At 56.0% G+C, this 57671-nt stretch carries 46 protein-coding genes, 1 pseudogene and 1 riboswitch (2 of these 48 cut by a window edge); of the genes and pseudogenes, 26 read left to right on the forward strand and 21 right to left on the reverse strand.

The window, feature by feature from the left end; all coding sequences use genetic code 11:
- The 3 genes from thrB to O1724_RS03665 all read left to right on the forward strand — a co-directional run.
- On the forward strand, positions 1-744 hold the 3' portion of the coding sequence (gene thrB / locus O1724_RS03655; RefSeq protein ID WP_003856492.1) for a homoserine kinase. The gene continues 186 nt to the left of window position 1, outside the view; 744 of the gene's 930 nt are visible here — the last part of the coding sequence; its start codon lies beyond the left edge, outside the window; it ends in the stop codon at positions 742-744.
- Between the two features lie 3 nt (positions 745-747).
- Positions 748-2034 carry a threonine synthase gene (gene thrC / locus O1724_RS03660; protein ID WP_126297038.1) on the forward strand — a complete coding sequence of 429 codons (1287 nt, stop codon included), beginning with the start codon at positions 748-750 and terminating at the stop codon, positions 2032-2034.
- Positions 2035-2280: 246 nt separating this feature from the next.
- Positions 2281-2562, forward strand: coding sequence for a DUF2502 domain-containing protein (locus tag O1724_RS03665; protein WP_032608469.1), 282 nt, complete (start codon positions 2281-2283; stop codon positions 2560-2562).
- 31 nt (positions 2563-2593) lie between these two features.
- On the opposite strand, the gene yaaA is transcribed toward O1724_RS03665, so the two are convergent.
- Positions 2594-3367 carry a peroxide stress protein YaaA gene (gene yaaA, locus O1724_RS03670; protein WP_022650381.1) on the reverse strand — a complete coding sequence of 258 codons (774 nt, stop codon included), beginning with the start codon at positions 3365-3367 and terminating at the stop codon, positions 2594-2596.
- A 66-nt stretch (positions 3368-3433) separates the two neighbouring features.
- Complete coding sequence (locus O1724_RS03675; RefSeq protein WP_126297037.1) at positions 3434-4867, reverse strand: alanine/glycine:cation symporter family protein; 1434 nt, start codon at positions 4865-4867, stop codon at positions 3434-3436.
- Between the two features lie 262 nt (positions 4868-5129).
- Here O1724_RS03675 and tal point away from each other — a divergent pair, with 262 nt between their 5' ends.
- The 3 genes from tal (at position 5130) to O1724_RS03690 (ending at position 8226) form a co-directional block, all read left to right on the forward strand.
- On the forward strand, positions 5130-6083 hold the full coding sequence (tal, locus tag O1724_RS03680) for a transaldolase (protein ID WP_003856481.1): 954 nt from the start codon (positions 5130-5132) through the stop codon (positions 6081-6083).
- A 110-nt stretch (positions 6084-6193) separates the two neighbouring features.
- Positions 6194-6781 carry a molybdopterin adenylyltransferase gene (mog, locus tag O1724_RS03685; protein ID WP_003856479.1) on the forward strand — a complete coding sequence of 196 codons (588 nt, stop codon included), beginning with the start codon at positions 6194-6196 and terminating at the stop codon, positions 6779-6781.
- Positions 6782-6903: 122 nt separating this feature from the next.
- Positions 6904-8226 (forward strand): MFS transporter, encoded by a 1323-nt coding sequence (locus O1724_RS03690; RefSeq protein WP_116290544.1) that lies wholly within the window; start codon positions 6904-6906, stop codon positions 8224-8226.
- On the opposite strand, the gene satP is transcribed toward O1724_RS03690, so the two are convergent.
- Positions 8203-8769: an acetate uptake transporter gene (gene satP, locus O1724_RS03695; protein ID WP_003856474.1), complete on the reverse strand. Its 567-nt coding sequence runs from the start codon at positions 8767-8769 to the stop codon at positions 8203-8205. The genes O1724_RS03690 and satP overlap by 24 nt on opposite strands.
- Before the next feature lie 295 nt (positions 8770-9064).
- On the opposite strand from satP, the gene dnaK reads away from it, so the two are divergent.
- From dnaK to nhaR, 4 genes are all read left to right on the forward strand, one after another.
- Entirely contained in the window at positions 9065-10978 is a 1914-nt protein-coding gene (dnaK, locus tag O1724_RS03700; protein WP_003856470.1) for a molecular chaperone DnaK, read from the forward strand.
- 87 nt (positions 10979-11065) lie between these two features.
- On the forward strand, positions 11066-12211 hold the full coding sequence (gene dnaJ, locus O1724_RS03705; RefSeq protein ID WP_008502040.1) for a molecular chaperone DnaJ: 1146 nt from the start codon (positions 11066-11068) through the stop codon (positions 12209-12211).
- A 173-nt stretch (positions 12212-12384) separates the two neighbouring features.
- Positions 12385-13560, forward strand: a complete 1176-nt coding sequence (gene nhaA / locus O1724_RS03710) for a Na+/H+ antiporter NhaA (protein WP_022650383.1) — start codon at positions 12385-12387, stop codon at positions 13558-13560.
- A 58-nt stretch (positions 13561-13618) separates the two neighbouring features.
- Positions 13619-14518: a transcriptional activator NhaR gene (gene nhaR / locus O1724_RS03715; protein WP_126297036.1), complete on the forward strand. Its 900-nt coding sequence runs from the start codon at positions 13619-13621 to the stop codon at positions 14516-14518.
- 58 nt (positions 14519-14576) lie between these two features.
- Here the strand turns inward: nhaR and rpsT are convergent, their stop codons facing one another.
- The gene (gene rpsT, locus O1724_RS03720) at positions 14577-14840 is read right to left on the reverse strand and encodes a 30S ribosomal protein S20 (protein WP_003856458.1); all 264 of its coding nucleotides are present in this window, start codon (positions 14838-14840) and stop codon (positions 14577-14579) included.
- Positions 14841-14955: 115 nt separating this feature from the next.
- Here rpsT and O1724_RS03725 point away from each other — a divergent pair.
- From O1724_RS03725 to O1724_RS03770, 10 genes and pseudogenes are all read left to right on the forward strand, one after another.
- Positions 14956-15161: pseudogene (locus tag O1724_RS03725) on the forward strand (DUF2575 domain-containing protein); the annotation flags it as partial.
- 7 nt (positions 15162-15168) lie between these two features.
- A complete protein-coding gene (gene ribF / locus O1724_RS03730; RefSeq protein ID WP_003856456.1) occupies positions 15169-16095 on the forward strand; it encodes a bifunctional riboflavin kinase/FAD synthetase in 927 nt (308 codons plus the stop codon).
- Positions 16096-16140: 45 nt separating this feature from the next.
- Entirely contained in the window at positions 16141-18957 is a 2817-nt protein-coding gene (ileS, locus tag O1724_RS03735) for an isoleucine--tRNA ligase (protein WP_039268722.1), read from the forward strand.
- The gene (gene lspA, locus O1724_RS03740; protein ID WP_003856452.1) at positions 18957-19457 is read left to right on the forward strand and encodes a signal peptidase II; all 501 of its coding nucleotides are present in this window, start codon (positions 18957-18959) and stop codon (positions 19455-19457) included. The genes ileS and lspA overlap by 1 nt, the downstream gene beginning before the upstream one ends.
- 116 nt (positions 19458-19573) lie before the next feature.
- Entirely contained in the window at positions 19574-20023 is a 450-nt protein-coding gene (fkpB, locus tag O1724_RS03745; protein ID WP_003856450.1) for an FKBP-type peptidyl-prolyl cis-trans isomerase, read from the forward strand.
- Between the two features lies 1 nt (position 20024).
- Complete coding sequence (gene ispH / locus O1724_RS03750) at positions 20025-20975, forward strand: 4-hydroxy-3-methylbut-2-enyl diphosphate reductase (protein WP_003856448.1); 951 nt, start codon at positions 20025-20027, stop codon at positions 20973-20975.
- 205 nt (positions 20976-21180) lie between these two features.
- Complete coding sequence (gene dapB / locus O1724_RS03755) at positions 21181-22002, forward strand: 4-hydroxy-tetrahydrodipicolinate reductase (protein ID WP_032608474.1); 822 nt, start codon at positions 21181-21183, stop codon at positions 22000-22002.
- 454 nt (positions 22003-22456) lie between these two features.
- Positions 22457-23605, forward strand: a complete 1149-nt coding sequence (carA, locus tag O1724_RS03760; protein ID WP_126297035.1) for a glutamine-hydrolyzing carbamoyl-phosphate synthase small subunit — start codon at positions 22457-22459, stop codon at positions 23603-23605.
- A gap of 18 nt (positions 23606-23623) precedes the next feature.
- Positions 23624-26848: a carbamoyl-phosphate synthase large subunit gene (carB, locus tag O1724_RS03765; RefSeq protein WP_023315370.1), complete on the forward strand. Its 3225-nt coding sequence runs from the start codon at positions 23624-23626 to the stop codon at positions 26846-26848.
- A 140-nt stretch (positions 26849-26988) separates the two neighbouring features.
- Positions 26989-27222, forward strand: coding sequence for a YgdI/YgdR family lipoprotein (locus tag O1724_RS03770; protein WP_003856439.1), 234 nt, complete (start codon positions 26989-26991; stop codon positions 27220-27222).
- Positions 27223-27270: 48 nt separating this feature from the next.
- On the opposite strand, the gene O1724_RS03775 is transcribed toward O1724_RS03770, so the two are convergent.
- On the reverse strand, positions 27271-30282 hold the full coding sequence (locus O1724_RS03775) for an autotransporter family protein (protein ID WP_126297034.1): 3012 nt from the start codon (positions 30280-30282) through the stop codon (positions 27271-27273).
- Between the two features lie 374 nt (positions 30283-30656).
- Here O1724_RS03775 and kefF point away from each other — a divergent pair, with 374 nt between their 5' ends.
- The 3 genes from kefF (at position 30657) to folA (ending at position 33639) form a co-directional block, all read left to right on the forward strand.
- On the forward strand, positions 30657-31187 hold the full coding sequence (gene kefF / locus O1724_RS03780; RefSeq protein WP_003856435.1) for a glutathione-regulated potassium-efflux system oxidoreductase KefF: 531 nt from the start codon (positions 30657-30659) through the stop codon (positions 31185-31187).
- On the forward strand, positions 31180-33045 hold the full coding sequence (gene kefC / locus O1724_RS03785) for a glutathione-regulated potassium-efflux system protein KefC (protein ID WP_126297032.1): 1866 nt from the start codon (positions 31180-31182) through the stop codon (positions 33043-33045). Before kefF ends, kefC begins: the two co-directional genes overlap by 8 nt.
- A 114-nt stretch (positions 33046-33159) precedes the next feature.
- Entirely contained in the window at positions 33160-33639 is a 480-nt protein-coding gene (gene folA, locus O1724_RS03790; protein WP_003856431.1) for a type 3 dihydrofolate reductase, read from the forward strand.
- A 39-nt stretch (positions 33640-33678) separates the two neighbouring features.
- Here folA and apaH read toward each other — a convergent pair whose 3' ends face one another.
- The 6 genes from apaH to lptD are packed head-to-tail and all read right to left on the reverse strand — an operon-like array spanning position 33679 to position 40408.
- Positions 33679-34527 (reverse strand): bis(5'-nucleosyl)-tetraphosphatase (symmetrical) ApaH, encoded by an 849-nt coding sequence (gene apaH, locus O1724_RS03795; protein WP_023324139.1) that lies wholly within the window; start codon positions 34525-34527, stop codon positions 33679-33681.
- 4 nt (positions 34528-34531) lie between these two features.
- Entirely contained in the window at positions 34532-34909 is a 378-nt protein-coding gene (gene apaG / locus O1724_RS03800; protein WP_003856425.1) for a Co2+/Mg2+ efflux protein ApaG, read from the reverse strand.
- Positions 34910-34912: 3 nt separating this feature from the next.
- Entirely contained in the window at positions 34913-35734 is an 822-nt protein-coding gene (gene rsmA, locus O1724_RS03805; RefSeq protein ID WP_003856423.1) for a 16S rRNA (adenine(1518)-N(6)/adenine(1519)-N(6))-dimethyltransferase RsmA, read from the reverse strand.
- Positions 35731-36717: a 4-hydroxythreonine-4-phosphate dehydrogenase PdxA gene (pdxA, locus tag O1724_RS03810; protein ID WP_023324140.1), complete on the reverse strand. Its 987-nt coding sequence runs from the start codon at positions 36715-36717 to the stop codon at positions 35731-35733. The genes rsmA and pdxA overlap by 4 nt, the downstream gene beginning before the upstream one ends.
- Complete coding sequence (surA, locus tag O1724_RS03815; RefSeq protein WP_003856417.1) at positions 36717-38003, reverse strand: peptidylprolyl isomerase SurA; 1287 nt, start codon at positions 38001-38003, stop codon at positions 36717-36719. The genes pdxA and surA overlap by 1 nt, the downstream gene beginning before the upstream one ends.
- A 53-nt stretch (positions 38004-38056) precedes the next feature.
- Positions 38057-40408 carry an LPS assembly protein LptD gene (gene lptD, locus O1724_RS03820; RefSeq protein WP_006810140.1) on the reverse strand — a complete coding sequence of 784 codons (2352 nt, stop codon included), beginning with the start codon at positions 40406-40408 and terminating at the stop codon, positions 38057-38059.
- Between the two features lie 239 nt (positions 40409-40647).
- Here lptD and djlA point away from each other — a divergent pair, with 239 nt between their 5' ends.
- On the forward strand, positions 40648-41463 hold the full coding sequence (gene djlA, locus O1724_RS03825) for a co-chaperone DjlA (RefSeq protein ID WP_023315375.1): 816 nt from the start codon (positions 40648-40650) through the stop codon (positions 41461-41463).
- Between the two features lie 30 nt (positions 41464-41493).
- On the opposite strand, the gene rluA is transcribed toward djlA, so the two are convergent.
- From rluA to araB, 6 genes are all read right to left on the reverse strand, one after another.
- The gene (rluA, locus tag O1724_RS03830) at positions 41494-42153 is read right to left on the reverse strand and encodes a bifunctional tRNA pseudouridine(32) synthase/23S rRNA pseudouridine(746) synthase RluA (RefSeq protein ID WP_003856412.1); all 660 of its coding nucleotides are present in this window, start codon (positions 42151-42153) and stop codon (positions 41494-41496) included.
- Positions 42154-42165: 12 nt separating this feature from the next.
- Positions 42166-45072, reverse strand: a complete 2907-nt coding sequence (gene rapA / locus O1724_RS03835; RefSeq protein ID WP_126297031.1) for an RNA polymerase-associated protein RapA — start codon at positions 45070-45072, stop codon at positions 42166-42168.
- Between the two features lie 127 nt (positions 45073-45199).
- A complete protein-coding gene (gene polB / locus O1724_RS03840) occupies positions 45200-47557 on the reverse strand; it encodes a DNA polymerase II (protein WP_126297030.1) in 2358 nt (785 codons plus the stop codon).
- A 156-nt stretch (positions 47558-47713) separates the two neighbouring features.
- A complete protein-coding gene (araD, locus tag O1724_RS03845) occupies positions 47714-48409 on the reverse strand; it encodes an L-ribulose-5-phosphate 4-epimerase (RefSeq protein ID WP_045330930.1) in 696 nt (231 codons plus the stop codon).
- Positions 48410-48495: 86 nt separating this feature from the next.
- On the reverse strand, positions 48496-49998 hold the full coding sequence (araA, locus tag O1724_RS03850; protein ID WP_003856405.1) for an L-arabinose isomerase: 1503 nt from the start codon (positions 49996-49998) through the stop codon (positions 48496-48498).
- 10 nt (positions 49999-50008) lie between these two features.
- A complete protein-coding gene (gene araB / locus O1724_RS03855) occupies positions 50009-51718 on the reverse strand; it encodes a ribulokinase (RefSeq protein ID WP_126297029.1) in 1710 nt (569 codons plus the stop codon).
- A 337-nt stretch (positions 51719-52055) separates the two neighbouring features.
- Here araB and araC point away from each other — a divergent pair, with 337 nt between their 5' ends.
- Together araC and O1724_RS03865 are read left to right on the forward strand one after the other, a co-directional pair.
- A complete protein-coding gene (araC, locus tag O1724_RS03860) occupies positions 52056-52901 on the forward strand; it encodes an arabinose operon transcriptional regulator AraC (RefSeq protein ID WP_003856402.1) in 846 nt (281 codons plus the stop codon).
- A 118-nt stretch (positions 52902-53019) separates the two neighbouring features.
- On the forward strand, positions 53020-53787 hold the full coding sequence (locus O1724_RS03865) for a DedA family protein (RefSeq protein ID WP_017383796.1): 768 nt from the start codon (positions 53020-53022) through the stop codon (positions 53785-53787).
- 43 nt (positions 53788-53830) lie between these two features.
- Here the strand turns inward: O1724_RS03865 and thiQ are convergent, their stop codons facing one another.
- The 4 genes from thiQ to sgrR form a co-directional block, all read right to left on the reverse strand.
- Positions 53831-54532, reverse strand: a complete 702-nt coding sequence (gene thiQ, locus O1724_RS03870; protein ID WP_126297028.1) for a thiamine ABC transporter ATP-binding protein ThiQ — start codon at positions 54530-54532, stop codon at positions 53831-53833.
- Positions 54516-56126, reverse strand: a complete 1611-nt coding sequence (gene thiP / locus O1724_RS03875; protein ID WP_126297027.1) for a thiamine/thiamine pyrophosphate ABC transporter permease ThiP — start codon at positions 56124-56126, stop codon at positions 54516-54518. The genes thiQ and thiP overlap by 17 nt, the downstream gene beginning before the upstream one ends.
- On the reverse strand, positions 56102-57085 hold the full coding sequence (gene thiB, locus O1724_RS03880) for a thiamine ABC transporter substrate binding subunit (protein WP_003856391.1): 984 nt from the start codon (positions 57083-57085) through the stop codon (positions 56102-56104). The genes thiP and thiB overlap by 25 nt, the downstream gene beginning before the upstream one ends.
- A gap of 31 nt (positions 57086-57116) precedes the next feature.
- A riboswitch (TPP riboswitch) is annotated at positions 57117-57217 on the reverse strand.
- A 36-nt stretch (positions 57218-57253) separates the two neighbouring features.
- On the reverse strand, positions 57254-57671 hold the 3' end of the coding sequence (gene sgrR, locus O1724_RS03885) for an HTH-type transcriptional regulator SgrR (RefSeq protein WP_045335533.1). It continues 1238 nt past the right edge of the window; only the last 418 of its 1656 coding nucleotides appear in the window; its start codon lies beyond the right edge, outside the window; it ends in the stop codon at positions 57254-57256.

Here is a 57671-nt window from a genome sequence, read left to right on the forward strand (position 1 = left end):
AATATTGTTTATCAGTGCTGGGAACGCTTCTGTCAGGAGATCGGCAAGAACGTGCCGGTCGCCATGACGCTGGAAAAGAGCATGCCGATTGGTTCGGGGCTGGGCTCGAGCGCCTGCTCGGTGGTCGCCGCGCTGGTGGCGATGAATGAGCACTGCGGCAAGCCGCTGAACAACAGCCGTCTGCTGGCGCTGATGGGCGAGCTGGAAGGGCGCATCTCCGGCAGCATTCATTATGATAACGTGGCGCCGTGCTTCCTTGGCGGCATGCAGCTGATGATTGAAGAAAATGGCATCATCAGCCAGCAGGTGCCAGGGTTTGATGAGTGGCTGTGGGTGCTGGCCTATCCGGGCATTAAAGTGTCTACCGCCGAAGCGCGTGCGATCCTGCCGGCGCAGTATCGTCGTCAGGACTGTATTGCCCACGGGCGTCATCTGGCGGGCTTTATTCATGCCTGCTACACCCGACAGCCGCAGCTGGCGGCGAAACTGATGAAAGACATTATTGCCGAGCCGTATCGCACGAAGCTGCTGCCGGGCTTTAACGAAGCGCGACAGGCATCCATGGATATCGGCGCACAGGCGTGCGGCATCTCCGGCTCCGGCCCGACGCTGTTCGCCTTATGCGACAAGCCAGACACCGCGCAGCGCGTGGCGGACTGGCTCTCTAAACACTACCTGCAAAATCAGGAAGGCTTTGTTCATATTTGCCGTCTGGACACGGCTGGCGCACGAGTACTGGGATAACGAATGAAACTCTACAACCTTAAAGATCATAACGAGCAGGTCAGCTTTGCGCAGGCGGTAACGCAGGGGCTTGGCAAAAATCAGGGGCTGTTCTTCCCCCACGACCTGCCGGAATTTCAGCTGACCGAAATCGATGAACTGCTGAAGCAGGACTTTGTCACCCGCAGCACCAAAATTCTGTCTGCGTTTATCGGCGACGAAATCCCACAGGAGCTGCTGGAAGAGCGCGTGCGTGCGGCGTTTGCTTTCCCGGCGCCGGTGAAGCAGGTGGAGCCTGACGTTGGCTGTCTGGAGCTGTTCCACGGCCCGACGCTGGCGTTCAAAGATTTCGGCGGTCGTTTTATGGCGCAGATGCTGACCCACATCAGCGGCGACAAACCGGTGACCATTCTGACCGCGACTTCAGGCGATACCGGTGCGGCGGTGGCCCATGCGTTCTACGGCCTGAAAAACGTCCGCGTGGTGATCCTCTATCCGAAAGGCAAAATCAGCCCGCTTCAGGAAAAACTGTTCTGCACCCTTGGGGGCAACATTGAAACCGTGGCGATCGACGGCGATTTCGATGCCTGTCAGGCGCTGGTGAAGCAAGCCTTCGATGACGAAGAGCTGAAGGCGGCGCTGGGGCTGAACTCTGCCAACTCCATCAACATCAGCCGTCTGCTGGCGCAGATCTGCTACTACTTCGAAGCGGTGGCGCAGTTGCCGCAGGACGCGCGCAATCAGCTGGTGGTTTCCGTGCCAAGCGGGAACTTCGGCGACCTGACGGCAGGCCTGCTGGCGAAATCACTCGGCCTGCCGGTGAAGCGCTTTATCGCCGCCACCAACGCCAACGACACCGTGCCGCGTTTCCTGAAGGACGGAAAATGGGCGCCGAACGCGACTCAGGCCACGCTCTCCAATGCGATGGATGTGTCACAGCCTAACAACTGGCCGCGTGTGGAAGAGCTGTTCCGCCGTAAGGTCTGGCGTCTGGGCGATCTGGGTTACGCAGCGGTGACGGACGAAACCACGAAAGCCACCATGCGCGAGCTGAAAGCGGTGGGCTATACCTCTGAGCCGCACGCGGCGATTGCCTATCGTGCCCTGCGCGATCAGCTTCAACCGGGTGAGTATGGCCTGTTCCTCGGCACCGCCCATCCGGCCAAGTTCAAAGAGAGCGTGGAAGCGATCCTGGGGGAAACGCTGCCGCTGTCAAAAGAGCTGGCCGAGCGCGCCGACCTGCCGCTGCTGTCTCATGAGCTGCCCGCAGACTTTGCCGCGCTGCGTAAGCTGATGATGACCCGAGCGTGATTTTTGTCGGGTGGCGGCTACGCCTTACCCGACCTACAACGGCTCAGAACGTAGGCCGGGTAAGGCGAAGCCGCCACCCGGCTTTTTTATGGAGAAATTAAGGAGAAAAACAGCAGGAAAAAAGCAGAAATTCCCAATAAATGCGGTCACTTAGCGTTTAGGATTGCAGAGAATAACATCCCCCGTTCCCATCACGTACTCTCCTTACATCGGCCCACGTTGGGCAAGAAGAATAAGGAGTCACCTATGTCTACACTGAAACCTGCACTTATCGCGCTTTCACTGATGCTGGTCGCTCCGATGGCGGTGCAGGCAGCTGAAATCACCCTCGTGCCCGCGGTAAAACTGCAAATTGGCGATCGGGATAATAACGGGCACTACTGGGATGGCGGCCGCTGGCGCGACCATGACTGGTGGAAAGCGCACTATGACTGGCGCGATAACCACTGGCGTCCGCACGATGAACATCGCGATCGTGACGATCACCACCGTCATGACGATCGTCGCCCGGACCGGAAGCACCATTAACACAAACCCCGCCAGCTGGCGGGGTTGTCTTTTATTGCTCGTGACGCTTAAACACCAGCTCGTTTTTTCCTGACGATGCCTCGTCGAAGAAATACCCTTCACTGTTAAAGCCGGTGAGCTGCTCTGGCTTCGTCAGGCGGTTTTGAATGATGAAGCGGCTCATCAGACCGCGCGCTTTTTTGGCGTAGAAGCTGATTACTTTAAATTTGCCGTTTTTCTCGTCGAGGAATACCGGCTTGATAATGTCCGCATCCAGCTTTTTCGGTTTCACCGATTTGAAGTACTCATCGGAGGCCAGGTTGATCACCACGTTGTCCCCCTGGGCTTGCAGCGCCGCGTTAAGCTTGTCGGTAATGACATCGCCCCAGAACTGGTACAGATCTTTACCTTTAGCGTTTTCCAGGCGGATACCCATCTCCAGACGATACGGCTGCATCAGATCCAGCGGGCGCAGCACCCCGTACAGGCCGGATAACATGCGCAGATGCTGCTGGGCAAAATCGAAATCGGCTTCGCTAAACGTTTCTGCTTGCAGGCCAGTGTAGACGTCACCTTTGAAGGCCAACAGCGCCTGGCGGGCGTTGGCGGGCGTGAAGTCAGGCTGCCACTCATGAAAACGGGTGGCGTTCAGGTCGGCGAGTTTATCGCTGATGCTCATCAGCGAAGCGATTTGCGGAGCCGAAAGCTTACGCGCCTCGTGGATCAACTGTTGCGAGTAGTCCAGCAATTCCGGCTGGGTATAACGCTCAGTGGCGAGCGGGCTCTGGTAGTCGAGCGTTTTGGCAGGTGAAATCAGAATCAGCATATCCAGTCCTTGCAGGAAATTTAGAGCGACTTTAACAAAAAATCGCCCTGAATTGATCGATAGCTGTTATTGCCGCGGCAAATCATCCCAGGTGCCAGGGGCAATTTGTGACTCGATTTCGGGATAGCGTGAGGCGTCAAAGACGGGCTGTACGCCGAGCTTGCGCTGACGCAGATAATCGCGCGCGATCAGCGCCACAACCGGTGAAAGCAGCAAAATGGCCGTCAGGTTCGTGATGGCCATCAGCGCCATAATGACGTCCGCTATTTGCCAGACCAACGGCATGCTGAGCAGGGAGCCGACGAAAACCATTCCCAGCACACCCGCGCGAAGGACGTTGCGGGTCAGACGCGAATTGACTTTCAGGAAGATAAGGTTGTTTTCGGCATAGATATAGTTCACCGCAATGGAACTAAAGGCAAAAAGTCCCACGACAAGTGCGACAAGGCCCGCGCCCCAGCCGCCGACGAGGGAGACCAGCGCCTGTTGTACCCAATGAATGCCTGCCGTACTACCGGACGGTTGCTCAGCGGCACCGGCCAGCAGCATGATCATCGCGCTGGCGGAGCAGATAACAATGGTGTCTGTGAAGACGCCAATCATCTGTACAATGCCCTGCGCGGCGGGATGCGGGGGCCAGGATGCGGCCGCTGCGGCGGCATTCGGCGTGGAGCCCATTCCCGCTTCGTTGGAGAACATACCCCGCTGAAAACCCGCAGTGAGAGCCTGGCTAAGGGTGTAACCCAACGCGCCTGAAGCCGCTTCGCGCCAGCCGAACGCGCTTTGGAAAATGGTGACGATGACGTTCGGCACCTCGTCAATATGTATCGCGCATACCATCACGCTGGTGGACACCCACAGCAGCGCCATCAGCGGAACCAGCCGCTGCATCAGGCGGGCAACCCCTTTGAGCCCGGTCACAATGGTCAGCAGGGTGAGAAGGGCAAGCGCGCCGCCCGTCAGCCACTCCGGACAATTAAAGGCAAAGCGCAGCGCGTGGGCGACGGAATTTGCCTGAACGGTATTGAAAATAAGGCCATAGGCAATCAGCAAAAAGATCGAGAACAGAACGCCCATCCAGCGCATTCCCAACCCGCGAGCCATATACCAGGCGGGACCGCCGCGAAACTGACCTTTGCCGTCTTTTTCTTTGTAGAGTTGCGCAAGCGAGCATTCAGCAAAGGAGGTGGCCATACCGATAATCGCCGTCACCCACATCCAGAATACCGCGCCCGGACCGCCCGCGCCGATCGCCAGCGCGACACCGGCCAGGTTACCGCTGCCGACGCGCGCGGCAAGGCTAGTACAGAGCGCCTGAAACGATGTCAGGCCGCCCGGCTGTGGGGTGACGCTGTTTTTCAGACTTCTGCCAAATTTGCGGATATAGCGAAACTGAATCAGCCCGCTGCGCCACGTAAACCAGATACCTGCTCCAGAAAGCAGGTATATCATGATCGAACCCCAGAGGACTTCGTTAATAAAGAAAAAGAAATCAGGCACTAACGTCCCTCTTGTTGATGCCAAAGTGAATATGTAAGCGCTACCACTGAGTGTGCATGCTGTTACTTAGCAGCCTGTTAATATTCTGAGTTTATCATACTCTGCCTAAGCGCACTGTCTGCGGTTGCGCTGCCTCTCACTCGTGTTATCATCAGGGCAGACCGGTTACATCCCCCTAACAAGTAAACCTGTCATTTTTCCGCTGCTGGCAAGCTGTCGGTAGTGTGAATTATCCAGGGCACGTTAAAAGAGAAACACTATCATGACGGATAAATTGACCTCCCTTCGTCAGTTCACCACTGTCGTCGCTGACACCGGAGATATTGCGGCAATGAAGCTGTACCAGCCGCAGGATGCCACAACCAACCCTTCTCTGATCCTTAACGCCGCGCAGATCCCTGAGTATCGCAAACTGATCGACGAGGCGGTGACCTGGGCAAAAGCACAGAGCAATGACCGCGCGCAGCAGGTTGTGGATGCCACTGACAAACTGGCAGTGAACATCGGTCTGGAAATCCTGAAGCTCGTTCCTGGCCGTATCTCTACCGAAGTTGATGCTCGCCTGTCCTACGACACCGAAGCCTCTATCGCCAAAGCAAAACGCCTGATCAAACTGTACAACGATGCGGGCATCAGCAACGACCGTATCCTGATCAAACTGGCCTCTACCTGGCAGGGCATCCGCGCTGCTGAGCAGCTGGAAAAAGAAGGGATCAACTGTAACCTGACTCTGCTGTTCTCCTTCGCGCAGGCGCGTGCATGTGCCGAAGCTGGCGTATACCTGATTTCTCCGTTCGTGGGCCGTATTCTGGACTGGTACAAAGCCAACACCGACAAGAAAGAGTACGCGGCGTCTGAAGATCCAGGCGTGATTTCTGTGACTGAAATCTACGAATACTACAAACAGCACGGCTATGAGACCGTTGTTATGGGCGCAAGCTTCCGTAACGTCGGCGAAATCATCGAGCTGGCTGGCTGTGACCGCCTGACCATCGCCCCTGCGCTGCTGAAAGAGCTGGCAGAAAGCGAAGGTGCTATCGAGCGTAAACTGTCTTACACTGGCGAAGTGAAAGCGCGTCCTGAGCGCATCACCGAGTCCGAGTTCCTGTGGCAGCACAACCAGGATCCAATGGCCGTAGATAAACTGGCGGACGGTATCCGTAAGTTTGCTATCGACCAGGAAAAACTGGAAAAAATGATCGGCGACCTGCTGTAATCATCCTGCGTGACCGGGTTCCCGGTCACGCGTCTTTCCCCCGCCTCTGTCTGAATTTTCTCTCTGCGTGTATCATTCCCTTTAATCAGTACTTTTTGAATGGAATGGATATGAATACCTTACGCATCGGCTTAGTGTCGATTTCTGACCGCGCCTCCAGCGGTGTTTATCAGGATAAAGGCATCCCTGCTCTGGAAGCGTGGCTGGGCAGCGCGCTCACTACCCCGTTTGAGATCCAGACTCGCCTGATCCCGGACGAGCAGCCGATCATCGAGCAAACCCTGTGTGAGCTGGTGGATGAAATGAGCTGCCACCTTGTGCTGACGACGGGCGGCACCGGCCCCGCGCGCCGCGATGTGACGCCGGACGCGACGCTGGCTATCGCCGATCGTGAAATGCCGGGCTTCGGTGAACAGATGCGCCAGATCAGTCTACACTTTGTCCCGACGGCCATTCTTTCCCGTCAGGTCGGGGTGATCCGCAAACAGGCGCTGATCCTGAACCTGCCGGGGCAGCCGAAGTCGATAAAAGAGACGCTGGAAGGGGTAAAAGCCGAGGACGGCAGCGTTATCGTCCACGGTATCTTTGCAAGTGTACCGTATTGTATACAACTGCTTGACGGTCCGTACGTGGAAACTGACGGCAACGTGGTAGCAGCATTTCGCCCTAAAAGCGCTCGCCGCGAAACAATCTCCTGAAAATGATTAAAATGTGACATAAGCGCCAGCCGCAGTAGCGTGTAAATGGATTTACGATATAGTAATTTTTTCTTTACGATTGCTGTAAAAAATAATCCACAACACATGCACAATGGTTCGCTATGTCACATAATACCCGACCTCTGAATCGACAGGACTACAAAACCCTCACGCTCGCTGCCCTGGGCGGCGCGCTGGAGTTTTACGATTTCATCATCTTTGTCTTCTTCGCCGCCGTTGTGGGGGCGCTGTTTTTCCCGGCGGATATTCCTGAATGGCTGCGTCAGGTACAAACCTTCGGCATTTTCGCTGCCGGCTATCTGGCGCGTCCGCTGGGCGGCATTGTCATGGCGCACTTTGGCGATCTGGTTGGGCGCAAGAAGATGTTTACCCTCAGCATCCTGCTTATGGCCGTGCCGACGCTGGCGATTGGCCTTTTGCCTACCTATGAGTCGATGGGCATTATCGCCCCGTTATTGCTGCTGCTGATGCGTATTCTCCAGGGCGCGGCCATCGGCGGGGAAGTGCCTGGCGCGTGGGTGTTTGTCGCTGAGCACGTCCCGGTGCGCCGCATCGGCATTGCGTGCGGAACGCTGACCGCAGGGCTGACGATCGGGATCCTGCTTGGCTCCGTAGTTGCAACCATCATCAATACCAGCATGACGCAACAGGCCGTTCACGACTGGGGCTGGCGTATACCGTTCCTGCTGGGCGGGGCGTTTGGGCTGGTGGCAATGTACCTGCGACGCTGGTTGCAGGAGACGCCAATATTTCTGGAAATGCAGCAGCGGAAGGCGCTGGCGCTAGAACTGCCGGTGAAAACCGTAGTAGTGCGGCATAAAAAAGCGGTAGTCGTGTCGATGCTTCTGACCTGGCTGCTGTCTGCGGGTATCGTGGTGGTCATTTTGATGTCGCCGGTCTGGCTGCAAAAACAGTACGGTTTTGCGCCTGCCGTGACGTTACAGGCGAACAGTATCGCGACAATTATGCTCTGCTTTGGCTGTCTGGCCGCCGGGCTGGCGGCGGATCGTTTCGGCGCCAGCGTGACCTTTATTGTCGGCAGCCTGCTGCTGGCCGCGTCGAGCTGGGCATTCTATCATCTTGCGGGCACCCATCCTGAACAGCTGTTCCTGCTGTACGGTGTCGTCGGGCTGTGTGTGGGCGTCGTTGGCGCCGTACCGTACGTGATGGTCCGCGCCTTTCCGCCGGAGGTACGCTTCACCGGAATCTCTTTCTCTTATAACGTCTCGTATGCCATTTTCGGCGGGCTGACCCCGATTGTGGTGACGGTGTTGATGGGGCTGTCGCCCCTTGCACCTGCGTGGTACGTGCTGGCGTTATCGCTGATGGGGCTGGTATTGGGGATGTGGCTTCGCCAGTCAGAGGGACGTCGTGCCCGCGACGCGGGCACGACAGAGGGATCAGTGTTTTTCACCAATCGGTAGAATGGTGCGGTCGAACTGCTCGTTCAGCACTTCACCCATGGCCAGGTAGATTGCGCTTGCGCCGCAAACCAGACCGACCCAGCCGGCAACGTGAACGATGCCTTCGTTATCCGCCAGGTGACCGATGGCCAGCAGGGCGAACAGGACGGTCAGGCTCAGGAAGACGAATTGCAGCGCGCGGTTCGCCTTGAGGGTGCCAAAGAACATGAACAGGGTGAACACGCCCCACAGTCCCAGGTACACGCCCAGGAAATGGGCGTTTGCCGCCTCCGCCAGGCCCATTTTAGGCATCAGCAGAATCGCGACCAGAGTCAGCCAGAAAGAACCGTAAGAGGTAAAGGCGGTTAAGCCGAAGGTGTTGCCTTTCTTATATTCCAGCAGGCCCGCAAAGATTTGTGCGATACCGCCGTAAAAAATGCCCATCGCCAGGATAATGCCGTCCATCGGGAACATCCCGATATTGTGCAGGTTCAGCAGAATGGTGGTCATGCCAAAACCCATCAGGCCCAGCGGAGCCGGATTAGCCAACTTAGTGTTGCCCATAAGTCCTCAAAAAATCATCATTAATATGGTGAAATGGTTAAACCCGCGCCAGTTCTCCCTGACGGGGCGCGGCATCATAATGGGCGGCATCGACGCCGTCTATGATCTCATCGGGGTGAAATTAAAAAATTTTTTATCCTTCCCCCTTGATGGATGCCGTTGTGACCCCATCTTGTAAGCAACCGCAGTGTGTGGACCTGAAAAAAATCAAATCTGGGCAGTTGAAAAAGCACGTTCTGCCCTTATTACAGGTACACAACCACATGTTGACTGAATTTTTAGTGGAGACGTTTAGATGGGTAAAATTATTGGTATCGACCTGGGTACTACCAACTCTTGTGTAGCGATTATGGATGGCACTACTGCACGTGTGCTGGAGAACGCCGAGGGCGATCGCACCACGCCTTCTATCATTGCTTATACCCAGGATGGTGAAACTCTGGTTGGTCAGCCGGCTAAACGTCAGGCAGTGACAAACCCGCAAAACACCCTGTTTGCGATCAAACGCCTGATTGGCCGCCGCTTCCAGGACGAAGAAGTTCAGCGTGACGTTTCCATCATGCCTTACAAAATCATCGCAGCCGATAACGGCGATGCATGGCTTGATGTGAAAGGCACCAAAACTGCACCTCCGCAGATCTCTGCTGAAGTGCTGAAGAAAATGAAGAAAACTGCGGAAGATTACCTGGGTGAACCGGTAACTGAAGCTGTTATCACCGTACCTGCTTACTTCAACGATGCTCAGCGTCAGGCAACCAAAGATGCTGGCCGTATCGCAGGCCTGGAAGTAAAACGTATCATCAACGAACCAACCGCAGCAGCACTGGCTTACGGTCTGGATAAAGAAGTTGGCAACCGTACTATCGCGGTTTACGACCTGGGTGGTGGTACCTTCGATATTTCTATTATCGAAATCGACGATGTTGACGGCGAAAAAACCTTCGAAGTTCTGGCAACCAACGGTGATACCCACCTGGGTGGTGAAGACTTCGATACCCGTCTGATCAACTACCTCGTTGACGAGTTCAAGAAAGATCAGGGCATTGACCTGCGTAACGACCCGCTGGCTATGCAGCGCCTGAAAGAAGCCGCTGAGAAAGCGAAGATCGAGCTGTCTTCCGCTCAGCAGACCGACGTGAACCTGCCGTACATCACTGCAGACGCGACCGGTCCAAAACACATGAACATCAAAGTGACCCGTGCGAAACTGGAAAGCCTGGTAGAAGACCTGGTGAACCGTTCTATCGAGCCACTGAAAGTTGCATTGCAGGACGCTGGCCTGTCCGTGTCTGACATTCAGGACGTTATCCTGGTAGGTGGTCAGACTCGTATGCCAATGGTTCAGAAGAAAGTGGCTGAATTCTTTGGTAAAGAGCCACGTAAAGACGTGAACCCGGACGAAGCGGTTGCTATCGGTGCTGCGGTTCAGGGTGGTGTACTGACCGGTGAAGTGAAAGACGTACTGCTGCTGGACGTTACCCCGCTGTCTCTGGGTATCGAAACCATGGGTGGCGTGATGACCCCGCTCATCAACAAAAACACCACTATCCCGACGAAACACAGCCAGGTGTTCTCTACCGCTGAAGACAACCAGTCTGCGGTAACCATCCATGTGATTCAGGGTGAGCGTAAGCGCGCGGCGGATAACAAATCTCTGGGTCAGTTCAACCTGGACGGTATTAACCCGGCACCACGCGGCATGCCACAGATCGAAGTCACCTTCGACATCGATGCTGACGGTATCCTGCACGTGTCTGCGAAAGACAAAAACAGCGGTAAAGAGCAGAAGATTACCATCAAGGCATCTTCTGGCCTGAACGAAGCGGAAATCGAAAAAATGGTTCGTGATGCCGAAGCTAACGCGGAATCCGACCGTAAGTTCGAAGAGCTGGTTCAGACCCGTAACCAGGGTGACCATCTGCTGCACAGCACCCGTAAGCAGGTTGAAGAAGCGGGCGATAAACTGCCAGCGGAAGACAAAACTGCAATCGAAACTGCACTGAGCGCGCTGGAAACGTCTCTGAAAGGCGAAGACAAAGCGGACATCGAAGCGAAGATGCAGGAGCTGGCACAGGTTTCTCAGAAGCTGATGGAAATCGCTCAGCAGCAGCACGCACAGCAGCAGGCGGGCGCTGATGCTTCGGCGAACAACGCGAAAGACGACGATGTTGTCGACGCTGAGTTCGAAGAAGTGAAAGACAAAAAATAATCGCCCTGATGCAGGGTAAGTAATCGGCACGGGCGTAGGAGAATTCTCCACGCCCGTGCTCGCATGTTAAGGGGCTTAAAAAAACCAATGGCAAAGCAAGACTATTACGAGATTTTAGGCGTTCCGAAAACTGCGGAAGAGCGTGAAATCAAAAAGGCGTATAAGCGCCTGGCCATGAAATTCCACCCTGACCGTAATCAGGGTGACAAAGAGGCTGAAGCCAAATTTAAAGAGATTAAAGAAGCCTACGAAGTCCTGACCGATGCACAAAAACGTGCGGCCTATGATCAATATGGTCACGCGGCCTTTGAACAGGGCGGCATGGGCGGCGGTGGATTTGGTGGCGGCGGCTTCGGCGGCGGCGCTGATTTCAGCGATATCTTTGGTGATGTATTTGGCGATATCTTCGGTGGCGGGCGTGGCCGTCAGCGCGCGGCGCGCGGCGCAGACCTGCGCTACAACATGGACCTGACGCTGGAAGAAGCGGTTCGCGGCGTCACCAAAGAGATCCGTATTCCGACGCTGGAAGAGTGTGACGTTTGCCACGGCAGCGGTGCGAAAGCGGGGACTCAGCCACAGACCTGCCCAACCTGTCACGGTTCCGGTCAGGTGCAGATGCGCCAGGGCTTCTTCGCGGTGCAGCAGGCCTGTCCGCACTGTCATGGTCGCGGTACGCTGATTAAAGATCCGTGCACCAAATGTCATGGTCACGGTCGCGTGGAGAAAACCAAAACGCTGTCCGTTAAGATCCCGGCAGGCGTCGATACGGGCGACCGCATCCGTCTGGCAGGTGAGGGTGAAGCCGGCGAGCACGGTGCACCGGCAGGCGATCTGTACGTTCAGGTTCAGGTGAAGCAGCACGCCATCTTCGAGCGTGAAGGTAACAACCTGTACTGTGAAGTGCCGATCAACTTTGCGATGGCGGCGCTGGGCGGCGAAATCGAAGTGCCGACGCTGGACGGTCGCGTTAACCTGAAAATCCCTGGCGAAACCCAGACCGGGAAACTGTTCCGCATGCGCGGCAAAGGCGTTAAATCCGTTCGCGGTGGCGCGCAGGGTGACCTGTTATGCCGCGTGGTCGTGGAAACGCCGGTCGGCCTGAACGATAAGCAGAAACAGCTGCTGAAAGAGCTTCAGGAAAGCTTTGGTGGCCCGACAGGTGAGAAAAACAGCCCGCGCTCCAAAAGCTTCTTCGATGGCGTCAAAAAATTCTTCGACGATTTAACCCGCTAACCCGCCAGCTGGTTACTATCATTTAAAGCCCGGAAGCGATTCCGGGCTTTTTGCTTTATAGCGTTATACCTCGGTTAAACTGAATCTATAACCAATATTAATCTGTTTTTACCGATCTGTTTGCGCTGATATTATGGTTTTACCGAGGTATTGTTGTAAAAGAGAGTTTAAACGTGAAATTACTACACCGTTTCTTTAGCAGTGAGGCATCCGGCGGCGTCATCCTGATTATTGCTGCTGCGGCTGCCATGCTGCTCGCCAATATGGGCATGACACGCGATCTCTATCACGCATTTCTGGAAACGCCCGTCGAGCTGAAGGTCGGGGCGCTGGAAATTAATAAGAACATGCTGCTGTGGATCAACGATGCGCTGATGGCGGTGTTCTTCCTGCTGGTGGGCCTGGAAGTTAAACGTGAGCTGGTGAGCGGTTCGCTTGCCAGCCGTCAGCGTGCGGCGTTTCCGGTGATCGCGGCTATTGGCGGGATGATCGTTCCGGCGTTGCTCTTTCTCGCATTTGCGTGGCAGGATCCGGTTGCTCGTGACGGCTGGGCGATCCCGGCCGCAACGGATATCGCGTTTGCGCTCGGGGTCTTAGCCTTGCTCGGTAGCCGCGTCCCGGTAGCACTGAAAATTTTCCTGATGGCGCTGGCGATTATCGATGATCTTGGCGCTATCGTGATTATCGCGCTGTTCTACACCAGCGATCTGTCCGTTCTGTCGCTGAGCGTGGCGGCCGTGGCTATTGCGGTGCTGGCGTTGCTGAACGTCTTCAACGTTCGACGCACGGGGATTTATATTCTGGTGGGGATGGTGCTGTGGACGGCGGTGCTGAAGTCTGGCGTGCATGCCACGCTGGCGGGCGTCATCGTTGGCTTCTTTATTCCGCTGAAGGAACAGGACGGCAAATCGCCTGCCAGACAGCTGGAGCATGTGCTTCATCCGTGGGTGGGTTTTATGATCCTGCCGCTGTTTGCGTTTGCCAACGCGGGTGTTTCCCTGGCCGGGGTTACCCTGGACGGACTCACCTCTGTGCTGCCGCTGGGTATCATCGCCGGTCTGTTTATTGGTAAGCCGCTGGGCATCAGCCTGTTCTGCTGGCTGGCGCTGAAGCTGAAGCTGGCGTCATTGCCAAACGGAACCACCTTTAGCCAGATTATGGCCGTTGGCGTGCTGTGCGGTATTGGATTCACCATGTCGATCTTTATCTCGACGCTGGCGTTTGGCGCAAGCGCGCCTGAGCTTATCGTCTGGGCGAAACTCGGCATTCTTATCGGGTCGTTCCTGGCCGCGGTTATGGGTTACACCTTGTTGAAGGTGAAGTTGTCCGGACAGGCTGTCCAGGCATAACAGGAAACCGGGAGAAGGGAAGCCTTCTCCCGATAAACTATCAGGGAGTGAAAACGTGATGTCTCATTTGAACTATAACCATCTCTATTACTTCTGGCATGTCTACAAGCAGGGCTCGGTCGTGGGTGCCGCAGAGGCGCTCTACCTGACGCCACAGACTATCACCGGGCAAATCAAAGCCCTGGAAGAGCGCTTGCAGGGAAAGCTTTTTAAGCGGAAAGGGCGTGGCATTGAGCCGAGCGAGCTGGGTGAACTGGTATTCCGCTATGCGGACAAGATGTTCACCCTGAGCCAGGAGATGCTGGATATCGTTAACTATCGCAAAGAGTCGAACCTGCTCTTTGACGTGGGCGTGGCGGATGCGTTGTCCAAACGGCTGGTAAGCGGTGTGCTGGATGCGGCGGTGGTGGAAGATGAACAGATACATTTACGCTGCTTTGAGTCCACTCACGAGATGCTGCTGGAACAGCTGAGCCAGCATAAGCTGGATATGATTATTTCGGATTGTCCTATCGATTCCACGCAGCAGGAAGGCTTGTTCTCGGTGAAAATTGGCGAATGCGGTGTCAGTTTCTGGTGCATCAATCCACCGCCGGAAAAACCGTTTCCGGCTTGCCTGGAAGAGCGCCGCTTGCTGGTTCCGGGGAGGCGGTCCATGCTCGGACGTAAGCTGCTGAACTGGTTTAACTCGCAGGGGCTAAACGTAGAAATTCTCGGTGAGTTCGACGATGCGGCGCTGATGAAAGCCTTTGGCGAGGCGCACAACGCTATCTTCGTTGCCCCGACGCTGTATGCGCACGATCTCTATTCAGACGACAAGATTACCGAGATTGGCAGGGTGGATAACGTGATGGAAGAGTATCACGCCATATTCGCCGAAAGGATGATTCAGCATCCGTCGGTGCAGCGAATCTGCAACCGGGACTACTCGGCGCTGTTTACGCCGCCGGCAATCTGAAGGCATAAAAAAACCCGCGTTAAGCGGGTTCTTTCAAACAAGCAACAACAAGTGGCGATTAAGCCAGTTTGTTGATCTGCGCGGTCAGGTTTGCTTTATGACGCGCTGCTTTGTTTTTGTGGATCAGACCTTTAGCAGCCTGACGATCCACGATTGGTTGCATTTCGTTAAATGCGTTCTGCGCTGCAGCTTTGTCGCCAGCTTCGATTGCTGCGTATACTTTCTTGATGAAAGTACGCATCATAGAGCGACGGCTTGCATTGTGCTTACGAGCCTTTTCAGACTGAACGGCACGTTTCTTAGCTGATTTGATATTAGCCAAGGTCCAACTCCCAAATATGATCTATGTGGACAATTCAAAGGCCGAGGAATATGCCCTCTATACCTTCTTTTGTCAATGGATTTGTGCAAATAAGCGCCGTTAATGTGGCGACGCTACGTTACGTAGTGATGGCGCAGGATTCTACCAGCTTGTCGTTCGTGAATACAGCTTTTCGGCGTAAAAATCGCAGTTGGCGGGCAGATTTTTTTGCTGTGAAAGGTCAGCGTGATGAAATCATACGGCTTTCTGTTTAGCGTGAACAATCGCCGGTTAACCTTAACCGCTGTACAAGGTATACTTTGGCGATTTTCACTGTTTTGAGCCAGTCATGAAGCTGATACGCGGCATACATAATCTCAGTCAAGCCCCGCACGGGTGCGTGCTGACCATTGGTAATTTCGACGGCGTGCATCGTGGGCATCAGGCGCTGTTGCAGGGATTGCGTAAAGAAGGCGAGGCGCGAGGCCTGCCCGTCGTGGTGATGATTTTCGAGCCTCAGCCGCTGGAGCTGTTTGCTGGCGAGAAATCCCCCGCGCGGCTGACGCGTCTGCGTGAGAAGTTACGCTACCTGGCCGAGTCAGGGGTGGACTACGTCCTGTGTGTACGGTTCGACCGTCGTTTTGCCGCGCTGACCGCACAAAATTTTGTCAGCGACCTGTTGGTCAGGCAGCTTGGCGTGCAGTTTCTCGCCGTGGGCGATGATTTCCGCTTTGGCGCTGGTCGTCAGGGCGATTTCTTGTTATTACAGAAGGCTGGCCTGGAGTACGGGTTTGACGTCACCAGTACAATGACCTTCTGCGAGGGCGGCGTGCGCGTCAGCAGCACGGCGGTACGTCAGGCGCTGGCGAACGATGAACTGGACACGGCAGAAACGCTGCTGGGTCACCCGTTCACGATTTCAGGTCGCGTGGTCCATGGCGATGCGCTGGGCCGCACGATAGGTTTCCCGACGGCGAATATACCGCTGCGTCGTCAGGTCTCCCCGGTTAAAGGGGTCTATGCGGTGGAAGTGGCAGGACTGGGCGAGAAGCCTTTCTACGGCGTCGCCAACATTGGCACACGTCCAACGGTTGCCGGTGTGCGTCAACAGTTAGAAGTACACCTGCTGGACGTTGTAATGGACCTGTATGGTCGCCATATAGATGTGATACTGCGTAAAAAAATACGCAATGAACAGCGATTCGCTTCGCTGGATGAACTTAAGGCGCAAATCGCGCGAGATGAATTAACGGCCCGCGAGTTTTTTGGGCTTTAGAACCGGCTTAACTGCCTACGTGATAAATACGGAACCGAGAATCTGATGAGTGACTATAAATCAACCCTGAATTTGCCGGAAACAGGGTTCCCGATGCGCGGCGATCTCGCCAAGCGTGAACCGGGAATGCTGGCGCGTTGGACCGATGATGACCTGTACGGCATCATTCGTGCAGCCAAAAAAGGCAAAAAAACCTTCATTCTGCATGATGGCCCTCCATATGCGAATGGCAGCATTCATATTGGTCACTCTGTAAACAAGATTCTGAAAGACATTATCGTGAAGTCCAAAGGACTCGCGGGATATGACTCGCCTTACGTTCCGGGCTGGGACTGCCATGGTCTGCCAATCGAGCTGAAAGTGGAGCAAGAGTACGGTAAGCCGGGTGAGAAGTTCACCGCCGCAGAATTCCGCGCGAAATGCCGCGAATACGCTGCCACCCAGGTTGACGGTCAACGCGCTGACTTTATCCGTCTGGGCGTGCTGGGCGACTGGTCGCATCCGTACCTGACCATGGATTTCAAAACCGAAGCCAACATCATCCGTGCGCTGGGCAAAATCATCGGTAACGGCCACCTGCACAAAGGCGCGAAGCCGGTGCACTGGTGCGTGGACTGCCGTTCTGCGCTGGCAGAAGCGGAAGTAGAGTATTACGACAAAACCTCGCCTTCTATCGACGTGGCGTTCGAAGCGGTCGATCAGGATGCGATCAAAGCTAAATTTGGTCTGCCTGGGGTAAGCGGTCCAGTCTCGCTGGTTATCTGGACAACCACCCCGTGGACGCTGCCTGCTAACCGCGCGATCTCCCTCTCTGGCGAGTTTGAGTATGCGCTGGTGCAGATTGATGGCCGTGCGGTTATCCTGGCGAAAGACCTGGTCGAAAGCGTACTGAAACGCGCGAACATCACCGATTACACCGTGTTGGGCACCGTAAAAGGCGACGCGCTGGAACTGATGCGCTTCAAACACCCGTTCCTGGACTTCGACGTTCCGGCGATTCTGGGCGACCACGTAACGCTGGACGCGGGTACCGGTGCGGTACATACCGCCGGTGGCCACGGCCCTGACGACTACAACATCAGCCTGAAGTACGGTCTGGAAATCGCCAACCCGGTTGGGCCGGACGGCTCTTACCTGCCTGGCACCTACCCGGCGCTGGACGGCATCAACGTCTTCAAAGCGAACGACATTATTGTCGACATGCTGCGCACCAGCGGCGCGCTGCTGCACGTTGAAAAAATGCAGCACAGCTATCCGTGCTGCTGGCGTCACAAGACGCCAATCATCTTCCGTGCGACCCCGCAGTGGTTCGTCAGCATGGATCAGAAGGGCCTGCGCGAGCAGTCTCTGAAAGAGATCAAAGGCGTGCAGTGGATCCCGGACTGGGGCCAGGCGCGTATCGAATCCATGGTGGCTAACCGTCCTGACTGGTGTATCTCCCGTCAGCGCACCTGGGGCGTGCCGATGTCGCTGTTCGTGCACAAAGAGACGCAGGAACTGCATCCGAACACCCTGGAACTGATGGAAGAAGTGGCGAAACGCGTTGAAGTTGACGGCATTCAGGCGTGGTGGGATCTCGACGCCCGCGACATCCTGGGCGCGGACGCGGACAACTACGAGAAAGTGCCGGATACCCTGGACGTGTGGTTCGACTCCGGTTCAACCCATGCCTCTGTGGTTGACGTGCGCCCTGAGTTCGCCGGTCACGCTGCCGACATGTATCTCGAAGGCTCCGACCAACACCGCGGCTGGTTCATGTCATCCCTGATGATCTCCACCGCCATGAAGGGCAAAGCACCTTACCGTCAGGTACTGACTCACGGCTTCACCGTGGATGGTCAGGGCCGTAAGATGTCCAAGTCCATCGGTAACACCGTTTCGCCGCAGGACGTAATGAACAAGCTGGGCGCGGACATCCTGCGTCTGTGGGTAGCCTCTACCGACTACACCGGCGAAATGGCGGTGTCTGACGAGATCCTGAAGCGTGCTGCCGACAGCTATCGTCGTATCCGTAACACCGCGCGCTTCCTGCTGGCGAACCTGAACGGGTTCGATCCGGTAAAAGATATGGTGAAGCCAGAAGAGATGGTCGTGCTCGATCGCTGGGCGGTAGGCTGCGCGAAAGCGGCGCAGGAAGATATCCTGAAAGCGTATGAGTCTTACGATTTCCACGAAGTGGTGCAGCGCCTGATGCGCTTCTGCTCCATCGAGATGGGCTCGTTCTACCTCGACATCATTAAAGACCGTCAGTACACCGCGAAAGCGGACAGCGTGGCGCGCCGCAGCTGTCAGTCTGCGCTGTACCACATCGCAGAAGCGCTGGTGCGCTGGATGGCGCCGATCATGTCCTTCACCGCGGATGAAATCTGGGGTTACCTGCCGGGCGACCGTGAGAAGTATGTCTTCACCGGCGAGTGGTATGAAGGTCTGTTCGATCTCTCCAGCACCGAAGCGATGAACGATGCCTATTGGGACGAGCTGCTGAAAGTGCGTGGCGAAGTGAACAAGGTTATCGAGCAGGCGCGCGCTGACAAGAAAGTCGGTGGCTCTCTGGAAGCGACGGTGACCCTGTACGCGGAGCCTGAGCTGGCCGCGAAGCTGACCGCGCTGGGCGATGAATTACGATTTGTCCTGTTGACCTCCGGTGCGAAAGTTGCGGATTATGCCGAGGCGTCTGCTGATGCTCAGCAGAGCGAACTGCTCAAAGGACTGAAGGTCGCACTGAGCAAAGCCGACGGTGAGAAATGCCCGCGTTGCTGGCATTACACTACCGATGTCGGTCAGGTGGCGGAACACGCAGACATCTGCGGACGCTGTGTAAGCAACGTCGCCGGTGACGGCGAAAAACGTAAGTTTGCCTGATGAGTAAAACTCTCTGTTCAACAGGACTGCGCTGGCTGTGGCTGGTGGTAGTGGTGCTGATTATTGATTTGGGCAGCAAGTTCCTGATCCTCCAGAATTTCGCTCTGGGGGATACGGTCCCGCTGTTCCCGTCGCTTAACCTGCACTACGCCCGCAACTACGGTGCGGCGTTTAGTTTCCTTGCCGACAGCGGTGGCTGGCAGCGCTGGTTCTTCGCGGGTATCGCTATCGGTATCTGCGTCGTGCTGGCGGTGCTGATGTACCGCTCGAAGGCCACGCAAAAGCTGAATAACATCGCCTACGCGCTGATCATTGGCGGCGCGCTGGGTAACCTGTTTGACCGCCTGTGGCACGGCTTTGTGGTCGATATGATCGACTTCTACGTCGGCGACTGGCACTTCGCGACCTTTAACCTCGCCGATAGCGCAATATGCGTTGGTGCGGCGTTAATCGTGCTGGAAGGCTTCTTGCCTAAACCAGCAGCGAAAGAGCAGGCGTAACAAAACCAGCCGGGTGACGCGTAGCGATCCCGGCCTACAGAATTTGTGGCCCCCGTAGGCCCGGTAAGCGTAGCGCCACCGGGCAACAGGTGACCCAAAACAAGCGAGCAATTTGCATGTCTAAATCCGTACAGAGCAACAGCGCGGTTCTCGTTCACTTTACGCTGAAGCTGGATGACGGCTCTACGGCCGAATCCACCCGCAACAACGGCAAACCAGCCCTGTTTCGTCTTGGCGATACCTCCCTGTCTGAAGGTCTTGAGCAGCAGCTTCTCGGTCTGAAAGAGGGTGAGAAAAAAGCCTTTTCGCTGGAGCCGGATGCCGCGTTTGGCGTGCCAAGCCCGGATCTGATCCAGTACTTCTCCCGTCGTGAGTTTATGGACGCGGGTGAACCGGAGATCGGGGCAATTATGCTCTTTACCGCTATGGACGGCAGCGAAATGCCTGGCGTGATCCGCGAAATCAACGGCGACTCGATTACCGTTGACTTCAACCATCCGCTTGCCGGGCGCACTGTCCATTTTGATGTAGAAGTGCTGGAGATCGATCCGGCACTGGAGGCCTGAAATGCAGATCCTGTTGGCTAACCCGCGCGGTTTTTGCGCCGGTGTAGACCGCGCTATCAGCATTGTTGAAAACGCGCTGGAGATTTACGGCGCGCCGATTTACGTGCGTCACGAAGTGGTGCACAACCGCTACGTGGTCGACAGCCTGCGCGAGCGCGGTGCGATTTTTATCGAGCAGATCAGCGAAGTGCCGGACGGCGCAATTCTCATCTTCTCCGCGCACGGCGTCTCGCAGGCGGTACGCAACGAGGCGAAAAACCGCGATCTGACCGTTTTCGATGCCACCTGTCCGCTGGTGACCAAAGTGCATATGGAAGTGGCGCGCGCCAGCCGTCGCGGTGAAGAGTCAATTCTGATTGGTCACGCCGGTCACCCGGAAGTGGAAGGCACCATGGGCCAGTACAGCAACCCGGAAGGGGGCATGTATCTGGTTGAGTCACCGGAAGACGTCTTTACGCTGAATGTGAAAAACGAAGCCCGACTGTCGTTTATGACCCAGACGACGCTTTCCGTGGACGACACCTCAGACGTGATTGACGCCCTGCGCCAGCGCTTCCCGAAAATCGTCGGGCCGCGCAAAGATGATATCTGCTACGCAACCACCAACCGTCAGGAAGCCGTGCGCGCGCTGGCTGAACAGGCGGACGTGGTGCTGGTGGTCGGCTCGAAAAACTCCTCTAACTCTAACCGTCTGGCCGAACTGGCGCAGCGTATGGGGAAAGCGGCGTTTTTAATCGACGACGCAACGGACATTCAGGAAGCGTGGGTGAAAAACGCGGTCTGCGTCGGTGTTACCGCAGGCGCTTCAGCGCCGGATATTCTGGTGCAGAACGTCATTGCCCGCCTGCAAGAGCTGGGCGGTGGCGAAGCGGTGCCGCTGGAAGGCCGCGAAGAGAACATTGTCTTTGAAGTGCCGAAAGAGTTGCGTATTGACGCGCGAGAAGTGGAATAGTTCTTTATCTGATGAAAGGCCAGCACCTCCTGTGCTGGCCTTTTTTTTACCCCAAACTTTATCGTGACGACAAAATCATGTCTTTTACTGATATTTAAGTCGGTTTCACGTTAAATTCTAATTATCGGTGTTTTCAGTTGGCAGGCTTTGCCAAGGCTGGTTAATCTGAAAACGGTTTACATCATTTTAACGTAAGAGAATAACTATGCATGATGCACAGATCCGCGTTGCTATTGCGGGCGCGGGTGGACGTATGGGTCGCCAGCTGATTCAGGCGGCACTACAGATGGATGGCGTGGCACTCGGCGCGGCGCTGGAGCGTGAGGGTTCATCCCTGCTGGGAGCCGATGCAGGCGAACTGGCGGGCGCGGGCAAGACAGGCGTAACCGTACAGAGCAGCCTTGAGGCAGTGAAAGAAGACTTTGATGTGTTCATCGACTTTACCCGTCCGGAAGGCACGCTGGCTCATCTGGCGTTTTGCCGTCAGCACGGTAAAGGGATGGTGATTGGTACCACTGGTTTCGATGATGCCGGTAAACAGGCCATTCAGGACGCAGCCACCGACATTGCGATTGTCTTCGCTGCGAACTTTAGCGTCGGCGTTAACGTCATGCTGAAACTGCTGGAAAAGGCAGCGAAGGTGATGGGCAATTATACCGACATTGAGATTGTTGAAGCACACCACCGCTATAAAGTTGATGCTCCATCAGGCACGGCGCTGGCGATGGGCGAAGCGATTGCTCATGCACTTGATAAAGATTTAAAAGAGTGCGCGGTCTATACCCGTGAAGGACATACCGGCGAACGCGTGCCCGGGACAATTGGTTTCGCAACCGTTCGTGCAGGCGATATCGTCGGTGAACATACGGCGATGTTCGCCGATATTGGCGAACGTGTTGAGATTACCCACAAAGCGTCAAGCCGCATGACGTTTGCGAATGGTGCAGTTCGCGCCGCTTTGTGGCTTAACGCGAAGGAAAAGGGTCTTTTTGATATGCGAGATGTGCTTGATCTCAATAATTTGTAAGCGATATTACCCATCGTGATGTGGTTATTGCAGTCGTAATTACTTGATTGCATGGGGCAATAATTTATTGCCCTCTTATTTTATCCGTTTTAGATAAAAAATAATGCTTAGGCGGTATAAAGCTTATTGATGTGCCATTTTTCTGTGAAATATATGTAAATTTTGACCATCTGGTCCACTTTTTGTCACCCGCCTCCCTAAAATTCTAACAAACCTGCCGCGCAAGCGTTTTCCGGAATGATTTACCTGATCTTTTTGCCCATTAAATCCCATTCCAGATGCCAGGCTTGCAAAAGAATAAACAAAACTCCCGTTTTAAGTTGACTTTTACATGGCAAATCCCCAGAATGCCGCCGTTTGCCAAAAATCCGCTGGCAACACATTTGCATTGATCCATGATATGGTTATGAATTAATATGCAAATAAAGTGAGTGAATATTCTCTGGAGGGTGTTTTGATTAAGTCAGCGCTATTGGTTCTGGAAGACGGAACCCAGTTTATCGGTCGGGCCATAGGGGCAACGGGTTCGGCGGTTGGGGAAGTCGTTTTCAATACTTCAATGACCGGTTATCAAGAAATCCTCACTGATCCTTCCTATTCTCGCCAAATCGTTACTCTTACTTATCCTCATATCGGCAATGTCGGCACCAATGCGGCTGACGAAGAATCCTCTCAGGTACATGCGCAAGGCCTGGTCATTCGCGACCTGCCGCTGATTGCCAGCAACTTCCGCAACACCGAAGACCTCTCTTCTTACCTGAAGCGCCATAACATTGTGGCGATTGCCGATATCGATACCCGTAAGCTGACGCGTCTGCTGCGCGAGAAGGGCGCACAAAACGGTTGTATCATCGCAGGGGATAACCTCGATGCGACGCTGGCGCTGGAAAAAGCGAAAGCCTTCCCGGGTCTGAACGGTATGGACCTGGCGAAAGAAGTGACCACGGCGGAAGCCTACAGCTGGACGCAGGGTAGCTGGACGCTGGAAGGCGGCCTGCCGGAAGCGAAACCGGAAAGCGAGCTGCCGTTCCACGTGGTGGCCTACGATTTTGGCGCCAAGCGCAACATCCTGCGTATGCTGGTTGACCGTGGCTGCCGCCTGACGGTCGTCCCGGCACAAACGTCTGCGGAAGATGTTCTGAAGATGAACCCGGACGGCATCTTCCTCTCTAACGGTCCTGGCGACCCGGCGCCGTGCGACTACGCTATCGACGCCATCAAGTCCTTCCTTGAAACCGATATCCCGGTATTCGGCATCTGTCTCGGCCATCAGCTGCTGGCGCTGGCGAGCGGAGCGAACACCGTCAAGATGAAGTTCGGCCACCACGGTGGTAACCACCCGGTGAAAGATATCGACAACAACACGGTGATGATCACCGCGCAGAACCACGGCTTCGCTGTGGATGAAGCGACGATGCCGGCTAACCTGCGCGTGACGCACAAATCACTGTTCGATGGTACCTTGCAGGGTATCCATCGTACCGATAAACCTGCGTTCAGCTTCCAGGGCCACCCTGAAGCCAGCCCGGGCCCACACGATGCCGCACCGCTGTTCGATCACTTCATCGAACTTATTGAGCAATACCGTAAGATCGCTAAATAATCAGGAGCTGAGAAGACCATGCCAAAACGTACAGACATAAAAAGCATCCTGATCCTTGGCGCTGGCCCGATTGTCATCGGCCAGGCCTGTGAATTTGACTACTCTGGCGCGCAGGCGTGTAAAGCCCTGCGTGAAGAGGGTTACCGCGTCATTCTGGTGAACTCTAACCCGGCCACCATCATGACCGACCCGGAAATGGCGGATGCGACCTACATCGAGCCAATTCACTGGGAAGTGGTACGCAAAATTATCGAGAAAGAGCGTCCGGACGCGGTGCTGCCGACCATGGGCGGCCAGACGGCGCTGAACTGTGCGCTGGAGCTGGAGCGTCAGGGCGTGCTGGAAGAGTTCGGCGTGACCATGATCGGTGCGACCGCCGACGCGATTGATAAAGCAGAAGACCGTCGCCGCTTCGACGTGGCAATGAAAAAAATTGGCCTTGATACCGCGCGTTCCGGTATCGCGCACAATATGGAAGAAGCGCTGGCCGTTGCGGCTGAAGTGGGCTATCCGTGCATCATCCGTCCATCGTTCACCATGGGCGGCACCGGCGGCGGCATTGCCTACAACCGCGAAGAGTTTGAAGAGATTTGTGAGCGCGGCCTGGATCTCTCCCCAACCAAAGAGCTGCTGATTGATGAATCGCTGATTGGCTGGAAAGAGTACGAGATGGAAGTGGTGCGTGATAAAAACGACAACTGCATCATCGTCTGCTCCATCGAAAACTTTGACGCGATGGGGATCCACACCGGCGACTCTATCACCGTTGCGCCAGCTCAGACGCTGACCGACAAAGAGTACCAAATCATGCGTAACGCCTCGATGGCGGTACTGCGTGAAATCGGCGTGGAAACCGGCGGCTCTAACGTGCAGTTCTCGGTGAACCCGAAAACCGGCCGTCTGATTGTTATCGAAATGAACCCGCGCGTGTCCCGTTCCTCCGCGCTGGCCTCCAAAGCCACCGGCTTCCCGATTGCGAAGGTGGCGGCGAAACTGGCGGTGGGTTACACCCTTGACGAGCTGATGAACGACATCACCGGTGGCCGCACCCCAGCGTCCTTCGAACCGTCCATCGACTACGTTGTGACTAAAATTCCTCGCTTTAACTTCGAGAAATTCGCCGGCGCCAACGACCGTCTGACCACCCAGATGAAATCTGTTGGTGAAGTCATGGCGATTGGCCGCACGCAGCAGGAATCCCTGCAAAAAGCGCTGCGTGGCCTGGAAGTGGGCGCGACCGGCTTTGACCCGAAAGTCAGCCTGGACGACCCGGAAGCGCTGACCAAAATCCGCCGTGAGCTGAAAGACGCGGGCGCAGAGCGTATCTGGTACATCGCCGATGCCTTCCGCGCGGGCCTGTCCGTCGACGGTGTATTTAACCTGACTAACATTGACCGCTGGTTCCTGGTGCAGATTGAAGAGCTGGTGCGTCTGGAAGAGAAAGTGGCGGAGCTGGGCATCAACGGCCTGGACGCTGACTTCCTGCGTATGCTGAAGCGTAAAGGCTTCGCCGATGCGCGTCTGGCTAAACTGGCGGGCGTGCGCGAAGCGGAGATCCGCAAGCTGCGCGACCAGTATGACCTGCATCCGGTTTACAAGCGCGTGGACACCTGTGCGGCAGAGTTCTCGACCGATACCGCGTACATGTACTCCACCTATGAAGACGAGTGCGAAGCGAACCCGTCCGTCGACCGCGACAAGATTATGGTGCTGGGCGGCGGTCCAAACCGTATCGGCCAGGGCATCGAGTTTGACTACTGCTGCGTACACGCCTCTCTGGCGCTGCGCGAAGACGGTTACGAGACCATCATGGTCAACTGTAACCCGGAAACCGTCTCGACCGACTACGATACCTCCGACCGCCTCTACTTCGAGCCGGTTACCCTGGAGGACGTGCTGGAAATCGTGCGCATCGAGAAGCCAAAAGGCGTGATCGTGCAGTACGGCGGCCAGACTCCGCTGAAGCTGGCGCGCGCGCTGGAAGCAGCAGGTGTACCGGTTATCGGCACCAGCCCGGATGCGATTGACCGTGCGGAAGACCGCGAGCGTTTCCAGCAGGCGGTTGACCGTCTCAAGCTGAAACAGCCGGCGAACGCCACCGTGACCGCGATTGAAATGGCCGTTGAGAAAGCGAAAGAGATCGGCTACCCGCTGGTGGTGCGTCCATCCTACGTACTGGGCGGCCGCGCGATGGAAATCGTCTACGACGAAGCGGACCTGCGTCGCTACTTCCAGACGGCGGTGAGCGTTTCCAACGATGCGCCAGTGCTGCTCGACCGCTTCCTCGACGACGCGGTTGAAGTCGACGTGGATGCCATCTGCGACGGCGAAATGGTGCTGATTGGCGGCATCATGGAGCACATCGAGCAGGCGGGCGTGCACTCGGGTGACTCCGCCTGTTCTCTGCCAGCGTATACCCTGAGCCAGGAGATTCAGGACGTGATGCGCCAGCAGGTGCAGAAGCTGGCCTTCGAGCTTCAGGTTCGCGGCCTGATGAACGTTCAGTTCGCGGTAAAAGACAACGAAGTCTATCTGATTGAAGTCAACCCGCGTGCGGCGCGTACCGTACCGTTTGTCTCTAAAGCGACCGGTATTCCGCTGGCGAAAGTGGCGGCGCGCGTGATGGCTGGCCAGACGCTGGCTCAGCAGGGCGTCACGAAAGAAATCATCCCGCCGTACTACTCGGTGAAAGAGGTGGTGCTGCCGTTCAACAAATTCCCGGGCGTTGACCCGCTGTTAGGGCCAGAGATGCGCTCTACCGGGGAAGTAATGGGCGTGGGCCGCACCTTCGCAGAAGCGTTTGCGAAAGCGCAGCTGGGCAGTAGCTCCACCATGAGAAAATCTGGCCGTGCGCTGCTCTCCGTTCGCGAAGGCGATAAAGAGCGCGTGGTTGACCTGGCCGCCAAGCTGCTGAAACAGGGCTTCGAGCTGGACGCCACTCACGGTACGGCGATTGTGTTGGGTGAAGCGGGTATCAACCCGCGTCTGGTGAACAAAGTGCATGAAGGTCGTCCGCACATTCAGGATCGTATCAAGAATGGCGAATATACCTACATCATCAACACCACCGCAGGACGCCAGGCGATTGAAGACTCCAAGCTGATTCGCCGCAGCGCGCTGCAATACAAAGTGCACTACGACACCACCCTGAACGGCGGTTTCGCAACAGCGATGGCGCTGAATGCGGATGCCACCGAGAAGGTGATTTCGGTGCAGGAAATGCACGCGCAGATTAGCAAGTAACCCCCATTGCCCGGTACCGTTCGGTTACCGGGCAATTTTCCCATCTTAAGAACCTTCTGGTTTTTCATCCGCTTTCAGTCAGTTAGCCTAAAATAGTTAGGTCGATAACGAAAATTCAACTGAGAGCAGGGGAATACACCATGCAAAATAAATTACTGATCGCTTCCGTTCTGGCTGCCACCGCAATGTTCACCGTGGCGGGCTGTTCGTCCAATCAGGCCGTAAAAACCACCGATGGCAAAACGATTGTTACTGACGGGAAACCGCAGGTGGATGACGATACCGGTCTGGTATCGTACAAAAACGCCGAAACCGGCCAAACTGAACAGATTAACCGTGACCAGGTTAAATCAATGGGTGAGCTGGATAACTAAAAAAAAGCAGTGGCACATGCCACTGCTTTTTTGCTTCAGAATGATCGATTACCACCGATGGTTTAACAAAATATGACCGCCGTATGCGGCATAGCTGTTTTCACCCCATTCGCCGCTGGCTCGCAGGGAGATTGTCGTGGTTTCGTTCAGGTTGCCGGTTACGCCCAGCTCTAACTGACCACGATCTTCCGGCGTATCGTTGCTGACGGTCTCGTCGTTGAATGCCAGATCGTTTTGACCAGCACCTTTCAACCAGTTAACCGCGACGTACGGCTGCCAGGCCTTGACGTCCTTCTGCTGGAAGTAGCTTGCTTTAACGCCGAGACGACCAAAGACGCTGTCGTTGTCCAGGGTAGTGACGCGTACGCCGTCGCGATCGGTATGATTTTCCTGATCGAGATAGCTGTAGATCACCTGCGCCTGCGGCTCGATCTTCCAGGTACGTTCATTTTCTGACTGGATAACCCACGCGTGGCCGACTTCAACAGACGCGGCGAAACCTTCGCTATCGTAGTCTTCGTCGTTGCGGTTGCTGGTGACTTTGTTGTTGTACCAGCTGTATGCGGCCCAGGTATCAACGTAGCTGCCCAGACGTAATTTCTGATCTTCCTGCCAGGTGGCGTAAAGCCCAACATTGAAACCATCAACCTTACCCTGAGCGTCACGCACGTTGTGCTTCGCATCAGAGTGGGTCTTCGCCTGGCCTGCACCGAACATCCCGCCAGCACGCAGGATACCGTTATCCATTGGCTTGCTCATGAAATCGCTGCCGACTTGCAGTACGGTCGTGGTGGTGTCATAGCTGACTTTATCGCCACCCGCATCGTTCTCGTGATAGCGACCCTTAACGTACATCCAGGTGTTCAGGTCGTCTTCATTGCGGAAGGTGATCTGGTCGCGATCGTCACGTTTATGCAGGAACATGCCCTGTGCGGCAAGGTAGTTGCCTAAGTAAGCACCCACTTCAGGCGCCATGACTTCCGGCGCATTGTTACCGCCGTTGTCAGTGCTACCGCCGTTGTCGGTGTTGCCGCCGTTGTCAGTGTTACCGCCGTTGTCGGTGTTACCACCGTTGTCGGTGTTACCGCCGTTATCGGTGTTGCCGCCGTTGTCAGTGTTACCGCCGTTATCGGTGTTACCGCCGTTATCGGTGTTACCGCCGTTATCGGTGTTGCCGCCGTTATCGGTGTTGCCGCCGTTATCGGTGTTGCCGCCGTTATCGGTGTTGCCGCCATCATCGGTATTGCCACCGTCATCGGTGTCGTCAGAAGGATCATCAGAAGGCGTCGCCTTTGATTCCAGATACCAGTTGCCGTCACTGTGCTGGTAGAGGTTATATTCCCAGGCGCCTGCGACGACCGGTTTTGCCAGCGTCAGTTGGGCTTCGGAACTGCCGCCGATGCTGACAATTTCCATACCGTTAATGGTTTGCGCGCCTGCGCCGCCAATGTTGGTAATGCTGACGCCGGACTGACCGAAGCTGCTGCCCGTAATAGTGAGGTGGTCAGTTGGTGAATTATCTTCACCCAGGGTGCTGTTCATCACAATCTGGCTACCGTCAGAGCCGGTGTAGTCGCCATTAATCGTAAAATTATTGCCAACGCTATTATCAGCCGCACTGAGTAACAGCGTACCACCATTAGTCACGTTACCGTTGATGGTATCGACGTCGGAAGCGCTGAGCGTGGAGTTACCCTGGACGGCATTCCATGCCGCCAGCGTACCGCCGCTAAGAACTGCGATGTTGTTGTTCACTTCGCCTGCGGTGGCAAAGGTCGCGCCATTTTCAACGGTAACAGTGGCGTTACTGCCCTTGACGCCGAGCGTTGCGCCGGTGGAGACCAGCGTGGTGCCGCCGTGCAGAACCGTATCCCCTGTGTAGCTATTTTTGCCCGTCAGGGTCAGGGTGTTGGAGTCTACTTTTTCGACGTTACCGCTACCGGTCATGTCGGTGGCGAAAGTGAAATCGCTACCCTGATTGAAAATGACGGTACCGTTGTTGGTGATCCCACCGCTGAGCATCGCAGTTTTTTCGCCATCGCCCAGTTGCAGCGAGGCGTCTTTGGCCACCCGCGTATTACCGGTGTTGGATACTTCGCCCGCTAGGGTTAACGCGCCCTTGTCTATCAGCAAGGAGTCGCCAGAGCCAATAATGTCAATATCGCCCGACAGCGCCCAGTTTTCGCCGTTCATTGTGACGCTGGCAAAACCGTCCCCTTCATTCAGACCCACAAAATTGCTGTCTTCTGTACCGGTGCCGATCAGAGTGAGGGTGTTTCCCGTGGAATTGGTGGAAATAACGTCACCGACAAGGACGGAACCCGTATCAAGCACCAGCGTGTTATTTTTATTGCTGGCAAACATAATAGCGGCTGTATTACCACTAATCGTTCCGCTATTCTTGATATCCAATTTTGCAGTATCTTTTACATTGATACCGTTCTCGGTTCCCTGCACAAGGGCATTGTTAGTAAGCTTGGTGTTGCCATTAGTTGCCGTAATAGCATCACCATTTGTACCGATAATTGCGCCACTGTTATTAATGCCAATACCATACCGAGTACTTAGACCCGTTTTTCCTTTTATCATTCCGGTGCTGGTATTGATAATGTTTACTGCGGAAGAGTTTTCGCCGACAAACATGCCATTTTCCGCACCGATAATATTTCCACTGTTATTAAAATCACCGAGCATTGACTGAATATTAACAGCATTCGCGGTGGTGGAGGAAATGGTTGCACCGATGTCGTTATTAATTAAAATGCGCTGTTCACCAGTATTAATATCCAGGCCATTTCCCGTGCCAGAAATATTGCCATAGTTAGTGGTAGTAGTGGTAGTAAACCCAGTGACAGACACCGCCGCTTCACTACCCGCGGAGGATATCGTCACGTCTTTATTAATAACATATTCAGCATCGGCTGAAAAATCTTGAGGGACAGAGGTTGATTGATCAATGATTGCAGAAAATGCAACCGCGGGGGTGCATATCAACAAAGCAGGAAATATCTTCCCTAGAGTTTTGGTTGTATTATTTAATTTGAAGAATTTTTTGCTCATGTACACATCCATTTGAGTGAGAAGGAACATCAGATAACGTGTGTCAAACGTATATTGACTATCTTTAAGGTTGAGCTCAAAACAAAAAAGCATAAAATTATTATTTTTTCAATGAGTTATGTACAGGTTGATTTATTAAAATATGACTTAAGATAATCTAAAAATATTCGTTAAAAATATGAGTCTGCATAATCATTTTGCAGGGTTAATTCGTCGCTAGCGTGGTGCTCCTTCTTTCGCGTCAGTCGCGTTTGTATGGCGACAAAGGTTGCCAATCCTTGCGATTTACTTTGAAGCGGTCGTTAGCCTCTTTCAGTTGGGGGGGGAACTGTCTACACTCATTGCTACAAGAAAAGCAGAAGACAGGCATATTCATGGTTCTGATAATTTATGCGCACCCCTATCCGCAGCATTCGCATGCGAATAAGCGGATGCTTGAGCAGGCAAGGACGCTCGAAAACGTAGAGATACGTTCCCTCTATCAACTCTATCCTGATTTTAATATCGATGTCGCCGCCGAACAGGAGGCGCTCTCTCGTGCCGATCTGATCGTCTGGCAGCATCCGATGCAGTGGTACAGCACCCCTCCGCTGCTGAAATTGTGGATCGACAAAGTTTTCTCCCACGGTTGGGCATACGGACACAACGGCAACGCGCTTCATGGCAAAAGCCTGATGTGGGCTGTTACCACCGGCGGGGGGGAAAGCCATTTTGAGATTGGCGCCTTCCCCGGATTTGACGTGCTGGCGCAGCCGCTCCAGGCTACTGCCCTTTACTGCGGTCTGAACTGGCTTCCGCCTTTTGCGATGCACTGTACCTTTGTCTGCGACGATGAAACCTTGCAGGCGCAGGCTCGTCACTACAAACAACGCTTACTTGAGTGGCAGGAGACGCACAATGGATAGCCATACGCTGATACAGGCGCTGATTTATCTTGGCGCGGCGGCATTAATTGTGCCCGTGGCGGTTCGTCTGGGGCTGGGCTCGGTGCTCGGCTATTTGATTGCCGGGTGTGTAATTGGCCCCTGGGGTTTTCGGCTGGTGACGGATGCCGAGTCGATCCTGCATTTTGCGGAGATCGGCGTGGTGCTTATGCTGTTCGTGATTGGCCTGGAGTTGGATCCGCAGCGGCTGTGGAAACTGCGCGCCTCGGTGTTTGGCGGAGGTGCTCTGCAAATGCTGGCCTGCGGTCTGCTGTTGGGCGGGTTCTGCATTCTGCTCGGGATGGAGTGGAAAGTCGCGGAGTTGATCGGCATGACGCTGGCGCTCTCCTCGACGGCTATTGCCATGCAGGCTATGAACGAGCGTAACCTGACGGTGTCGCAAATGGGGCGCAGCACCTTCTCCGTACTGTTGTTCCAGGATATTGCCGCCATCCCGCTGGTGGCGATGATCCCGCTGCTGGCAGCCAGCGGCGCATCAACGACGCTGGGGGCATTTGCCTTATCAGCGCTGAAGGTTGTTGGTGCGCTGGCGCTGGTTGTTCTGCTTGGTCGTTACGTAACGCGTCCGCTGCTGCGCTTTGTTGCTCGCTCTGGCCTGCGCGAAGTCTTCAGCGCCGTTGCGTTATTCCTGGTGTTTGGTTTTGGATTGCTGCTTGAAGAGGCCGGGCTGTCGATGGCAATGGGCGCCTTCCTCGCGGGGGTCTTACTGGCTAGCTCCGAATACCGTCACGCGCTGGAAAGCGATATCGAGCCGTTTAAAGGATTGCTGCTGGGGCTGTTTTTCATCGGCGTCGGGATGTCTATCGACTTCGGGACGCTGGTGACCCATCCGCTGCGCATCATCATTCTGCTGGTGGGTTTCCTGGTCATTAAAATGGCGATGCTGTGGCTGATCGCCCGCCCGTTAAACGTGCCAAAACCGCAGCGTCGCTGGTTTGCCGTGCTGCTGGGGCAGGGGAGTGAGTTTGCTTTCGTGGTCTTTGGCGCAGCGCAGATGGCAAATGTACTCGATCCGGAATGGGCAAAAGCGCTGACGCTGGCGGTTGCGCTGTCGATGGCCGCAACGCCGATCCTGCTGGTGTTGCTGACGCGTCTGGAAAAAACGGGAAGCGAACAGGAACGAGAAGCCGATGAGATCGACGAGGAGCAGCCGCGGGTGATCATCGCCGGATTTGGCCGCTTCGGGCAGATTACCGGCCGTTTACTGCTCTCCAGCGGAGTCAAAATGGTTATCCTCGATCACGATCCTGACCATGTGGATACGCTGCGTAAATTCGATATGAAAGTGTTTTACGGTGATGCGACCCGGGTTGATCTGCTGGAATCCGCCGGCGCGGCGAAGGCCGAGGTGCTGATTAACGCCATCGACGATCCAGAGACCAGTATGCAGATGGTTGAGCTGGTCAAAGAGCATTTTCCGCATCTGACCATTATCTCTCGTGCGCGCGATGTGGATCATTACATCCAGCTCCGTCAGGCGGGTGTGGCAGCCCCTGAACGTGAAACCTTCGAAGGGGCGCTCAAATCTGGCCGCATGGCGCTGGAAAGCCTGGGACTTGGCGCGTATGAAGCGCGTGAGCGTGCCGATTTATTCCGCCGTTTTAACCATGAGATGGTGGAAGAGATGGTGGCGATGGCGAGCAGTACGGCAACCGAACGCGCTGCGGTGTTTAAACGCACCAGCACCATGCTGACGGAGATCATCAACGAGGATCGTAATCACCTGTCGCTGGTTCAGCGCCACGGCTGGCAAGGAACGGAAGAGGGCAAGCATACCGGTGATCCTGAGGATGAACCGGAGAGTAAACCCTCTGCGTGAAGTGGAGTTGCCAGCAATATTAAAAAATTTCTAATTCTTTACCCTGCCGCCAGTCGACGAAAGATTAAGCTTTCCGTATAGTGGCGGCAATTTTTTGCATCCGGGAAATTTTCAATGATCAGTCTGATTGCAGCGCTGGCGGTAGACCGCGTTATCGGCATGGAAAACGCCATGCCGTGGAACCTGCCTGCCGATCTCGCATGGTTTAAACGTACTACGTTAAACAAGCCGGTAGTGATGGGCCGCCTGACCTGGGAGTCGATTGGTCGTCCATTGCCGGGTCGTAAGAATATTGTGATCAGTAGCCAGCCGGGCACCGACGATCGCGTTCAGTGGGTTAAGTCCGTTGATGAAGCGATTGCCGCCTGCGGCGATGCCGAAGAGATCATGGTGATCGGCGGTGGTCGCGTGTATGAGCAGTTCCTGCCAAAAGCGCAGAAACTGTATCTGACGCACATTGATGCGGAAGTGGAAGGGGATACCCATTTCCCGGATTACGATCCGGACGAGTGGGAGTCTGTATTCAGTGAGTTTCACGATGCGGATGCGCAAAACTCGCACAGCTACTGCTTCGAAATTCTGGAACGTCGTTAACGGTTTTATCCTCTCCTCGAAGGGAGAGGATAAACATCTTCAGGAGGCGACCGCCTCACCTTCGCCTAAGTCCAGCTGTCGGTTGGATGGCTGCACAAAGTAGGTCTTATCTTCCCAGCGTAAGCAGGTTAAATCCCCGCCCCAGCAGCATCCGGTATCCAGCGCGTAGATATTTTCCGGGGTGCCTTTTCCTTCCAGCGATGCCCAGTGCCCAAATACCACGCTATATTCGTTTGTCACGGGGCCCGGAATGGCAAACCACGGCTTAAGCGGCGCAGGCGCATTTTCCGGCGTATCTTTGCAATACATATCCAGCTGTCCGTTCGGGAAGCAGTAGCGCATGCGCGTAAAGGCATTGGTGATAAAACGCAGTCGCGCCAGGCCGCTGAGGTCATCACTCCAGTTATTCGGCATGTCGCCGTACATCGCATCGAGGAAGAACGGGTAGGAGTCGCTCGCCAGCACCGCTTCGGTGTCGCGCGCGCAGGTTTTTGCCGTCTCAAGATCCCACTGAGGCGTGATGCCGGCATGCGCCATCACCAGTTTTTTCTCTTCGTCAATCTGTAGCAGCGGCTGGCGACGCAGCCAGTTGAGCAACTCATCGGCATCCGGCGCTTCCAGCAGGGGGGTAATGCGATCTTTCGGCTTATTACGGCTGATCCCGGCGTATACGGCCAGCAGATGCAGATCGTGGTTGCCCAGCACCATGCGCACGCTGTCGCCCAGCGATTTGACATAGCGGAGGACGTCCAGGGAACCGGGACCGCGCGCCACTAAGTCGCCCGTCAGCCAGAGCGTGTCCTGCCCGGGGGTGAAGTCGACCTGTTTTAATAATGCGATCAGTTCATCGTAGCAACCGTGAACGTCGCCAATCAGATATGTAGACATTAGATTAATGAATAAGTGTAGGTACGGCGAGACGGAATACGGGAATAGCAATGCGGAAAGCATTACCGTCGGCATCGACCATTTCGTAATGGCCCTGCATGGTACCCAGCGGCGTTTCAATGACCGCGCCGCTGGTGTACTGATACTCTTCGCCAGGGGCGATATGGGGTTGTTCACCGACCACACCTTCGCCCTGGACTTCAATTTCACGGCCATTGCCGTTGGTGATAAGCCAGTAGCGCCCGAGCAGTTGCACAGGCATCCGCCCCAGATTGCGAATGGTTACGGTATAAGCAAAGACAAAACGTTCTTCATCCGGTGTGGATTGGGACTCAATGTAGACGCTTTGAACCTGAACACAGACGCGGGGCGAATCAATCATGGCTTAGCTCTCCTTCGGCGGCGCATTGTCGCTGATGTAATTAGCCAGCTTGCAGTACTGCTCTACGGAAATATTTTCCGCACGCATTGCCGGGTCGATGCCCAACTCAGCTAATACGTCAACGGTAAACAGATTGCCAAGGCTGTTACGAATCGTTTTACGGCGCTGGTTAAAGGCTTCTGTCGTGATACGGCTCAGCACGCGCAGGTCTTTGACCGGGTACGGCATCGTTTTATGTGGCACCAGGCGCACAACCGCAGAATCTACCTTTGGCGGTGGCGTGAATGCGGAAGGCGGTACTTCTAATACCGGGATCACGTTGCAGTAATATTGCGCCATCACGCTTAAACGACCATACGCTTTACTGTTCGGCCCTGCAACCAGACGGTTAACGACCTCTTTTTGCAACATGAAGTGCATGTCGGCAATGGCATCAGTATAGCTAAACAGATGGAACATCAGCGGGGTGGAGATGTTGTACGGCAGGTTACCGAACACGCGCAGCGGCTGTCCCATTTTTTCTGACAGTTCGCCAAAGTTCATGGTCATCGCATCCTGCTGATAAATCGTCAGCTTCGGCCCGAGGAACGGGTGCGTTTGCAGACGCGCGGCCAGATCGCGGTCGAGTTCGATAACGGTCAGTTCGTCGAGGCGTTCGCCTACCGGCTCGGTCAGCGCGGCAAGTCCCGGGCCGATTTCGACCATGGCCTGACCTTTCTGCGGATTAATGGCAGAAACGATACTGTCGATCACAAACTGATCGTTGAGGAAGTTTTGCCCGAAGCGTTTACGGGCTAAGTGGCCCTGATGGACTCGATTAGTCATTGAGTATTAACAATCATTTTGATGGCGAGATTAAGCGCCGTAATAAAACTGCCGACATCCGCTTTTCCCTGGCCTGCCAGATCCAGCGCAGTACCGTGGTCAACGGACGTTCGAATAAAGGGTAAACCGAGGGTGATATTCACCCCGCGGCCAAAGCCCTGGTATTTTAGCACGGGCAGACCCTGATCGTGGTACATCGCGAGTACGGCGTCGGCATTATCCAGGTATTTGGGCTGGAAAAGGGTGTCGGCAGGCAGAGGCCCGCTGAGGTTCATCCCCTTCGCCCGCATCTCCTCAAGCACCGGAATGATGGTGTCTATCTCTTCGGTGCCCATATGTCCGCCTTCACCCGCGTGCGGATTCAGGCCGCAAACCAGCACATGCGGCTGCGGAATGCCGAATTTGGTTTGCAGATCGTGATGCAAAATGCCAATGATCTCACGCAGGAGTTCAGGCGTAATGGCATCCGGAATGGCTTTGATCGGCAGGTGCGTTGTTACCAGCGCAACGCGCATTGCTTCGGTTGCCAGCATCATCACCACTTTCGGGCTGTGCGAACGCTCTTCGAAAAATTCGGTATGCCCGGTAAACGGAATGCCCGCGTCATTGATCACGCCTTTATGCACCGGACCGGTGATCAGGGCGGCAAATTCGCCCTGAAGGCAACCGTCACAGGCGCGCGCCAGCGTCTCGACAACGTAGTGGCCGTTTTCGGTGTGTAACTCGCCGGGGACAACAGGCGCACGAAGCGGAACAGAAAGCAGGGTGAGAGTACCAGACTGCTGCGGTGCGGGCTGTTGGCCTTCAACGTAAGGGAGGAGCGTTAAAGGCAGACCGAGCAAAGCTGCCCGGTCTTGTAACAGTGTTGCATCTGCACAGACAACCAACTCTACCGGCCAGCTGCACTGGGCGAGCTGAACCACCAGGTCAGGCCCAATCCCGGCGGGTTCGCCGGGGGTGATCACAACACGATGCGGTTTCATCAGTTGCTCAACACTTTCACGTAAGCGCTGGCGCGTTGTTCCTGCATCCAGGTTGCGGCTTCTTCAGAGAACTTACGGTTAAACAGCATGCGATACGCGCGGTCTTTCTGCGCCGCGTCGGTTTTATCCACGTTGCGCGTGTCCATCAGCTGGATCAGATGCCAGCCGAAGGAAGAGTGTACCGGCGCGCTCATCTGGCCTTTATTCAGCTTCATTAACGCATCGCGGAAAGCCGGATCGTAAATATCAGCGGCCGCCCAACCCAGGTCACCGCCCTGGTTTGCAGAGCCAGGATCCTGAGAGAACTCTTTTGCTGCTTTATCGAAGGTGGTTTTACCGCTCTTGATGTCTGCGGCGATCTGTTCCAGCTTCGCACGGGCCTGATCGTCAGTCATGATCGGAGACGGCTTAAGCAGGATATGACGCGCATGCACTTCAGTAACCGAAATGTTCTGGCTCTGGCCGCGCAGGTCGTTCACTTTCAGAATGTGGAAGCCCACACCGGAACGGATTGGACCGACGATATCGCCTTTCTTCGCGGTGCTCAGCGCCTGGGCAAACAGGGATGGCAGCTCCTGAATACGCCCCCAGCCCATCTGGCCGCCTTTCAGCGCCTGCTGGTCAGCGGAATAGGTGATCGCCAGCTTGCCGAAGTCATCGCCATTACGCGCCTGCTCAACGATAGCGCGCGCCTGGCTTTCCGCCTCTGCCGCCTGATCGGAGGTTGGGTTTTCCGGCAGTGGGATCAGGATGTGGCTCAGGTTAAGCTCTGTGCTGGCATCATTCTGATTCCCCACCTGTTTTGCCAGGGCATCCACTTCCTGCGGCAGGATGGTGACGCGGCGACGGACTTCATTATTACGCACTTCTGAAATCAGCATCTCTTTACGGATCTGATTGCGGTAGGTGGCGTAGCTGATGCCGTCATAGGCGAGGCGGCTACGCATCTGGTCCGGGGTAATGTTGTTCTGCTTTGCAATGTTGGCGATCGCCTGATCGAGCTGCTCGTCAGAGATCTTCACACCCATTTTCTGGCCCATTTGCAGGACAATCTGATCCATGATCAGACGTTCCAGGATCTGGTGGCGCAGCGTAGCGTCATCCGGAAGTTGTTGACCTGCCTGGCCCGAGTTGAGCTTTACAGATTTCATCAAACCGTCAACGTCACTTTCAAGCACGACGCCGTTGTTAACCACAGCCGCGACTTTATCGACAACCTGTGGGGCCGCGAAGCTGGTATTCGCAACCATAGCGACACCGAGTAGCAGCGTTTTCCAGTTCTTCATACTTTTTCCATTTCAATTAACCGCAAAGCGGATTACGTTGTAAATCAAGCATATTACAATGAACTACGATACGGCAGAATGTTCGAGCGCAGCATCTGCTGCGTGCCCAGACCGTAGTTAGAACTCAGGCCGCGCAACTCGATATTAAAGCCAATCACGTTATCGTATTTGCCCTGACTGTTTTGCGTATCCCAACCGTTAAGTTTGCGTTCGTAACCGACACGTATTGCGTAACAGCAGGAGTTATATTGCAGACCCAGCATCTGGTCAGCAGGTTTTTGGGCATTCGTGTCATAGTAGTAGGCCCCGACGACTGACCAACGATCGGCAATCGGCCAGCTCGCGGCGGTACCCACCTGTGAAATACCGTCTTTGTATTGGTCTGTATTCGCATAGTTTGGCAGTGTCGCCTGGATATACTCCGGGCTGGCGTAACGGTACGTTAACTGCAACATGCGGTCTTCATCACGACGATATTCGATGGCAGCGCTGCCCGTCGCGATATTGTCCAGTCGTGTATCGTATTGAACACCACCGCGCAGACCCCAACGATCCGTCATGCGCCAGTAGGTGTCGCCTGCCCATACCAGTGAGCCCGTTTTGTTGTCTTTCTCCCAGTTAATGTCGTCATCACCGGTGCGAGACTCGGTGAAATAGTAGATTTGACCAACAGAAACGTTAAAACGTTCAACGGCAGCATCATCATATACGCGCGTTGTGACGCCGGTCGTTAACTGGTTAGCAGACGCAATACGGTCAAGGCCGCCGTAGGTACGGTCACGGAACAGGCCGCTGTAGTCTGATTGCAGGAAGGACGAGTCATAGTTTTGAATTTTGCTCTGATCGCGATAAGGCACATAAAGATACTGCATACGTGGCTCAAGCGTCTGGGTGTATCCATCCGCGAGAAGAGCCATATCACGTTCGAAAATCAGCTTCCCGTCCATTTTGAATTGCGGAAGCGTACGGTTTACCGATTCTTCAAGATCGGTGCCATAACGTTTGTTATACCAGTCCAGATTCTTCTGTTGGTAGTGGGTGGCCATCACTTTGGCTTCGGTATTCAGACTCGCCCAGTCGTTTGACCACGGCAGGTTGATCGTCGGCTCGATATGCAGACGCGTTGATTCCGGCATATCCGAGTTGGTGTTGACGAAATGGACCGCCTGAGCGTAAACGCGCGTGTCGAAAGGACCAACATCGTTCTGATACCAGTTCACGTCCAGCTGCGGCTCGGCACCATAGGTACTACGCGATTGCGTATCAAACACCTGGAACTGTTTGGTCGACACCGTCGCGTCAAAGTTCTCAATGGCGTAGCCCACGCTGAATTTCTGCGTGGCGTAACCGTCGGTACTGGAGCCGTATTTAGAATCAAAGTCGTTGAAGTAATACGGATCGCTGACTTTGGTGTAGTCGATGTTGAAGCGCCACACCTGATCCAATACCCCGGCGTGCTTCCAGTAGTACATCCAGCGGTGCTTATCACCTTCGCTCGGATGCTCGTCCTGGAAGACCTTATCTGATGGCAGATAATCAAATTCCATCAGACCCGCGCCCGCCTTGGTCAGATAGCGGAATTCGTTCTCCCACATGATGTTGCCGCGCTTATGGATATAGTGCGGCGTGATCGTGGCGTCCATGTTAGGCGCAATGTTCCAGTAGTACGGCAGGTAGAACTCAAAGTAGTTCGATGTGCTGTACTTGGCGTTCGGGATCAGGAAACCTGAACGACGTTTGTCACCCACGGGCAGTTGCAGGTAAGGACTATAGAAAATGGGCACCGGGCCGAGTTTAAAACGAGCGTTCCAGATCTCTGCAACCTGTTCTTCACGGTCGTGGATCACTTCACTGCCCACAACGCTCCAGGTATTTGACCCTGGCAAACAGGAGGTAAACGTGCCGTTTTCGAGAATGGTGTAGCGGTTTTCGCCGCGCTGCTTCATCAGGTCCGCGGTACCGCGCCCCTGACGACCGACCATCTGGTAATCACCTTCCCAGACGTTGGTGTCTTTGGTATTCAGATTCGACCAGGCTTTCGGACCTTTCAGGATGACCTGATTGTCGTCATAGTGCACATTACCCAGCGCATCCACCGTACGGACAGGCGCCTGAGCACCTTCCGGTTGCTTCTGGTGCAATTGCACTTCGTCAGCAAGCAGGCGACTGTTGCCCTGGTTAATATCGACATTGCCCGTAAAGGTTGCATTGTCAGGATAATTACCTTTTGCGCTGTCGGCATTAATGGTGACGGGTAAGTCATTCGTATCGCCTTTCACCAGTGGGCGATTGTAACTTGGGACGCCAAGCATACACTGCGAGGCGAGATCGGCTGCGAGCCCCTGTTGGCTATACAGGGCGGTGCCAATCATTGTGGCCAGAAGGGTGGGGATACGTTTTTTCATACGTTGTATTTTATTGTTCCGTCATCAGTGGCTACGGCTTACAAACGCTCAGAGACTATCTTACTCATCAGCGCAGTACCAGCGTTAATCCTGCCCGTTTGCGCGCCAGAGTGTTAGGCTCGCTATCGAATGACGAGTATGATAATGCAAATTATAGGCGATGTCCCTCAATTGACCGTGGCGCGACCACTGTAATGATGGCGTTGCGTCGGCCAGGAACATGACCATTCGGGGAGTATATGCAGTATTGGGGTAAAATAATCGGCGTTGCGTTCGCAATTATTATGGGTGCCGGATTCTGGGGTGTCGTTCTTGGCCTCATTATCGGCCATATGTTTGATAAAGCACGCAGCCGCAAAATGGCCTGGTTTGCCAACCAGCGCGAGCGCCAGTCACTCTTTTTCTCCACCACCTTCGAGGTGATGGGGCACTTAACCAAATCAAAAGGGCGCGTAACGGAAGCCGATATTCAGGTGGCCAGCGTCTTTATGGATCGCATGAATCTGCACGGCGAATCCCGCATCGCGGCGCAGAATGCGTTCCGGATTGGTAAATCAGATAACTACCCGCTGCGTGAAAAAATGCGGCAGTTCCGTAGCATCTGTTTCGGGCGTTTTGATTTAATTCGGATGTTTCTGGAAATTCAAATCCAGGCCGCCTTCGCGGATGGTTCTCTGCATCCGAATGAACGGGACGTTTTATATGTGATTGCCGAAGAGCTGGGCATTTCCCGCATGCAGTTCGACCAGTTCCTGCGTATGATGCAGGGCGGCGCGCAGTTTGGCGGTGGTTATCAGCAACAGCACTCCTCCGGCGGCTGGCAGCAGGCGCAGCGTGGCCCCACGCTTGAAGATGCCTGCAACGTCCTCGGCGTGAAGCCGTCTGACGATGTCACGACCATCAAACGCGCCTATCGTAAGCTGATGAGCGAGCACCATCCGGATAAGCTGGTGGCGAAAGGCCTGCCGCCAGAGATGATGGAGATGGCGAAGCAAAAAGCGCAGGAAATTCAGAAAGCCTACGAGCTGATTAAAGAGCAGAAAGGTTTTAAATAAAAAATGGCCCGACAGTGTCGGGCCATTTTTTCAGAAGTCCACCGGGGCTTTGAACGTCATGGCGTTGCCGAAAGCAGGGTGGGTAATGGTGAGCGTCTGCGCATGCAGTTGCAGGCGCGGGGCTAAGGCCAGCGCTTCCGGCGGCGCATAGAATCTGTCCCCCAGAATCGGGTGACCCATCGCAAGCATATGCACACGCAGCTGGTGGGAGCGCCCGGTAATCGGCTTTAGCAGGACGCGCGCGGTGTTATCCGGCGCGTACTCCAGCACTTCATACTCGGTTTGCGCGGCCTTGCCGGTTTCATAACACACCTTCTGCTTTGGCCGGTTCGGCCAGTCGCAAATCAGCGGTAAATCCACCAGCCCTTCCGCCTGCGCCGGATGACCCCAGACGCGCGCGACATACTGCTTCTTCGGCTCGCGCTCGCGGAACTGACGCTTCAGCTCGCGTTCTGCCGCTTTATTCAGAGCCACCACAATCACGCCGCTGGTCGCCATATCCAGACGATGGACAGACTCGGCCTGGGGATAATCACGCTGGATACGCGTCATCACGCTGTCTTTATGCTCTTCCAGACGTCCCGGCACGGATAACAAGCCGCTCGGCTTGTTAACTACCATAATGTGCTCATCCTGATACAGAATGACCAGCCACGGATCCATCGGGGGATTGTAGGGCTCCATTACCATCTTGCGCTCCGCTTACTGATGCGTCACAACGATAAGACGCAGGGCGTCGAGACGCCACCCCGCCTGATTCAGGCTTTCCAGCACCTGCTGGCGGTTGCTCTCAATGGCGGCCAGCTCATCGTCACGAATGTTCGGGTTCACCGCTTTCAACGCTTCCAGGCGCGACAGCTCGGCAGAAAGCTTCTCATCGGCTTCGCTACGCGCCGCATCGATCAGTTCTCTGGCCGCTTTTTCGGCCTGGGCTTCACCCAGTTGCAGAATGGCATGCACGTCCTGCTGCACCGCATTCACCAGCTTGCTGCCGGTATGGCGGTTCACCGCGCTCAGCTGACGGTTGAAGCTTTCAAACTCCACCTGACCGGCCAGGTTCGTACCGTTTTTATCCAGCAGCAGACGCACCGGGGTTGGCGGCAGGAAGCGGTTAAGCTGAAGCTGTTTCGGCGCCTGCGCTTCCACAACGTAGATCAGCTCCACCAGCAGCGTGCCCACAGGTAAGGCTTTGTTCTTCAACAGGGAGATGGTGCTGCTGCCGGTATCGCCTGAGAGGATCAGATCCAGGCCATTGCGGATGAGCGGGTGCTCCCAGGTGATGAACTGTGCGTCTTCGCGGGACAGCGCCACATCACGCTCAAAGGTGATGGTGCAGCCGTCTTCCGGCAGGCCCGGTAAATCCGGCACCAGCATATGATCGGACGGGGTCAGCACGATCATGTTCTCGCCGCGATCGTCCTGGTTAATGCCGACGATGTCGAACAGGTTCATGGAGAAGCTAATCAGGCTGGTGTCATCGTCCTGTTCTTCAATACTTTCGGCCAGCTGCTGCGCTTTTTCACCGCCGTTGGAGTGGATCTCCAGCAGGCGATCGCGCCCCTGCTCCAGCTGGGCTTTCAGCGCGTCGTGCTTCTCTCGACAGGATTTGATCAGCTCATCAAAGCCCTCGGTGTTTTCCGGCGCCGCAAGGTAACCGATCAGGTCTGCATGCACCTGATCGTAAATGGTGCGGCCGGTCGGGCAGGTATGTTCAAACGCATCCAGGCCTTCGTGGTACCAGCGAACCAGAACGGACTGGGCGGTTTTCTCCAGATACGGAACGTGGATCTGGATATCGTGCGCCTGACCGATACGATCCAGACGGCCGATACGCTGCTCAAGCAGATCTGGGTTAAACGGCAGATCGAACATCACCAGATTGCTGGCGAACTGGAAGTTACGGCCTTCAGAACCGATTTCGGAGCACAGCAGAACCTGCGCGCCGCTGTCCTCTTCACTAAACCACGCCGCAGCGCGGTCGCGCTCGATAATAGACATGCCTTCATGGAACACGGCGGCGCGAATACCTTCGCGCTCGCGCAGCACTTGTTCAAGTTGCAGGGCGGTGGCTGCCTTGGCGCAGATCACCAGCACCTTCCGGGAACGGTGCGCGGTCAGATAACCCATCAACCACTCCACGCGCGGATCGAAGTTCCACCAGGTGCCAGTGTCGCCTTCAAATTCCTGATAAATCTGCTCCGGATAGAGCATGTCGCGCGCGCGATCTTCCGCAGATTTACGGGTGCCCATAATGCCGGAGACTTTGATCGCCGTCTGGTACTGGGTCGGCAGCGGCAATTTGATGGTGTGCAGTTCGCGTTTCGGGAAGCCTTTTACACCGTTACGGGTGTTACGGAACAGCACGCGGCTGGTGCCGTGGCGGTCCATCAGCATGTCGATCAGCTCTTTACGCGCGGATCCCGCATTATCGCTGTCGCTGTTCGCGGCCTGAAGCAGCGGCTCAATATCCTGCTCGCCGATAAGATCGCTGAGGGTGTTAAGTTCATCATTAGAGAGACGATTACCGGCCAGCAGCAGCGCGACGGCGTCCGCCACCGGACGATAGTTTTTCTGCTCTTCAACAAACTGCTCAAAATCGTGGAAACGGTTCGGATCGAGCAGGCGCAGACGGGCGAAGTGGCTCTCAAGACCCAGCTGCTCCGGGGTGGCGGTCAGAAGCAGAACGCCTGGTACGCGCTCGGCAAGCTGCTCAATCGCCATGTATTCGCGGCTTGGCGCGTCCTCGCTCCAGACGAGGTGGTGTGCTTCGTCGACGACCATCAGATCCCATTCAGCGTCGCACAGATGCTCCAGGCGTTGCTTGCTGCGGCGCACGAAGTCCAGGGAACAAATGACCAACTGTTCGGTTTCAAACGGGTTGTCCGCGTCGTGCTGGGCTTCGGCATAGCGCTCGTCGTCGAACAGGGAGAAGCGCAGGTTAAAGCGGCGCAGCATCTCGACCAGCCACTGGTGTTGCAGCGTTTCCGGCACCACAATCAGCACGCGCTCGGCAGCGCCAGAGAGCAGCTGCTGGTGCAGGATCATGCCTGCTTCGATGGTTTTACCCAGGCCCACTTCGTCAGCCAGCAGCACGCGAGGCGCATGGCGACGGCCCACGTCATGGGCGATATTCAGCTGATGGGGAATAAGGCTGGTACGCTGACCGCGCAGGCCGCTCCACGGCATGCGGTACTGTTCACTCTGGAACTTACGCGCGCGGTAGCGCAGAGAGAAGCGATCCATTCGGTCGATTTGCCCGGCAAACAGACGGTCCTGCGGCTTGCTGAAAACCAGTTTGCTGTCGAGCAGCACTTCACGCAGGATAACATTCGTCTCGTCGGTATCAAGACGCGTACCGATGTAGGCGAGCAGTCCATTCTCTTCTTTTACGTCTTCAACCTTCAGCTGCCAGCCTTCGTGGCTGGTCACGGTGTCGCCCGGATTGAACATTACGCGGGTAACAGGGGAGTCATTGCGAGCGTACAGGCGGTTTTCACCGGTAGCAGGGAAAAGGAGGGTAACCATGCGCGCATCGACGGCAACGACGGTTCCTAATCCAAGTTCGCTTTCTGTATCGCTGATCCAGCGTTGACCAAGTGTAAAAGGCATAGTTGTTCGGCTCTAATCTTTAATTGCAGGCAATAGTTCGACCCCGTCAAAAAAGACGGTCATCGAAAAATGGGTCCGGGAATGGAAAGGGCGCTATGGTACTGGATGGCAACGGTTTCGTCACGCGTCAAAATAGCCCAAGTTGTCCTGTCACTAGTGTAGCAAAGTCGTCATTGATGAACGGTAAAATTCCCTCCGCAACCGGCTGAAGCTGGCGGGTCAGGTAGTGATCGTAATCAAGCGGAGACTGCTGGTAATCAACGGGTTCCGGGCCGTTAGTGGTCCAGACGTATTTGATCGTTCCCCGGTTCTGATACTGCGGCGCACGGCCCCGGCGAACGTTCTCTTCATCCGCCAGCCGCGCGGCGCGTACGTGGGGAGGAACGTTACGTTGATATTCGGCCAGCGGGCGGCGCAGGCGCTTGCGATACACCAGCTGGTCATCCAGTTCACCCGCCATCAGGCTGGCGATGGTGTCGCGCACATAATCCTGATAAGGCTCATTGCGGAACACCCGCAGGTAGAGCGTCTGCTGGAACTGCTGTGCCAGCGGCGTCCAGTCGGTGCGCACTGTCTCCAGCCCTTTAAACACCATCCGCTGCGTGTCACCTTCCTGAATCAGCCCGGCGTAGCGCTTCTTGCTGCCCTGGTCGGTTCCGCGAATGGTCGGCATTAAAAAGCGGGCAAAATGGGTTTCAAACTCCAGCTCTAACGCGCTGGTTAACCGCTCTTTTTGCAAACTTTCGCGCCACCAGTCGTTCACAAAGGCGACCAGATCTTTGCCGATTTGTGCGGCGTCGTCTTCCGAATGGGTGGCTTTCAGCCAGACAAAGGTGGAGTCTGTATCGCCATAAATCACATCATAGCCCCGGGATTCAATCAGCGCTTTGGTCTGGCGCATAATCTCGTGCCCGCGCATGGTGATGGACGACGCCAGACGGGGATCAAAGAAGCGGCAGGCACTGGTACCCAGCACGCCGTAAAAGGCGTTCATAATGATTTTCAGCGCCTGTGAGAGCGGCTTGTTGCCGTGGCGCTTGGCCTCATCGCGGCCGTGCCAGATGTTTCCCACAATTTCGGGCAGGCAGTGTTTTTCCCGCGAGAAGCGTGCTCCAAGAAAACCTTCGGTGCTGTGCGCATCGTCTGGCTGCGCCATCCCCTCCACCAGCCCCACCGGATCAATCAGAAACGTGCGGATAATGGACGGATACAGGCTTTTAAAATCCAGCACCAGCACCGAGTCATACAGCCCGGGCCGTGAATCCATCACGTAACCGCCGGGGCTGGCCTGCGGCGGCACGTCGCCGAGGTTAGGGGCGACATAGCCCGCCCGGTGCATCCGCGGGAAATAGAGGTGGCTGAAGGACGCTACCGAGCCGCCGTGCCTGTCGACCGCAAGGCCGTTCACCGTCGCCCGCTCCAGCAGGAAGGGCATGATCTCGGTTTTGTGGAAGATCTGCGTCACCAGCTCGCAATCTTTCAGGTTATAGGTGGCGAGCGCGGGTTTATCTTCATTAAAGCGCCGGTCGATCTCGTCCATTCGGTCCCAGGGATTGTCGATGGATTTACCTTCGCCGAGCAGTTCCTGGGCGACCGCTTCCAGCGAGAAGGAAGAGAAGTTCCAGAAGGCGGATTTCAGCGCCTCGATGCCGTCGATAATCAGGCGACCGTTAGCCTGCGCGAAGAAAACACCGTTCTTAAAACCATGCTCACGCCACTCCAGCTCGCTGTTGCCGCGCCCCAGAATCAGCGGGATACGGTAACGCTCGGCATGTTTTTGCAGCACGCGCAGGTCAAACTGCACTACGTTCCAGCCGATCAGAACATCCGGATCGTGCTCGGCAAACCACTGGTTAAGCTTCTCCAGCAGTTGCGGGCGGCTGTTGACGTACTCCAGATTAAAATCCAGCGCGGACGCATCGCCGTTTGGCGGCCCGAGCATATAGACAACCCGCTGCCCACAGCCTTCCAGACCAATGCAGTACAGTTCGCCGTGGCGGGTGGTTTCGATATCCAGCGAGACCCACTTGAGCGGGGGGCGATAATTCGGGCTAGGCTTGAGGCGCGCGTTAACGATCCTGCCATTTTGCGCGGTGCCATCTACCCAGACGGGGGCGGTGATAAACCGCTCCATCAGAAAGCGTTCAGGCGGGCGAATGTCGGCCTCGTAAAGCGTCACGCCCGCTTCACGGAGCAGTTTTTCATAGCGCATTAACTGGCGATGGGCGCGGCAATAGAGGCCGTAAACCGGCTGGCGGTGGAAATCTTTCAGTTCAAGCGGGGTTATGCGCCAGCCGTTTTCGCCGCGCAGCATTTGTTTCACTTTCTCGACGTGAGCTTCAGGAATAAAGGCCACGGACTCCTGCGGCGGGAGCGTAACGTTTAGCGGGCCGTTGTCCGTTGCCAGCCAGAATTCAACCTCAGTACCCTGAGGGGTATCCCGCCAGTGTCTGGTCAGTAAAAAGCCTTCTTGCGCCTGCGTCACGGCGTTATCCCATAAAACAAAACCAGGCCTGATTATAGCCTGGTTGAGGGGTGTTTGCTGGGGTTTTATACAGTGCCTGTTCAGTCGGATGGCGCTGCGCTTATCCGGCCTAGAGGTTCCGCACTCACGGTAAGCGCAGCGCCACCGGGCAAAGGTTTACTGCCCGTAGTAGGCTTTCGCACCGTGCTTACGCAGGTAATGCTTATCCAGCAGGGTTTGCTGCATGTCCGGCAGCTGCGGTGCCATCTGGCGGCAGAAGATCCCCATATAGGCGACTTCCTCCAGCACGATCGCGTTGTGCACCGCGTCCTCCGCGTTTTTACCCCAGGCAAACGGGCCGTGGGAGTGCACCAGCACGCCGGGCATTTGCGCCGCGTCGATTCCCTGTTTTTCGAAGGTTTCGACGATCACGTTCCCGGTTTCCCATTCGTACTCACCGTTGATCTCCGCATCGGTCATCAGACGCGTGCAGGGAATGGTGCCGTAAAAGTAGTCCGCGTGGGTGGTGCCGGTCGCCGGAATAGGCTGGCCCGCCTGCGCCCAGATGGTCGCGTGACGCGAATGGGTATGCACAATCCCACCGATGGTCGGGAAGGCCTGATACAGCAGGCGGTGAGTGGGCGTATCGGAGGAGGGCTTTTTATTGCCTTCAACCACTTCACCCGTTTCGATGCTGACCACCACCATGTCTTCTGCGGTCATTACCGTGTAATCCACGCCGGAAGGCTTGATCACGAACACCCCTTTTTCCCGGTCAACGGCGCTGACGTTGCCCCAGGTCAGGGTCACCAGGTTATGTTTTGGCAGCGCCAGGTTGGCTTCGAGTACCTGACGTTTGAGATCTTCTAACATTGTCGTCTCCTGCCGGATGGCGCTTCGCTTATCCGGCCTACAGAACCGTAGGCCCGGTAAACGAAGTGCCACCGGGCATTCAGGGCTTAGCGTTTTGAACCGTAATAGACTTCGTTCCAGCGCAGCGCGTCTTTAAAGGCTGGCAGACGGGTATCGTTATCAATCACGGTCAGTTCGATGTCGTGCAGCTCGGCAAACTGACGCATATCGTTCAGGTCAAGCGCGTGGCTGAATACGGTGTGGTGCGCGCCGCCGGCCAGGATCCAGGCTTCCGACGCGGTTGGCAGGTCAGGCTGCGCTTTCCACAAGGCGTTGGCGACCGGCAGTTTCGGCAGAGAATGCGGAGTTTCCACCGCATCGACGCAGTTCACCAGCAGGCGGAAACGGTCGCCGAGGTCGATCAGGCTGGCGTTAATGGCCGGGCCGGTACGGGTGTTGAAGATCAGACGGGCCGGATCCGCTTTGCCGCCAATGCCGAGGTACTGCACGTCGAGGATCGGTTTCTCTTCAACCGCGATGGATGGACACACTTCCAGCATGTGCGAGCCGAGCACCAGATCGTTGCCGTTCTCGAAGTGGTAGGTGTAGTCCTCCATAAAAGAGGTGCCGCCCTGTAGACCGGTTGACATCACCTTCATGATGCGAAGCAGAGCGGCAGTTTTCCAGTCGCCTTCGCCCGCAAAGCCGTAGCCCTGCTGCATCAGACGTTGTACCGCCAGACCCGGGAGCTGTTTCAGGCCGTGGAGATCTTCAAAGGTGGTGGTAAAAGCGTGGAAGCCGCCCTGTTCCAGGAAGCGCTTCATGCCCAGCTCAATGCGCGCCGCGTCCAGCACATTCTGGCGCTTGTCGCCGTTGATTTGTGCCGCAGGCGTCAGACGGTAGCTGCTTTCGTACTCGTCCACCAGCGCGTTAACGTCGCCATCGCTGATGTCATTCACCACCTGCACCAGGTCGCCCACCGCCCAGGTGTTGACGGAAAAGCCAAATTTAATCTGCGCGGCCACTTTATCACCGTCGGTGACCGCCACTTCGCGCATGTTGTCGCCGAAACGCACCACTTTCAGGTGACGGGTATCCTGCTTAGATACCGCCTGACGCATCCAGGAGCCAATGCGTTTTTGTGCCTGGCCATCCTGCCAGTGGCCGGTCACCACGGCATGCTGTTGACGCATGCGCGCGCCGATGAAGCCGAACTCGCGGCCGCCGTGCGCGGTCTGGTTCAGGTTCATGAAGTCCATGTCGATGCTGTCCCACGGCAGGGAGGCGTTGAACTGCGTGTGGAATTGCAACAGCGGTTTGTTGAGGATAGCCAGGCCGTTGATCCACATTTTGGCTGGTGAGAAGGTGTGCAGCCACACCACCAGGCCAGCGCATTTGTCATCGTAATTGGCATCGCGGCAAATGTTGGTGATTTCGTCCGGGGTAGTCCCCAGCGGCTTCAGCACCAGTTTGCACGGCAGTTTGGCTTCCGCGTTCAGCGCATTCACAACGTGCTCCGCGTGTTTCGTCACCTGCTGCAACGCTTCCGGTCCGTACAAATGCTGGCTGCCAATCACAAACCACACTTCATAATTATTAAAAATGGTCATTATCGTGTCCTTAATGTGTCAGGGTTGCCGTAGTGTCCGCGGTGCTTTTGGCCGGGGCGGCGACAGGGAGATAGTGAAGTTCGGCGCTTTTTGCCCATTGCTGGTAGCGCTGATAAAGCTGTTCAAAGCGTTGTGCCTGCTGAGTCTGCGGATGGAGCGTATTTTCGACGGCGCTCGCCATATGCTGTTGCGCGGTCGGGATATCCGCATGGACGCCTGCGGCCACGGCAGCGAAAATCGCGGCACCCAGCGCACAGCACTGATCGGAGGCCACAATTTGCAGCGACCGGTTCAGCACGTCGCAGCAGGCCTGCATAATCACCGGATTTTTACGGGCGATCCCGCCCAGCGCCATCACGTTGATCACGTCAATGCCCTGGTCGATGAAGCACTCCATGATGGCACGCGCGCCGAACGCGGTGGCGGCGATCAGGCCGCCAAACAGCGCGGGCGCGTCGGTCGCGAGGTTGAGATCGGTAATCACTCCTTTCAGACGCTGGTTGGCAAACGGCGTACGACGGCCGTTGAACCAGTCCAGCACCACCGGCAGGTGGTCGAGAGACGGATTTTTTGCCCAGGCGTCGGTGAGCTGCGGCAGGAGCTGTTTTTTGCTCGCCGTAATCTGCGTTTTCAGTTCAGGATGCGCGGCAGCCAGCTGATCCAGCGGCCAGCCGAGCACGCGGCCAAACCAGGCATAAATATCACCGAAGGCGGACTGGCCCGCTTCAAGGCCGATAAAATCAGGCACCACGCTGCCGTCAACCTGACCGCAGATGCCTTTCACCGCGCGGTCGCCGACGCTGGCTTTATCTGCCGTCAGAATGTCACAGGTGGAGGTGCCGATAACTTTCACCAGCGTGTTGGGCTGCGCACCCGCGCCCACGGCCCCCATATGGCAGTCGAACGCGCCGCCGGAAATGGTCACGTTTTGCGGCAGACCGAGGCGTTTCGCCCACTCTTCGCAGAGCGTGCCGACCGGGATATCGGCGGTGAAGGTGTCGGTGAACAGCGGGTATGTCAGGTTTTTGTTGATGATCGGGTCGAGTTCATCGAAGAACGCTGCCGGAGGCAGACCACCCCAGCTTTCATGCCACAGCGATTTATGCCCGGCGCTGCAACGGCCGCGGCGAATATCCTGCGGACGCGTGGTGCCGGAGAGCAGGGCGGGAACCCAGTCGCACAGCTCAATCCATGACGCCGCTGCCTGTGCGACCGACGCGTCCGCGCGGGTAACGTGCAGGATCTTGGCCCAGAACCACTCGCTGGAGTAAATCCCGCCGATGTAGCGGGAGTAGTCAGTTTTGCCCGGCTGATGGCATAAGCGGGTGATGGCTTCCGCCTCTTCCACGGCGGTATGGTCTTTCCACAGCACAAACATGGCGTTCGGGTTGTCGGCAAACTCCGGTCGCAGCGCCAGTACGCGGCCTTCGGCATCGACAGGGGCAGGCGTTGAGCCGGTGCTGTCGACGCCAATCCCCACGACATCGGCCCGCTGGGCGTCGGTCAACTCCGCCAGAACGGTTTTGATCGCCGCTTCCATCGACTCGATGTAGTCCCGCGGGTGGTGACGGAACTGGTTGTTTGGCGCATCGCAGTAGCGCCCCTCTTGCCAGCGCGGATACCACTCAACGCTGGTTGCTATCTCCTGGCCAGTCGTACAGTCCACTGCCAGCGCGCGAACTGAGTCGCTGCCAAAATCGAGGCCAATTGCAATTGCCATGGTGTTGCTCCATCCAAAAAACAGGTATGGAAGAACATTAGAGACTAGGGACAAAAATCGTCAGGCAGGATCCGCTAATCTTATGGACTAAATTGCTGTAGCCACGCAAAGTGTGACGCCGTGCAAATATTCTATGTGGACATTTCTGCCGCACTTATAGACACTTTTGTTACTGCTTATCTGCCCGTGCTGGCGGAGAAATCAGGGGGAAAGGCTGAAACATGGCGGACGTAAAAGAGGCGTGATGCTTTTTGGATCTTTTCGCGGGCCATTTTTATACTGCTTGTATCGATATGGACAATTGGTTTCCTTCAGGACCCTTGGGAGAACTGAATCTATGGCCGAACCGCAAAACGATCCCTTACTGCCGGGCTACTCATTTAACGCCCATCTGGTGGCGGGACTGACGCCAATTGAGGCCGAGGGATATCTCGATTTTTACGTCGATCGCCCTCTTGGCATGAAGGGATATATCCTGAACCTGACCGTACGCGGAGAAGGCGTCGTCAAAAATGGGGATCAACAGTTTATCTGCCGCCCCGGTGATATGCTGCTGTTCCCGCCGGGGGAGATCCATCACTACGGGCGCCACCCGGATGCCAAAGAGTGGTATCACCAGTGGGTCTATTTCCGTCCGCGCGCCTACTGGCAGGAGTGGCTCTCGTGGCCGGCCATTTTCGCCCATACCGGTTTATATCGCCCGGATGAGGCGCATCTGGCGCAGTTCCGTGAGCTGTTCGCACAGATTATTGAGGCAGGGCAGGCGGGCGGGCGCTACGCCGAACTGCTGGCCATCAACCTGCTTGAACAGGTGCTGCTGCGCCGCATGGAGGCCATCAACGAGTCGCTTAATCCGCCGCTGGACAACCGCGTCCGCGACGCCTGCCAGTACATCAGCGACCACCTTGCCGACAGCCAGTTTGATATTGCCAGCGTCGCCCAGCATGTGTGCCTGTCGCCGTCACGGCTGTCGCATCTGTTCCGCCAGCAGCTTGGCGTGAGCGTACTCAGCTGGCGCGAGGATCAGCGCATCAGCCAGGCGAAACTGCTGCTCAGCACCACCCGAATGCCTATCGCCACCGTCGGGCGTAACGTCGGCTTTGAAGATCAGCTCTATTTCTCTCGCGTGTTTAAGAAGTGCACCGGTGCCAGCCCGAGCGAATTCCGTGCGGGATGTGAATAATCGGTAAACATTCAGGTGAACTTCAGGCGCATCTTGTAAACTATTCAGACAATTGATGCCTTGACGCGGTGCAGGGCGCTAAGCAGAATCGCTGATTCGTTTTCTGACCGGAATAGTTATGCAGGCATTGCTGGAACATTTTATTACCCAGTCCGTTATGTATTCGCTCATCGCCGTGGCGCTGGTGGCGTTTCTGGAGTCGCTGGCGCTGGTCGGGCTGATCCTGCCCGGCACCGTGATGATGGCGGGGCTTGGGGCGCTTATCGGCAGCGGCGAGGTCAATTTCTGGCAGGCGTGGATGGCCGGTATTATCGGCTGTTTGCTGGGGGACTGGATCTCCTTCTGGCTGGGCTGGCGCTTTAAGAAGCCGCTGCACCGCTGGTCGTTCATGAAAAAAAACAAAGCGCTGCTGGATAAAACCGAGCATGCGCTGCACCAGCACAGCATGTTCACCATCCTCGTGGGGCGCTTCGTTGGCCCAACGCGTCCGCTGGTGCCGATGGTGGCCGGGATGCTGGATCTGCCCGTCGCGAAGTTTGTGGTGCCGAATATCATCGGCTGCGTCTTCTGGCCGCCGTTCTACTTCCTGCCGGGTATCCTGGCGGGCGCGGCGATTGATATTCCTGACGGTATGCAAAGCGGTGAGTTTAAATGGCTGCTGCTGGGCACGGCGGTGCTGCTGTGGCTGGCGGTCTGGCTCTGCTGGCGCCTGTGGCGCAGCGCGAAAGCCAGTGTTGATCGTCTGACGCGCTATCTTCCGCGCACTCGCCTGCTCTGGCTGGCCCCGCTGACGCTCGGCGTGGCAGTGGTCGCGCTGGTCGCGCTGATTCGTCACCCGCTGATGCCGGTGTACGGCGAGATCCTGTTAAAGGTGGTGAGCCGTTAAGGTGTTTTCCCTCTCCCTGTGGGAGAGGGCCAGGGTGAGGGCATCAGACCGCACGAATACCCAACAATGAAGACGCCCCCGCCTTACCACTCAGAAGTTCTTCTGTTTCCCCATCCCACAGAATACGTCCCTCCGCGATCACCACCGATCGCGGCGCGATGCGTGCGGCATCTTCGATGCTATGCGAAACCATCAGCATCGTCAGTTGCTCGCGCTCGCAAACCTCCTCAACCAGCGAGAGCATCTCCTGACGCAGGGCCGGGTCGAGCGCCGAAAAGGGTTCGTCGAGCAGCAGCAGCGGCTGCTTGCGCACCAGACAGCGCGCCAGCGCCACGCGCTGGCGCTGGCCGCCCGAAAGCTCACCCGGTAGTCTGTTGATAAACGCAGCCAGGCCCATTTGTTCGGCGATTGCCTCCAGCGTCTGACGCTGCGCAGCACTGAGCTTTAACCCCGGATCCATACCCAGCGCGATGTTCTGCCACACCGTAAGATGATTGAACAGATTGTTTTCCTGGAACAGCATCGACACCGGGCGTTTAGCTGGCGGAGCGTAGGTATACTCGCCATTATCAATGACGATCGACCCGCTGGCAGGCTGTAAAAAACCGGCAATCAGATTGAGCAGGGTACTTTTTCCGGCCCCGCTGGGGCCAAGCACTGCTATTCGCTCTCCCTGACGAACGGAGAGGGTAAAACGCATTGGCAGGTGCTCATAAAGCCAGGTTACATCAGTCAGTTTTAACATCACGCCCCGGAAGTTTTTCGATAACGGTAAATAACGCAAAGCACAGCAGTAACAGGAGCAGCGCCGTGACGGCGCCGTCCTGGCTACGATAGGAGCCAATTTGCTGATAAAGCCAGAACGGCAGCGTGCGGAAATCCTCGTTGCCGAAGAGGGCCACCACGCCAAAATCGCCAATCGACAGCACGCAGGCAAACGCCAGCGCCTGGGCCAGCGGACGCTTTAGCGCGCGCAGTTCGACCACCTTCAGACGCTGCCAGCCCTGCATGCCCAGCGACTGACACAGCAAACTGTAGCGGCTGTTGACGTCGCGCATCGGGTTTTCCAGCACCTTGAGCGCGTAAGGGATGGCCATCAGTGCGTTGGTAAAAATGACGATGCCGTCGGCGCTTTCCGGCAGGCCGATGGTGCTGTTGAACAGTAAAAAGAATCCGGTCGCCAGCACAATGCCCGGCATCGCCAGGATCAGCATACCCGTCAGCTCCAGCGCGTGTGCGGCTTTACGGGCATGACGCGCGTACAGCTCGCGGCTGCTCCAGAGCAGCATCATGGTCAGGATCACGCACAGGATCCCGGCTGCCAGCGCGATGCGCAATGAGGTCCACGTCGCCTGCCACAGGACAGGCTGTTGCAGTACCGACAACACATTGCGATTCAGGCCATCAACAATAACGGCCAGCAGCGGGGGCAGCAGAAGCAGGAGTGCCAATGCGATTAGCATAAAATCCGCGACGCGGCTGTGCAGGCTGTCCTGCGGATCGCGCCAGCCTGTCAGGTTATTGCTACCTGTGGGGATCGCTTTACTTAGCCGCTGGCTGAGTAACACCAGCGCCAGGCAGCAGACCATCTGCACGATCGCCAGCAGCGCGGCGCGGCCCGGATCGTAGTCGTAACTTAAGGCCTGATAGATCGCCAGCTCAATGGTGGTGGCCTGCGGCCCGCCGCCGAGAGAAAGTACGGTCGCGAAGCTGGCGAAGCAGAGCATAAAGATTAGCGCGGCAACCGGAGCAATCTGGCGTCGCAGCCACGGCCATTCGACAAAGCGGAAGAACGACCAGCCGCGCATGCCAAGCTGGGCGGCAATCTGACGCTGCTCACCGGGAATGTTTTCCAGCGCCTGTAAAAAGAGGCGCGTCGCCATCGGCATATTGAAAAAAATATGCGCCAGCAGAATGCCTTTCAGGCCGTAAGGGGAGAAGGTCCATTCCAGACCAAGCAGGTTGAAGAGGGATGCCAGCCAGCCCTGCCGACCGTAGACGCTCAGAATGCCGAACACCGCCACCAGCACGGGCAGGATCAGCGTCATCGCGCACAGCCGCAGCAGGGCAAGCCTGCCGGGGAAACGTCTGCGATAGAGGGCGCGTGCAAGGAAAATGGCCGGGATCGCCGACAGCAGCGCGGAGAGAAACGCCTGCCAGAAGGAGAAGCGGATGACGTGCCAGAGATAGCTGTCGTGCCAGAGGGCGAGCAGATCGCTCTCTGGCGCGTTAAACCACAGCGCAAGGAATGCACCCAGGCTGACGACGACCATCAGTACGGCGGCGAGCAGGCCGGGAACTAACCAGCCGGGGATCAGCGGCTGACGGCGCGTTGCCATTCACTAATCCATGCGGCGCGCTGGGCGGCAACCTGCTGCGGCGTAAATTCCAGTGAGGTTTGCGGCTTGTTTAGCTGCTCAAAGCCTGCCGGCAGCGCAACGTCAGTGACCGGGTACATCCAGTTGCCGGTCGGAATAGCGTTCTGAAATGCCGGGGAGATCATAAATTTCAGGAATTTTTCGGCAAGCTCCGGCTGTTTGCTCGCGGCGGTGCGGGCGGCCACTTCCACCTGCAAATAATGCCCTTCAGCAAAGTTCGCGGCGGCGTAGTTGTCTTTCTTCTCGGCGATAATGTGGTAGGCCGGAGAGGTAGTGTAGCTCAGCACCAGGTCGCTTTCGCCTTTCAGGAACAGGCCATAGGCTTCGCTCCAGCCTTTGGTGACGGTAACGGTTTTCGCGGCCAGCTTCTGCCACGCTTCCGGCGTTTTATCCCCGTAAACTTTTTGCATCCACAGCAGCAGCCCCAGACCCGGCGTGCTGGTACGCGGATCTTCGTAAATCACGCGCCATTTCTGGTCACTTTCGACCAGCTCTTTCAGGCTTTTGGGCGGATTCTTCAGCTTGTTTTTATCGTAGACAAACGCAAAGTAACCGTAATCAAAGGGAACGAAGGTGTCGTTTTTCCAGCCGCCCGGTACGTTAACGGCATCTGCCGCCACGCCGCTTTTGGCGAACAGTCTGGTTTGGGTGGCGGCTTCCAGCAGGTTGTTATCCAGCCCGAGCACCACGTCGGCTTTGCTGTTTTTGCCTTCCATGCGCAGCCGGTTAAGCAGCGAGACGCCATCTTCCAGCGCCACGAATTTCAACTCGCAGTTGCAGTCCGCTTCAAAGGCTTTTTTTACCACCGGGCCAGGGCCCCAGTCGGCGGAGAAGGAGTCGTAGGTGTAGACCGTCAGAACAGGCTTAGCAAAAACAGGCAGCGCAAACAGCGCCAGCAGAGGAAGAACGTTTTTTAACACTTTGCACCTCAGGGTTGAGTGGCAAAGGATTTTGAGCGACAGCCTCAAATCCCTTCGCCGGCGTTATCCGGATCAGGTTCGACGGGTATTATCTCAGCGCACATCTGTGATGCAGCACCCCGTTGAGAACGGCGCTATTGTAATGATTTGGTGAATATTACGAAAGCGTTATGGCTCCGGCGGCGCAAACCAGGCGGATTTAAAATCAAACCAGCCCAGGGTGTTCATCCGCAGGCCGCGCATGCTGCGCTGGCCCTGGATCAGCAGCCAGTGGTGAATCAACGGTACGATCGTCTGCCCGGCCAGTAATTCCTGACACCAGGCGGCCAGATCCATTTCTCCTGCCCGCCACCGTGCGGCGTCCTGCTGCCAGTCCCGGTTGATACAGTGCTGAATCAGGGGCACTTCGTACAGGTGAGAAAAGAGCGAGAAATCAAGCGGCAGCGTAAAGTTTGCGCTGTTGAGCCAGATATCGCTGATGACGTCTCCGCGATGCCATTCATCATAATCGACTTCCTGTATCGCCAGCGTCACGCCTTCGGCTGCCAGCAGCGTGCTCATGATCCTTGCGATAAACCTGTGCTCA

The organism is Enterobacter cloacae complex sp. HYC074_NIDB (genome assembly GCF_056673345.1).

Excerpts from the sequence above, each read along its gene's own strand:
- O1724_RS03775 (WP_126297034.1), bottom strand. The coding sequence starts at position 30,282 with ATGAGCAAAAAATTCTTCAAATTAAATAATACAACCAAAACTCTAGGG.
- rsmA (WP_003856423.1), bottom strand. The coding sequence starts at position 35,734 with ATGACTAATCGAGTCCATCAGGGCCACTTAGCCCGTAAACGCTTCGGG.
- surA (WP_003856417.1), bottom strand. The coding sequence starts at position 38,003 with ATGAAGAACTGGAAAACGCTGCTACTCGGTGTCGCTATGGTTGCGAAT.
- araA (WP_003856405.1), bottom strand. The coding sequence starts at position 49,998 with ATGACCATTTTTAATAATTATGAAGTGTGGTTTGTGATTGGCAGCCAG.
- lptD (WP_006810140.1), bottom strand. The coding sequence starts at position 40,408 with ATGAAAAAACGTATCCCCACCCTTCTGGCCACAATGATTGGCACCGCC.
- thiQ (WP_126297028.1), bottom strand. The coding sequence starts at position 54,532 with ATGTTAAAACTGACTGATGTAACCTGGCTTTATGAGCACCTGCCAATG.
- djlA (WP_023315375.1), top strand. The coding sequence starts at position 40,648 with ATGCAGTATTGGGGTAAAATAATCGGCGTTGCGTTCGCAATTATTATG.
- rluA (WP_003856412.1), bottom strand. The coding sequence starts at position 42,153 with ATGGTAATGGAGCCCTACAATCCCCCGATGGATCCGTGGCTGGTCATT.
- lspA (WP_003856452.1), top strand. The coding sequence starts at position 18,957 with ATGAGTAAAACTCTCTGTTCAACAGGACTGCGCTGGCTGTGGCTGGTG.
- araC (WP_003856402.1), top strand. The coding sequence starts at position 52,056 with ATGGCCGAACCGCAAAACGATCCCTTACTGCCGGGCTACTCATTTAAC.
- rapA (WP_126297031.1), bottom strand. The coding sequence starts at position 45,072 with ATGCCTTTTACACTTGGTCAACGCTGGATCAGCGATACAGAAAGCGAA.
- O1724_RS03665 (WP_032608469.1), top strand. The coding sequence starts at position 2,281 with ATGTCTACACTGAAACCTGCACTTATCGCGCTTTCACTGATGCTGGTC.
- dapB (WP_032608474.1), top strand. The coding sequence starts at position 21,181 with ATGCATGATGCACAGATCCGCGTTGCTATTGCGGGCGCGGGTGGACGT.
- yaaA (WP_022650381.1), bottom strand. The coding sequence starts at position 3,367 with ATGCTGATTCTGATTTCACCTGCCAAAACGCTCGACTACCAGAGCCCG.
- apaH (WP_023324139.1), bottom strand. The coding sequence starts at position 34,527 with ATGTCTACATATCTGATTGGCGACGTTCACGGTTGCTACGATGAACTG.
- ispH (WP_003856448.1), top strand. The coding sequence starts at position 20,025 with ATGCAGATCCTGTTGGCTAACCCGCGCGGTTTTTGCGCCGGTGTAGAC.
- satP (WP_003856474.1), bottom strand. The coding sequence starts at position 8,769 with ATGGGCAACACTAAGTTGGCTAATCCGGCTCCGCTGGGCCTGATGGGT.
- pdxA (WP_023324140.1), bottom strand. The coding sequence starts at position 36,717 with ATGAAACCGCATCGTGTTGTGATCACCCCCGGCGAACCCGCCGGGATT.
- ribF (WP_003856456.1), top strand. The coding sequence starts at position 15,169 with ATGAAGCTGATACGCGGCATACATAATCTCAGTCAAGCCCCGCACGGG.
- nhaR (WP_126297036.1), top strand. The coding sequence starts at position 13,619 with ATGTCTCATTTGAACTATAACCATCTCTATTACTTCTGGCATGTCTAC.
- folA (WP_003856431.1), top strand. The coding sequence starts at position 33,160 with ATGATCAGTCTGATTGCAGCGCTGGCGGTAGACCGCGTTATCGGCATG.
- tal (WP_003856481.1), top strand. The coding sequence starts at position 5,130 with ATGACGGATAAATTGACCTCCCTTCGTCAGTTCACCACTGTCGTCGCT.
- kefC (WP_126297032.1), top strand. The coding sequence starts at position 31,180 with ATGGATAGCCATACGCTGATACAGGCGCTGATTTATCTTGGCGCGGCG.
- thrC (WP_126297038.1), top strand. The coding sequence starts at position 748 with ATGAAACTCTACAACCTTAAAGATCATAACGAGCAGGTCAGCTTTGCG.
- thiP (WP_126297027.1), bottom strand. The coding sequence starts at position 56,126 with ATGGCAACGCGCCGTCAGCCGCTGATCCCCGGCTGGTTAGTTCCCGGC.
- apaG (WP_003856425.1), bottom strand. The coding sequence starts at position 34,909 with ATGATTGATTCGCCCCGCGTCTGTGTTCAGGTTCAAAGCGTCTACATT.
- O1724_RS03690 (WP_116290544.1), top strand. The coding sequence starts at position 6,904 with ATGTCACATAATACCCGACCTCTGAATCGACAGGACTACAAAACCCTC.
- carB (WP_023315370.1), top strand. The coding sequence starts at position 23,624 with ATGCCAAAACGTACAGACATAAAAAGCATCCTGATCCTTGGCGCTGGC.
- O1724_RS03865 (WP_017383796.1), top strand. The coding sequence starts at position 53,020 with ATGCAGGCATTGCTGGAACATTTTATTACCCAGTCCGTTATGTATTCG.
- araB (WP_126297029.1), bottom strand. The coding sequence starts at position 51,718 with ATGGCAATTGCAATTGGCCTCGATTTTGGCAGCGACTCAGTTCGCGCG.
- ileS (WP_039268722.1), top strand. The coding sequence starts at position 16,141 with ATGAGTGACTATAAATCAACCCTGAATTTGCCGGAAACAGGGTTCCCG.
- dnaJ (WP_008502040.1), top strand. The coding sequence starts at position 11,066 with ATGGCAAAGCAAGACTATTACGAGATTTTAGGCGTTCCGAAAACTGCG.
- O1724_RS03770 (WP_003856439.1), top strand. The coding sequence starts at position 26,989 with ATGCAAAATAAATTACTGATCGCTTCCGTTCTGGCTGCCACCGCAATG.
- kefF (WP_003856435.1), top strand. The coding sequence starts at position 30,657 with ATGGTTCTGATAATTTATGCGCACCCCTATCCGCAGCATTCGCATGCG.
- mog (WP_003856479.1), top strand. The coding sequence starts at position 6,194 with ATGAATACCTTACGCATCGGCTTAGTGTCGATTTCTGACCGCGCCTCC.
- dnaK (WP_003856470.1), top strand. The coding sequence starts at position 9,065 with ATGGGTAAAATTATTGGTATCGACCTGGGTACTACCAACTCTTGTGTA.
- araD (WP_045330930.1), bottom strand. The coding sequence starts at position 48,409 with ATGTTAGAAGATCTCAAACGTCAGGTACTCGAAGCCAACCTGGCGCTG.
- fkpB (WP_003856450.1), top strand. The coding sequence starts at position 19,574 with ATGTCTAAATCCGTACAGAGCAACAGCGCGGTTCTCGTTCACTTTACG.